Origin of the sequence: Paracoccus tibetensis, assembly GCF_900102505.1 — a bacterium.
In the GTDB taxonomy this organism is placed as follows: domain Bacteria; phylum Pseudomonadota; class Alphaproteobacteria; order Rhodobacterales; family Rhodobacteraceae; genus Paracoccus; species Paracoccus tibetensis.
On the sequence record NZ_FMVT01000006.1, the window covers coordinates 1 to 54,803 of the forward strand.

General features: G+C 69.7%; 56 protein-coding genes, 1 tRNA gene and 2 pseudogenes (1 of these 59 running past the window's edge). 41 read left to right on the forward strand and 18 right to left on the reverse strand.

The window, feature by feature from the left end:
• A pseudogene (locus tag BLP73_RS09450) lies at positions 1–267 on the reverse strand (transposase); the annotation flags it as partial.
• A 511-nt stretch (positions 268–778) separates the two neighbouring features.
• Positions 779–868 (reverse strand) — tRNA-Ser (locus BLP73_RS09455).
• Positions 869–976: 108 nt separating this feature from the next.
• Here BLP73_RS09455 and BLP73_RS09460 point away from each other — a divergent pair.
• Positions 977–1,849 carry a hypothetical protein gene (locus BLP73_RS09460; RefSeq protein ID WP_090743140.1) on the forward strand — a complete coding sequence of 291 codons (873 nt, stop codon included), beginning with the start codon at positions 977–979 and terminating at the stop codon, positions 1,847–1,849.
• The gene (locus BLP73_RS09465) at positions 1,846–2,922 is read left to right on the forward strand and encodes an NUDIX domain-containing protein (protein ID WP_245686618.1); all 1,077 of its coding nucleotides are present in this window, start codon (positions 1,846–1,848) and stop codon (positions 2,920–2,922) included. Before BLP73_RS09460 ends, BLP73_RS09465 begins: the two co-directional genes overlap by 4 nt.
• Here BLP73_RS09465 and BLP73_RS09470 read toward each other — a convergent pair.
• Positions 2,919–3,560, reverse strand: coding sequence for a hypothetical protein (locus tag BLP73_RS09470; protein ID WP_139165925.1), 642 nt, complete (start codon positions 3,558–3,560; stop codon positions 2,919–2,921). The two genes, BLP73_RS09465 and BLP73_RS09470, sit on opposite strands and share 4 nt — an antisense overlap.
• Positions 3,561–3,861: 301 nt before the next feature.
• On the opposite strand from BLP73_RS09470, the gene BLP73_RS09475 reads away from it, so the two are divergent.
• Together BLP73_RS09475 and BLP73_RS09480 are read left to right on the forward strand one after the other, a co-directional pair.
• Positions 3,862–4,893 (forward strand): cysteine synthase A, encoded by a 1,032-nt coding sequence (locus BLP73_RS09475; protein WP_090743871.1) that lies wholly within the window; start codon positions 3,862–3,864, stop codon positions 4,891–4,893.
• Between the two features lie 3 nt (positions 4,894–4,896).
• Complete coding sequence (locus BLP73_RS09480; RefSeq protein ID WP_090743147.1) at positions 4,897–7,377, forward strand: DUF3772 domain-containing protein; 2,481 nt, start codon at positions 4,897–4,899, stop codon at positions 7,375–7,377.
• 85 nt (positions 7,378–7,462) lie between these two features.
• On the opposite strand, the gene BLP73_RS09485 is transcribed toward BLP73_RS09480, so the two are convergent.
• From BLP73_RS09485 to BLP73_RS09500, 4 genes are all read right to left on the reverse strand, one after another.
• Complete coding sequence (locus BLP73_RS09485; RefSeq protein WP_090743151.1) at positions 7,463–8,578, reverse strand: AI-2E family transporter; 1,116 nt, start codon at positions 8,576–8,578, stop codon at positions 7,463–7,465.
• Between the two features lie 35 nt (positions 8,579–8,613).
• Entirely contained in the window at positions 8,614–11,421 is a 2,808-nt protein-coding gene (gene gyrA, locus BLP73_RS09490) for a DNA gyrase subunit A (protein ID WP_090743154.1), read from the reverse strand.
• Between the two features lie 104 nt (positions 11,422–11,525).
• A complete protein-coding gene (locus tag BLP73_RS09495; RefSeq protein WP_090743158.1) occupies positions 11,526–11,990 on the reverse strand; it encodes a disulfide bond formation protein B in 465 nt (154 codons plus the stop codon).
• Positions 11,987–12,565 carry a YqaA family protein gene (locus tag BLP73_RS09500; protein ID WP_090743161.1) on the reverse strand — a complete coding sequence of 193 codons (579 nt, stop codon included), beginning with the start codon at positions 12,563–12,565 and terminating at the stop codon, positions 11,987–11,989. Before BLP73_RS09500 ends, BLP73_RS09495 begins: the two co-directional genes overlap by 4 nt.
• 153 nt (positions 12,566–12,718) lie before the next feature.
• On the opposite strand from BLP73_RS09500, the gene ypfJ reads away from it, so the two are divergent.
• Positions 12,719–13,561: a KPN_02809 family neutral zinc metallopeptidase gene (gene ypfJ, locus BLP73_RS09505; RefSeq protein WP_090743164.1), complete on the forward strand. Its 843-nt coding sequence runs from the start codon at positions 12,719–12,721 to the stop codon at positions 13,559–13,561.
• Positions 13,562–13,692: 131 nt separating this feature from the next.
• On the opposite strand, the gene BLP73_RS09510 is transcribed toward ypfJ, so the two are convergent.
• Complete coding sequence (locus BLP73_RS09510) at positions 13,693–13,878, reverse strand: hypothetical protein (RefSeq protein WP_090743167.1); 186 nt, start codon at positions 13,876–13,878, stop codon at positions 13,693–13,695.
• Between the two features lie 68 nt (positions 13,879–13,946).
• On the opposite strand from BLP73_RS09510, the gene BLP73_RS09515 reads away from it, so the two are divergent.
• Together BLP73_RS09515 and BLP73_RS09520 are read left to right on the forward strand one after the other, a co-directional pair.
• On the forward strand, positions 13,947–14,408 hold the full coding sequence (locus tag BLP73_RS09515) for a type II toxin-antitoxin system RatA family toxin (protein ID WP_090743170.1): 462 nt from the start codon (positions 13,947–13,949) through the stop codon (positions 14,406–14,408).
• Between the two features lie 10 nt (positions 14,409–14,418).
• A complete protein-coding gene (locus tag BLP73_RS09520) occupies positions 14,419–14,772 on the forward strand; it encodes a DUF4870 family protein (RefSeq protein ID WP_090743173.1) in 354 nt (117 codons plus the stop codon).
• Between the two features lie 70 nt (positions 14,773–14,842).
• On the opposite strand, the gene metK is transcribed toward BLP73_RS09520, so the two are convergent.
• From metK to BLP73_RS09535, 3 genes are all read right to left on the reverse strand, one after another.
• Entirely contained in the window at positions 14,843–16,021 is a 1,179-nt protein-coding gene (gene metK / locus BLP73_RS09525) for a methionine adenosyltransferase (RefSeq protein WP_090743176.1), read from the reverse strand.
• Positions 16,022–16,025: 4 nt separating this feature from the next.
• A complete protein-coding gene (gene ahcY / locus BLP73_RS09530) occupies positions 16,026–17,435 on the reverse strand; it encodes an adenosylhomocysteinase (protein ID WP_090743874.1) in 1,410 nt (469 codons plus the stop codon).
• Between the two features lie 82 nt (positions 17,436–17,517).
• Positions 17,518–18,255, reverse strand: coding sequence for a DsbA family protein (locus tag BLP73_RS09535; protein WP_090743179.1), 738 nt, complete (start codon positions 18,253–18,255; stop codon positions 17,518–17,520).
• 150 nt (positions 18,256–18,405) lie between these two features.
• Between BLP73_RS09535 and BLP73_RS09540 the strand changes: the two genes are divergently transcribed.
• The 3 genes from BLP73_RS09540 (at position 18,406) to BLP73_RS09550 (ending at position 23,396) form a co-directional block, all read left to right on the forward strand.
• Positions 18,406–19,539, forward strand: a complete 1,134-nt coding sequence (locus BLP73_RS09540; RefSeq protein ID WP_090743182.1) for a pyridoxal phosphate-dependent aminotransferase — start codon at positions 18,406–18,408, stop codon at positions 19,537–19,539.
• Positions 19,536–20,756, forward strand: a complete 1,221-nt coding sequence (locus BLP73_RS09545) for an N-acetylmuramoyl-L-alanine amidase (RefSeq protein ID WP_090743184.1) — start codon at positions 19,536–19,538, stop codon at positions 20,754–20,756. The genes BLP73_RS09540 and BLP73_RS09545 overlap by 4 nt, the downstream gene beginning before the upstream one ends.
• 87 nt (positions 20,757–20,843) lie before the next feature.
• Positions 20,844–23,396 carry a penicillin-binding protein 1A gene (locus BLP73_RS09550; protein ID WP_090743187.1) on the forward strand — a complete coding sequence of 851 codons (2,553 nt, stop codon included), beginning with the start codon at positions 20,844–20,846 and terminating at the stop codon, positions 23,394–23,396.
• On the opposite strand, the gene BLP73_RS09555 is transcribed toward BLP73_RS09550, so the two are convergent.
• Positions 23,390–23,965, reverse strand: a complete 576-nt coding sequence (locus BLP73_RS09555) for an MgtC/SapB family protein (RefSeq protein ID WP_090743190.1) — start codon at positions 23,963–23,965, stop codon at positions 23,390–23,392. The genes BLP73_RS09550 and BLP73_RS09555 overlap by 7 nt on opposite strands.
• Before the next feature lie 178 nt (positions 23,966–24,143).
• Between BLP73_RS09555 and prfB the strand changes: the two genes are divergently transcribed.
• The gene (prfB, locus tag BLP73_RS09560) at positions 24,144–25,271 is read left to right on the forward strand and encodes a peptide chain release factor 2 (protein WP_090743193.1); all 1,128 of its coding nucleotides are present in this window, start codon (positions 24,144–24,146) and stop codon (positions 25,269–25,271) included.
• A 103-nt stretch (positions 25,272–25,374) separates the two neighbouring features.
• Positions 25,375–26,445, forward strand: coding sequence for a patatin-like phospholipase family protein (locus tag BLP73_RS09565; RefSeq protein WP_090743196.1), 1,071 nt, complete (start codon positions 25,375–25,377; stop codon positions 26,443–26,445).
• 108 nt (positions 26,446–26,553) lie between these two features.
• Here the strand turns inward: BLP73_RS09565 and BLP73_RS09570 are convergent, their stop codons facing one another.
• Genes BLP73_RS09570 through BLP73_RS09580 form a run of 3 tightly spaced genes read right to left on the reverse strand, consistent with a single transcriptional unit; the run spans position 26,554 to position 28,701 of the window.
• Positions 26,554–27,474 carry a pseudouridine-5'-phosphate glycosidase gene (locus BLP73_RS09570; protein WP_090743199.1) on the reverse strand — a complete coding sequence of 307 codons (921 nt, stop codon included), beginning with the start codon at positions 27,472–27,474 and terminating at the stop codon, positions 26,554–26,556.
• Positions 27,471–28,370: a PfkB family carbohydrate kinase gene (locus tag BLP73_RS09575; protein ID WP_245686619.1), complete on the reverse strand. Its 900-nt coding sequence runs from the start codon at positions 28,368–28,370 to the stop codon at positions 27,471–27,473. Before BLP73_RS09575 ends, BLP73_RS09570 begins: the two co-directional genes overlap by 4 nt.
• Positions 28,363–28,701, reverse strand: a complete 339-nt coding sequence (locus BLP73_RS09580; protein WP_425415688.1) for an ArsR/SmtB family transcription factor — start codon at positions 28,699–28,701, stop codon at positions 28,363–28,365. Before BLP73_RS09580 ends, BLP73_RS09575 begins: the two co-directional genes overlap by 8 nt.
• A gap of 198 nt (positions 28,702–28,899) precedes the next feature.
• Between BLP73_RS09580 and BLP73_RS09585 the strand changes: the two genes are divergently transcribed.
• From BLP73_RS09585 to BLP73_RS09605, 5 genes are all read left to right on the forward strand, one after another.
• A complete protein-coding gene (locus BLP73_RS09585) occupies positions 28,900–29,274 on the forward strand; it encodes an AtpZ/AtpI family protein (RefSeq protein WP_090743202.1) in 375 nt (124 codons plus the stop codon).
• A 41-nt stretch (positions 29,275–29,315) separates the two neighbouring features.
• The gene (locus BLP73_RS09590) at positions 29,316–30,023 is read left to right on the forward strand and encodes a F0F1 ATP synthase subunit A (protein ID WP_090743883.1); all 708 of its coding nucleotides are present in this window, start codon (positions 29,316–29,318) and stop codon (positions 30,021–30,023) included.
• An 82-nt stretch (positions 30,024–30,105) separates the two neighbouring features.
• Positions 30,106–30,342: a F0F1 ATP synthase subunit C gene (locus BLP73_RS09595; RefSeq protein WP_090743205.1), complete on the forward strand. Its 237-nt coding sequence runs from the start codon at positions 30,106–30,108 to the stop codon at positions 30,340–30,342.
• Positions 30,343–30,416: 74 nt separating this feature from the next.
• Positions 30,417–31,070 (forward strand): F0F1 ATP synthase subunit B', encoded by a 654-nt coding sequence (locus BLP73_RS09600; RefSeq protein WP_090743208.1) that lies wholly within the window; start codon positions 30,417–30,419, stop codon positions 31,068–31,070.
• The gene (locus BLP73_RS09605; protein WP_090743213.1) at positions 31,067–31,642 is read left to right on the forward strand and encodes a F0F1 ATP synthase subunit B; all 576 of its coding nucleotides are present in this window, start codon (positions 31,067–31,069) and stop codon (positions 31,640–31,642) included. The genes BLP73_RS09600 and BLP73_RS09605 overlap by 4 nt, the downstream gene beginning before the upstream one ends.
• A 138-nt stretch (positions 31,643–31,780) precedes the next feature.
• On the opposite strand, the gene BLP73_RS09610 is transcribed toward BLP73_RS09605, so the two are convergent.
• A complete protein-coding gene (locus tag BLP73_RS09610) occupies positions 31,781–32,446 on the reverse strand; it encodes a YiaD family glycine zipper/OmpA-like lipoprotein (protein WP_090743216.1) in 666 nt (221 codons plus the stop codon).
• 226 nt (positions 32,447–32,672) lie between these two features.
• On the opposite strand from BLP73_RS09610, the gene nth reads away from it, so the two are divergent.
• The 24 genes and pseudogenes from nth to cysE all read left to right on the forward strand — a co-directional run bounded on the left by nth (position 32,673) and on the right by cysE (position 53,505).
• Entirely contained in the window at positions 32,673–33,335 is a 663-nt protein-coding gene (nth, locus tag BLP73_RS09615) for an endonuclease III (protein ID WP_090743885.1), read from the forward strand.
• Complete coding sequence (locus tag BLP73_RS09620) at positions 33,332–34,360, forward strand: adenosine kinase (protein ID WP_090743220.1); 1,029 nt, start codon at positions 33,332–33,334, stop codon at positions 34,358–34,360. The genes nth and BLP73_RS09620 overlap by 4 nt, the downstream gene beginning before the upstream one ends.
• A gap of 173 nt (positions 34,361–34,533) precedes the next feature.
• Positions 34,534–35,796, forward strand: a complete 1,263-nt coding sequence (fabF, locus tag BLP73_RS09625) for a beta-ketoacyl-ACP synthase II (protein WP_090743224.1) — start codon at positions 34,534–34,536, stop codon at positions 35,794–35,796.
• Positions 35,796–36,977 (forward strand): endolytic transglycosylase MltG, encoded by a 1,182-nt coding sequence (gene mltG / locus BLP73_RS09630; protein ID WP_175453321.1) that lies wholly within the window; start codon positions 35,796–35,798, stop codon positions 36,975–36,977. The genes fabF and mltG overlap by 1 nt, the downstream gene beginning before the upstream one ends.
• Positions 36,978–37,089: 112 nt before the next feature.
• On the forward strand, positions 37,090–37,533 hold the full coding sequence (locus BLP73_RS09635; protein WP_139165926.1) for a hypothetical protein: 444 nt from the start codon (positions 37,090–37,092) through the stop codon (positions 37,531–37,533).
• A 337-nt stretch (positions 37,534–37,870) separates the two neighbouring features.
• A complete protein-coding gene (locus BLP73_RS09640; protein ID WP_139165927.1) occupies positions 37,871–38,233 on the forward strand; it encodes a permease in 363 nt (120 codons plus the stop codon).
• Positions 38,184–39,530 carry a DNA-packaging protein gene (locus BLP73_RS09645; protein ID WP_090743236.1) on the forward strand — a complete coding sequence of 449 codons (1,347 nt, stop codon included), beginning with the start codon at positions 38,184–38,186 and terminating at the stop codon, positions 39,528–39,530. The genes BLP73_RS09640 and BLP73_RS09645 overlap by 50 nt, the downstream gene beginning before the upstream one ends.
• Positions 39,531–39,674: 144 nt before the next feature.
• Positions 39,675–40,859 carry a phage portal protein gene (locus tag BLP73_RS09650; RefSeq protein ID WP_090743888.1) on the forward strand — a complete coding sequence of 395 codons (1,185 nt, stop codon included), beginning with the start codon at positions 39,675–39,677 and terminating at the stop codon, positions 40,857–40,859.
• Positions 40,860–40,863: 4 nt separating this feature from the next.
• The gene (locus BLP73_RS09655) at positions 40,864–41,094 is read left to right on the forward strand and encodes a GTA head formation protein, RCAP_rcc01685 family (RefSeq protein ID WP_090743239.1); all 231 of its coding nucleotides are present in this window, start codon (positions 40,864–40,866) and stop codon (positions 41,092–41,094) included.
• Between the two features lie 3 nt (positions 41,095–41,097).
• Complete coding sequence (locus tag BLP73_RS09660; RefSeq protein WP_090743246.1) at positions 41,098–41,628, forward strand: HK97 family phage prohead protease; 531 nt, start codon at positions 41,098–41,100, stop codon at positions 41,626–41,628.
• A gap of 115 nt (positions 41,629–41,743) precedes the next feature.
• Positions 41,744–42,907 (forward strand): phage major capsid protein, encoded by a 1,164-nt coding sequence (locus tag BLP73_RS09665; RefSeq protein WP_090743249.1) that lies wholly within the window; start codon positions 41,744–41,746, stop codon positions 42,905–42,907.
• Between the two features lie 191 nt (positions 42,908–43,098).
• The gene (locus BLP73_RS09670) at positions 43,099–43,713 is read left to right on the forward strand and encodes a head-tail connector protein (RefSeq protein WP_090743252.1); all 615 of its coding nucleotides are present in this window, start codon (positions 43,099–43,101) and stop codon (positions 43,711–43,713) included.
• Positions 43,713–44,051, forward strand: a complete 339-nt coding sequence (locus BLP73_RS09675) for a head-tail adaptor protein (RefSeq protein WP_090743256.1) — start codon at positions 43,713–43,715, stop codon at positions 44,049–44,051. The genes BLP73_RS09670 and BLP73_RS09675 overlap by 1 nt, the downstream gene beginning before the upstream one ends.
• Positions 44,048–44,467 carry a DUF3168 domain-containing protein gene (locus tag BLP73_RS09680; RefSeq protein ID WP_090743259.1) on the forward strand — a complete coding sequence of 140 codons (420 nt, stop codon included), beginning with the start codon at positions 44,048–44,050 and terminating at the stop codon, positions 44,465–44,467. Before BLP73_RS09675 ends, BLP73_RS09680 begins: the two co-directional genes overlap by 4 nt.
• Before the next feature lie 11 nt (positions 44,468–44,478).
• Complete coding sequence (locus tag BLP73_RS09685; protein WP_090743262.1) at positions 44,479–44,892, forward strand: phage major tail protein, TP901-1 family; 414 nt, start codon at positions 44,479–44,481, stop codon at positions 44,890–44,892.
• Positions 44,892–45,206, forward strand: a complete 315-nt coding sequence (locus BLP73_RS09690; RefSeq protein ID WP_090743265.1) for a gene transfer agent family protein — start codon at positions 44,892–44,894, stop codon at positions 45,204–45,206. The genes BLP73_RS09685 and BLP73_RS09690 overlap by 1 nt, the downstream gene beginning before the upstream one ends.
• Positions 45,203–45,454: a rcc01693 family protein gene (locus BLP73_RS09695; protein ID WP_090743271.1), complete on the forward strand. Its 252-nt coding sequence runs from the start codon at positions 45,203–45,205 to the stop codon at positions 45,452–45,454. Before BLP73_RS09690 ends, BLP73_RS09695 begins: the two co-directional genes overlap by 4 nt.
• A complete protein-coding gene (locus BLP73_RS09700) occupies positions 45,447–46,082 on the forward strand; it encodes a phage tail tape measure protein (protein WP_245686620.1) in 636 nt (211 codons plus the stop codon). Before BLP73_RS09695 ends, BLP73_RS09700 begins: the two co-directional genes overlap by 8 nt.
• A 10-nt stretch (positions 46,083–46,092) precedes the next feature.
• Positions 46,093–46,725 (forward strand): DUF2460 domain-containing protein, encoded by a 633-nt coding sequence (locus tag BLP73_RS09705; protein ID WP_090743277.1) that lies wholly within the window; start codon positions 46,093–46,095, stop codon positions 46,723–46,725.
• A complete protein-coding gene (locus BLP73_RS09710; protein WP_090743281.1) occupies positions 46,722–47,564 on the forward strand; it encodes a DUF2163 domain-containing protein in 843 nt (280 codons plus the stop codon). Before BLP73_RS09705 ends, BLP73_RS09710 begins: the two co-directional genes overlap by 4 nt.
• A complete protein-coding gene (locus BLP73_RS09715) occupies positions 47,557–47,988 on the forward strand; it encodes an NlpC/P60 family protein (protein WP_090743284.1) in 432 nt (143 codons plus the stop codon). Before BLP73_RS09710 ends, BLP73_RS09715 begins: the two co-directional genes overlap by 8 nt.
• Before the next feature lie 24 nt (positions 47,989–48,012).
• Positions 48,013–51,897: pseudogene (locus BLP73_RS09720) on the forward strand (baseplate multidomain protein megatron).
• The gene (locus BLP73_RS09725) at positions 51,887–52,597 is read left to right on the forward strand and encodes a DUF2793 domain-containing protein (RefSeq protein WP_090743287.1); all 711 of its coding nucleotides are present in this window, start codon (positions 51,887–51,889) and stop codon (positions 52,595–52,597) included. The pseudogene BLP73_RS09720 and the gene BLP73_RS09725 overlap by 11 nt, the downstream one beginning before the upstream one ends.
• An 86-nt stretch (positions 52,598–52,683) precedes the next feature.
• Positions 52,684–53,505: a serine O-acetyltransferase gene (gene cysE, locus BLP73_RS09730; protein ID WP_175453322.1), complete on the forward strand. Its 822-nt coding sequence runs from the start codon at positions 52,684–52,686 to the stop codon at positions 53,503–53,505.
• On the opposite strand, the gene BLP73_RS09735 is transcribed toward cysE, so the two are convergent.
• Positions 53,496–54,560: a quinone-dependent dihydroorotate dehydrogenase gene (locus BLP73_RS09735; RefSeq protein ID WP_090743293.1), complete on the reverse strand. Its 1,065-nt coding sequence runs from the start codon at positions 54,558–54,560 to the stop codon at positions 53,496–53,498. The genes cysE and BLP73_RS09735 overlap by 10 nt on opposite strands.
• Positions 54,557–54,803 carry the 3' portion of a DUF952 domain-containing protein gene (locus tag BLP73_RS09740; RefSeq protein ID WP_090743296.1) on the reverse strand. The gene runs 89 nt beyond the window's last position, so 247 of the gene's 336 nt are visible here — the last part of the coding sequence; its start codon lies off the right edge, out of view; its stop codon occupies positions 54,557–54,559. The genes BLP73_RS09735 and BLP73_RS09740 overlap by 4 nt, the downstream gene beginning before the upstream one ends.

The following is a 54,803-nucleotide window of genomic DNA, read 5'->3' on the forward strand; positions in this document are numbered from 1 at the left end:
CTTTGCATCCCTGGCGAAATACGCGGTGGCCTTTTTTAAGATGTCACGCTCCTCGGACACCCGCGCCAGCTCCCGCTTCAGTCGCCGGATCTCGGCATCCTTCTCTGTGTCACCCGACACTGCCTTCGCGAACTTGCGCTTCCAGGCATAGAGCGAGTGCGTGCTCACACCGAGCCGCTCCGAAACCTCCTTCGCCGGATAACCCCGTTCCGTGATCTGCGCGACAGCATCGCGCTTGAAGTCGTCAGTGAAATTCCCCGTGCCCATCATGGCCTCCTTGCCTCAAAGCTAGCGAAGAAGGCGTCCACGAAACATGGGGCTATTCAAACTGCCCAAGTCCAGACCTGCGAGAACTCTTCTGCTTGGATTGGATCAGAGGACAGGTAGGCCAATGCCAGGCGTTCGAAGTAGGTGCCCTTCGTTCGTTCATCGACAGCGGCTTCGCGGTAGGGAGTCAGAAGGGCATCTATGGAAGGCATGGCAGGGGTCTCGATAGTACAACTCCGAGAAGTAATGACACTTTGCTGTAAAGATTTCAGCCATTTGTCAGCTTGAAGTTTCACGTTTGGAGGGAGCACAAAGTCGGAATCTGCCGCAGGCTAAAGACTGACGTAAGGAGCAGAGATCAGCCACGAAATCTAGCTTTTCTCGTAGTTGTCTTGTAGTGCTGGGTAGGGTCATGCGTATGCCGCTACAACAATCCACGGCGCTCGAATCTGCAGTTGATGTGCAGTTTCCGGCCGTTTCGCCTATAAGATGCAACGATATCAATAAATTATGGCGGAGAGGGTGGGATTCGAACCCACGGAACCCTTGCAGGCTCAACGGTTTTCGAGACCGCCCCGTTCGACCACTCCGGCACCTCTCCGCGCTCTTGGGTGGTGAGGCGGGGATTTAGAGAGGTGGGGGTTGAAGCGCAAGAGGCAATTTCCGAAAACGGGGAGGCAGCGACAGAAAATCAACCGAAAGGCACCTCATGCTGATCATGCTTGGACTTGCGGCCTGCCTCGGCTTCGGAGCCCCCGAGGCGCGGGCGGTCGATCCGGCAGGCGGGGCGCGCCTCCATGCCGCCTCGCAGCACGCCACGCTCGAGCGGCGGGTCTGGGACGCCCTCGGGCTGGAGGCGATGGTGCCCATCCTGCGCGAGGAGGCCGTGCGCGAGGCCGAGACGCTGGAGGCCGAGGGGCTGGTCGCGCCGGGCGGCATTCCTTGGGCGCGGACCGTGGCGCAGATCCATGCGCCGGACCGGCTGCGCCGCGCCTTCGAGGAGAGCCTGGGGCAGGGCGCCGCGCTGTTGGACCCCGCGCTTCTGGACGAGGCGCTCGGCTTTTACGAGACGGGGCCGGGCGGGCGGCTCGTGCAGCTAGAGGTTTCGGCGCGGCAGGCGATGTTGGAGCCCGAGGTTGAGGATGCGGCGCGCGCCCGCTTCGCCGAGGCCGACCTGGCGCAGGCCCCGCGCGCCCTGCTGATCCGGCGCCTGATCGACGAGGCGGACCTTCTGGCGCCGAACGTGGCGACGGGCATGAACGCCTCGGTCGCCTTCTCGCAGGGTTTCGCCGAGGGCGGGGGTTTCGACATGCCGCCCACGATGGACGAGCTGCTGGCCGAGGCCTGGGGGCAGGAGGCGCAGATCGAGGCCGAGGCCGAGGCGTGGATGCAGGCCTTCCTGATGCTGGCCTACTCGCCCCTCAGCGACGCCGAGATCGAGGACTACCTGTCCTTCGCCAGCTCGCGCGCGGGACGGGCGCTGTCGGACCTTCTGTTCGCGGGCTTCGACACGGTCTTCGTGCAGACCTCGCGCGAGATGGGACTGGCCGCCGCGATGCGCGACGACGGCCAGTCGCTGTGAGCCTGCTGCTGGTCGGACTGCTCGCACGTCCCGAGATGCTGGCGGCGCTGGATCTGCAAGGCGTGCCGGCGACCCTGAAAGGCCGCCTTCAGGGCGGAGCCCGGGCCGGGATCGACGCGGGCGGCTGGCCACGCCTGGCCGATGGGCCGGAGGCGCTGCCCGCCGTTCAGGTCGGCGCCAACGCGGCGCTGGCGCGCTATGCCGAGGTGATGGGGGTGCCGGAGCGCGAGGTGAACGGGCGACGAGTGCTTGGCGCCTCGGCCGGTCCGCGGGCGGAGGGCGCGGGCGCGCCGCTGCCGCAGCAGGCCCGGCTTGCGGCCGAGATCGCCCGGCAGATCCTGAAGGCGCCTGCGGGCCTTCCCGCCGCAGAGCTGGCCGGACGCCTGCCGATGATCGGCACCTGGGCGGCCAGTCGCCTGCGCGCGGCGGCGGGCGCGGCCTCGGGCGGCGAGATCGTGCGGCGGCGGGCGGCGGACGAGGTCGAGCTGCATGACGACGCCGAGCCCTTCACCGGCTATTTCGCGCTGCGCCGGCCGATCCTCCGCCACAGCCGGCACGACGGGGGCTGTTCGCCCCGGCTCAGCCGCGAGGTCTTCATGATGGGCGATGCGGTGGTCGTGCTGCCTTGGGACCCGCGCCGGGACCGCGTCCTGCTGATCGAGCAGTTCCGCGCCGCCCCGCTGCTGCGCGCCGATCCCCAGCCCTGGATGCTGGAGGCGGTCGCGGGCCGCGTCGATGCGGGCGAGACGCCCGAGGAGGCGGCCAATCGCGAGGCGCGCGAGGAGGCCGACCTGGCCCTGTCGCGGCTGATCCCCGTGCTGGGCACCTATCCCAGCCCCGGCGCGGTGGGCGAGTTCCACTATCACTATGTCGGGATCGCCGACCTGCCGGACGGGACGGGGGGCATCCACGGCCTTGCCGAGGAGGCCGAGGACATCCGCGGCCACCTGCTGCCCCGCCACCGGCTGGAGGAGATGGTCCTGGCAGGGCAGATCCCGAACGGCCCGCTGGCGATGATCGTGCTTTGGCTGCGCGCCGAAGCGGAGCAACTCCGCAAGGCGCTGGAGCCCTAGTCGGGTGACAGCTCGACGTGTTTCAACGCGAAGCAGCTTGCGACGGCAAAACAGAACCAGAAGCTGAAACCGATGATTTCGACATAGTCCTCGGGGATGTGACCGAGGGCGAGCATGTCTTCGACACCCGCCACGGCAAGCGCGACCAGCGCAATCACAAGCAGCGGAAACGGAGTCGTTCGCACAGCCTCCCGGTACTTGGTCAGCGAAAAGACCAGCGCGGCCGCATAGACGAGATAGACGTGCGTTTCCGTCAAGCGCCAATGGAAGAACCAAGCGGATTCGTGCAGCATCAGAAGGTCGTCGAGACCCATCACGAAGGTCAGCAGGCCGAACACCAGGCAGAAGCGGAAGGACGGGCTCCGGGGCGCGTGATCCGAGAAGGCGCTAAAGATCATGATTGCGCCGGAGGCAATCAGCAGCGTCGCGGTGAGCCCCTCTAGGATCCCGTAGTAGAAAGGCTGGCCGGCGATCGCATTGGCGTCGCGATAGAGCAGGCTCGGCTCGATCCCCGTGCGGCCCAGGATGCAAAGGTTGACCATGAGGAACAGGAGGCAGATGCTGATCGCGACCACGCTCCAGATGAGGCTGCCTGATCGACTGCTCGGCGCAAATGCCGCACTGGTGCTATCGGCCATCAACTCACTCCTTGTCATTTAAATGCTGCATAATCCGCGCTAGGCGGAGCCGCCGGTTCCGGCGGCGCAATATGTATGTCATATTATTGTCATCTTCCCTTCGCAGACATTTGCATTCCTTGCAACACTCGCGGATCACAGCCTCGGTTGATCAGCCGGGCGAGGCATCACCGGAGGGCGCAGTCGGCCGGTCCCCGCGCGTCTTGATCGGAAGCGAGCCGGTGCCGGGGTTGCTCCCCGGCATGCGGCATGTGTAGGTATCCGGGTCTTGGGAGCCACCCGAACGAAAGGTCTGATGGCCATGCGAATTTGCTCTGATCTGGCCGACACGATCGGCAACACCCCCCTCATCCGCCTGAACCGCGTCAGCGAGGAGACGGGCTGCGAGATCCTCGGCAAGGCCGAGTTCATGAATCCCGGCCAGTCGGTGAAGGACCGCGCCGCGCTCTACATCATCAAGGACGCGGTGGCGCGGGGCGTGCTGCGCCCGGGCGGCACCATCGTCGAGGGCACGGCGGGCAATACCGGCATCGGGCTGGCGCTGGTCGGCGCCTCGATGGGCTTTCGCAGCGTCATCGTGATCCCCGAGACGCAGAGCCAGGAGAAGAAGGACATGCTGCGCCTGGCCGGCGCGACGCTGGTCGAGGTTCCGGCAGCGCCCTACAAGAACCCCAACAACTACGTCCGCTATTCGGGCCGCCTTGCCGAGGCGCTGGCGCGGACCGAGCCCAATGGCGCGATCTGGGCGAACCAGTTCGACAACACCGCCAACCGGCAGGCGCATGTGGAAACCACCGGCCCAGAGATCTGGGAGCAGACCGGCGGCAAGGTGGACGGCTTCGTCTGCGCGGTCGGCACCGGCGGCACGCTGGCGGGCGTCGCGGACGTGCTGCAACCCAAGGGCGTCAAGATCGGCCTGGCCGATCCCGAGGGCGCGGCGCTGCACAGCTTCTACACCACCGGCGAGTTCGACAGCCCCGGCTCCTCGATCACCGAAGGCATCGGGCAGGGGCGCATCACCGCGAACCTTCAGGGCTTCACGCCGGACTTCAGCTGGCGCATCTCTGACGCCGAGGCGCTGCCGATCGTCTTCGATCTCTTGCAGGACGAGGGGCTCTGCCTCGGCGGCTCGTCGGGGATCAACATCGCGGGCGCGGTCCGCATGGCGCGCGAGATGGGGCCGGGCCACCGCATCGTCACGATCCTGTGCGATTACGGCACGCGCTATCAGACCAAGCTCTACAATCCCGACTTCCTGCGCGCCAAGGGCCTGCCGGTGCCCGAATGGCTGACCGCCGCCGCGCCGCCCCTGCCGGAAGTCTTCGAAGGGTAATCCATGCTGCGACACCTGGTTGCCGCCGTCCTTCTGGCGGTCCTGACGATCATGGCCGCGCCTCTGGCCGCCCAGCAGAGCCCGCAGGTCAACTACCAGACCTGGGAGGTGGTGGCCGAGCGGGCCGAGGCGCTGACCACCTCGCCGCAGGCGCCGAATGCCGAGCTGGCTCAGACCCGCGCGCGGATCGCGGACTGGCGCGACCGGCTTCAGGCCGGCACCACCGTAAACGCGGACCGGATCGCGACGCTGCGCAACCAGATCGACGCGCTCGGCCCGCCGCCCGCCGAGGGCGAGACCGAGGCCGAGGAGGTGGCCGCCCGCCGGGCCGAGCTGAACCAGCAGCTGGCGACGGCGCAGGCGCCGCGCATGGCGGCGGCCGAGGCGGTCAGCCGCGCCAATTCGATCATCTCGCAGATCGACGAGGTGATCCGCCAGCGGCAGGCCTTGGAACTGGCCAAGCAGTCGCCCTCGCCGCTGCTGCCGCCCAGCTGGGGCGCGGGCCTGCGCGACGCGGCCGCCCTGATCGAGGGTGTCGGCGCCGAGGTGGCGCTGCAGAATGCCGGCCCTGAGCTTTGGCCGCAGCTGCGCCCGCAGCTTCCCCTGGTGCTGGGCTACCTGGTCGCGGCGATCCTGCTGCTGACGCTCGGCCGGCAATGGGTCGACTCGCTGCCCTCGCGCCTCTCGGTGCGCGCCTCCGAACATTCCCGCGCGGTGGTGACCTTCGTCGTCTCGCTCGGGCAGATCGCGATCCCGATGCTGGGGGTCTATCTCGGCATCAGCGCCATCCAGGCGACGGGCCTGCCGGGGCCCTGGACCACGCCCTTCCTCAACGCGCTGCCGATGTCGGCGGTGATCCTCTTCGGCGGGCTGTGGCTGGCCCGCGCGCTGCTGCCGCGCAAGGCGATCAACTACACCTCGCTGCAGATGCCCGAGGAGCGGCGCGTCTCGGCCGCCCGCGTCGTCGTCGCGCTGACCGTGCTTGTCGCGGTCCATCACCTGCTGACCCGGGCCGTTCTGCCGCTGTCGGGCCTTTACGAGCGGGGCGAGGCGCAGGTCGGCCGCGTGCCGCTGCAGATCACCGAAGCCGGCGCCGGCGTCTGGCACTTCCTGCTGATCCTGCCTGCGGCGGCCTTCATGTTCCGCCTCGGCAACATCCTGCGGCGCCTGACCCGCGAGGCGGTGACGCAGGATCTGTCCTACCGGCACTGGATCATGGCCTGGGCGGGCGAGCTGACGCGGATCGTGGGGCCGCTGGCAGTGATCGTGACGGCCGCCGGCTATGTCAACATGGGCAACCTGATGGCATGGCCCTGGCTCTACTCGCTGGCGCTGGTGGCGCTACTGATCCTTCTGCAGGATTTCATCGCGGACCTGTCGAACATGGTCCAGCACGGCGCCGAGGGCGCGCGCGAGGGGCTGGCGGCGCTGCTGGTGGGCTTCGCGCTGATCCTGCTGTCGGTGCCGCTGTTCCTGATGATCTGGGGCGCCTCGACGACCGAGCTGCTGGAATACTGGCGGCGGTTCCTGACCGGCATCAGCCTCGGCGGCGTCACCCTGTCGCCAAGCGCGATCCTGACCTTCCTCATCGTCTTCGCGGTCGGCTTCCTGCTGACGCGGGGCCTGCAGGGGATGATGCGCAGCTCGATCCTGCCGAAGACGCGGCTGGACCTTGGCGGGCAGAACGCGGTCGTGTCGGGCCTTGGCTATGTCGGCATCGTGCTGGCGGGGCTTCTGGCGGTCACCTCGGCCGGGATCGACCTCTCGGCCTTCGCCATCGTCGCGGGGGCGCTGTCGCTCGGGATCGGCTTCGGGCTTCAGAACATCGTGTCGAACTTCGTCTCGGGCATCATCCTGCTGATCGAGCGCCCGGTGAGCGTCGGCGACTGGATCAGCGCGGGCGGCCAGCAGGGGATCGTCAAGAAGATCTCGGTCCGCTCGACCCTGGTCGAGACCTTCGACAAGACCGAGGTGGTGGTCCCGAACAGCGACCTGATCAGCCAGCCGGTGACCAACTGGACGCGGCACAACAAGATCGGACGCATCATCATCCCGGTCGGCGTCGCCTATGGCAGCGACACCCGCAAGGTCGAGCGGGTACTGCGCGAGATCGCCGAGGATCACCCGCTGGTCGCCATCGACCCGCCGCCCGCGATCCTCTTCCGCGCGCTCGGGCCGGATTCGCTGGATTTCGAGGTGCGCGCGATTCTGGCCGATGTCGGCACGGGCATCGCGGTCACCTCGGACCTCTTGCACGCGATCGTGCTGCGCTTCGGCGAGGAGGGGATCGAGATCCCCTTCGCGCAGCGCGACATCTGGCTGCGCAATCCCGAGGCGCTGCCCGGCGGGCGCGAACATCGCGGCGCGCCGCGCGAGGCGGCTGCGGGGGGCCGGGCGCCCGATCCGCTGCTGACCCGCGACGACGCGCACGAGCTGCCGGGCCTGCCCGATTCCGAGGGCGAGGCGGGCGGGCCGGATCGCTGAACCCGAGGCTGGATGGGGGCGCTGCCCCCGTCCCTGCGGGACTCCCCCGGGATATTTCTGCACAGAAGATGGGAAGGACGCGCGCTCAGGCGGCGATGCGGGGCGCTTCCTCGGGGTCGTTGCCGTCATCGGGCAGCCCCTCGCGCGAGAGCATGACGGCGACCGGGCGCAGCCAGGGCACATGGGCGCAGACGATCATCAGCGCCACCATGATGGGCACGGCGAGGAACATGCCGGGGATGCCCCAGATCAGCGCCCAGAAGGCCAGCGACAGGATGATCCCGAAGCTGGACAGGCGCAGCGTCTGGCCCAGCAGCATCGGGTCGATCACGTTGCCGATCACGAACTGCACCGCCGAGATCCCGAGGCCGATGACCAGCGTCAGCGTCGTGTCGCCGCTGAGCACGAAGACCAGGATCGTCGCGATCACGGTGGCGATGATCGAGCCGACCGAGGGGATGAAGTTCAGGATGAAGGTCAGAATCGCCACGGCCGCCGCCAGCTCCAGCCCGGCCGCGCGGAAGATCAGCCAGACGATGATCGAGGTCACCGCGCTGACGCCCGTCTTGACGACAAGGTAGCGGTTCACCCGGTGCATGATCGAGGCGATGATGCGCCGCACCTGCACCGCCTTGACCGGGTCCTCGGTCAGCCGCTCGACCTTCAGGGGGAACCAGACCCGCTCGGCGAACATAAAGCCCACGAAGAGGATCACCAGCACGCTGCCCTGCAGGATGCCCGAGGCCTGGCCCGCAAGCGAGCGGATCCAGCCGGTGATGTCGAAGCCGGTCAGCACCAGCATGATCCGCTCCTGCGCCTCGGGGCCGAGCCGCTCGGTCAGGGCGGGCAGGGCGGCCTGCGCGCGCTCGGCATAGGTGATGGCGAGGAAGACGATCTCGTTGACCTGCGCGACGATGGTGGTCGAGACCCACAGAAGGCCGAGCGCGATCCCGATCAGCGCCAGCGTGGTGGCCAGCCAGCTCGGCACCTTCAGCCGGGTCGAGATGGCGTGGATCGCGTCCGAGGTCAGGGAAAACAGGATGATGGCGATGGCCAGCGCGATCAGGATGAAGCGCGCCTGCACCAGCATGAAGAGAAGAAGCGCGAAGGCGACGATACCCAGAAAGCCCGTCTGCAGCCGCTCGCGCAGCACGGTCTCGTTCGATTGATCCACCGTCGTCCTCTGATCCAGCAACGTCATGAAAAACCCGGCCTCGCGGGGCCGGGTTCATCCTGTCAGTCTTCCGCCTCGCCCGTCAATGGCCCGGCCGGCGGCGCGCTTTCGGCCGCAGCCTCCAGCACCTCGGCCTCGGCCTGCTCGGCGATGCGGGCGACCGAGACGACCGTCTCGCCATTGGTGGTGTTGAAGACCCGCACCCCGCCCGCGGTGCGCGAGCGGAAGCTGATCCCGTCCACCGGCACCCGGATCGACTGGCCGGTCGAGGTCGCCAGCATGATCTGGTCGTCCATCTCGACCGGGAAGGCGGCGACCAAGGGGCCGCCCCGCATCGCGCGGTCCATCGCCATCACGCCCTGGCCCCCGCGCCCGCGCACCGGGTAGTCGTGGCTCGAGCTGATCTTGCCGGCCCCGCGTGCGGTGATGGTCAGGATCAGGTCCTCGCGCGCCGACATCTCGGCGTAGCGGTCCTGGGTGATGGTGCCTTCGACGGTCTCCTCGTCCTCGTCCGCCTCGGCCCCGTCGTCGAGCGCGCCCGCGACCGCGCGGCGCATCTTGAGATAGGCCGCGCGCTCGGCCGGGTCGGCCTCGAAGTGGCGGATCACGGCCATGCTGACGACGCTGTCATCCTCGGCCAGCCGGATGCCGCGCACGCCGGTCGAGCTGCGGCTTTGGAACACGCGCAGGTCGGTGGCGCGGAAGCGGATCGCGCGGCCGCGCGCCGTCATCAGGATGATGTCGTCATCGTCCGTCGCCAGACGCACCCCGATCAGGCTGACGCCCTCGGGCAGCCGCATGGCGATCTTGCCGTTGCGCATGATGTTGGTGAAGTCCGACAGCGCGTTGCGGCGCACGTCCCCGCCCGAGGTGGCGAAGACGACGTGGTAGCGGTCCCATTCAGTTTCCGGGGCGTCCATCGGAAGCAGCGCGGCGATCGAGACGCCCGGGTCGATGGGCAGGATGTTGACGATCGCCTTGCCCTTCGAGGTCCGCCCGCCGAGCGGCAGCCGCCAGGTCTTGAGGCGGTAGACCATCCCGTCCGTGGTGAAGAACAGCAGCTCGGTATGGGTGTTGGCCACGAAGAGCGTGGTGACCACGTCGTCTTCCTTGGTCGCCATGCCCGACAGGCCCTTGCCGCCGCGGCGCTGGCTGCGGAACTCGGCCAAGGCGGTGCGCTTGATGTAGCCGCCCGAGGTGATGGTGACGACCATGTCCTCGCGCTCGATCAGGTCCTCGTCCATCATGTCGCCGGACCAGTCCACGATCTCGGTGCGGCGCGGCACGGCGAACAGCTCGCGCACCTCGCGCAGCTCGTCCGAAATGATGCCCATGATCCGCTCGCGCGAGGCGAGGATCGCCAGGTAGTCGCGGATCGACTCGGCCAGCGATTGCAACTCGTCCGTGACCTCCTTGACGCCGATCTGGGTCAGGCGTTGCAGGCGCAGGTCCAGGATCGCGCGGGCCTGCACCTCGGACAGGTTGTAGGTGCCGTCCTCGTTGACCGGGTGCAGCGGGTCGTCGATCAGCCGCAGGTATTCCACGATCTCATGCGCGGGCCAGCGGCGGGACATCAGCTTCTCGCGCGCCTCGGGCGCGTCCGCCGAGGCGCGGATGGTCGCCACCACCTCGTCCACGTTGCTGACGGCGACGGCGAGACCGCAGAGCACGTGGCTGCGCTCGCGCGCCTTGCGCAGCTCATAGGCGGTGCGGCGGGCGACGACTTCCTCGCGGAACGAGATGAAATGCGTGAGGAAGTCGCGCAGGGCCAGCTGCTCGGGCTTGCCGCCGTTCAGCGCCAGCATGTTGCAGCCGAAGGTCGTCTGCAGCGAGGTGAAGCGGAAGAGCTGGTTCAGCACCACGTCGGGCGTGGCGTCGCGGCGCAGCTCGACCACCACGCGCACGCCATGCCGGTCGGATTCGTCCTGAACCGAGGAGATCCCCTCGACCCGCTTCTCCTTGGCCAGCTCGGCGATCCGCTCGATCAGGGTGGACTTGTTCACCTGATAGGGGATCTCGTCCACGACGATGGCGAAACGGTCCTTCCTCGGCTCCTCGATGTGGGTGCGGGCGCGAATGGTGACGCTGCCGCGACCCTCCAGATAGGCCTTGCGCGCGCCCGAGCGGCCGAGGATCGTGGCGCCGGTCGGGAAGTCGGGGCCGGGGATGATTTCCAGCAGGCGCTCGGTCGGCAGGTCGGGATTGTCGATCAGCTCGAGCGTCGCGTCGATCACCTCGCCGAGGTTGTGGGGCGGGATGTTCGTCGCCATGCCGACCGCGATGCCGCCCGCGCCGTTGACCAGCATGTTCGGGAAGCGCGCCGGCAGGACGGTCGGCTCGCGGTCCTTGCCGTCGTAGTTGTCCTGGAAGTCGACCGTGTCCTTGTCGATGTCCATGAGAAGGTAGTTCGCGACCTTCTCCATCCGGACCTCGGTATAGCGCATGGCGGCCGCGGAATCGCCGTCCATGCTGCCGAAGTTTCCCTGCCCGTCCAGAAGCGGCAGCGACATGGAGAAATCCTGCGCCATCCGCACCAGGGCGTCATAGATCGCGCTGTCGCCGTGGGGGTGGTACTTGCCCATCACGTCCCCGACCGAGCGCGCAGATTTGCGATAGGGCTTGTCCGAGGTGTTGCCGCTCTCGTTCATCGCATAGAGGATGCGGCGGTGCACCGGCTTCAGCCCGTCGCGCAGGTCGGGCAGGGCGCGGCTGACGATCACCGACATCGCGTAGTCGAGATACGAGGTCCGCATCTCGCTGCTGATGTCGATCACCGGGCCGTCGTGATGCATCACCACCCGTGTCGCGGCCGTGTCCGTCTCGCCGGTGTCGGGGGTTTCGGGCAGATCGTCTTCTGGTGTGTCAGCCACGGGCAGTCCTCAACATCTTGTTGAAACCCGGTATAGCCGATGGCCGGGGCAGGGGCAATGAAACCCCGCCCGAAAGCCCGTGCTCGCGGTGTTTTGCGCGCCGTTCAGCCGCGCCGCGCGGCCAGCAGCCAGACCCCGGCCAGCCCGGCCGAGAAGAGCGCGTTCCAGCCCGCCATCGAAACGCCTAGAAAGCTCCACGCGATCTCGTCGCAGCGCACGACCGGGGCCGATTGCAGGCGCGTCATCAGCTCCTGCGCAGACATGCGGGCGAAATCGCCGACCGAGCCCGAGCAGTGCGACGGCCCGGCCCACCAGGTCATCTCGACGCCGACATGGTAGATCGCAAGCCCCACCGCCGCGCCTGCCGCCGCCATCCCGAGCGGCGCCAGCAGCCGCGTCCGGCCGGTCAGCCAGACCAGCCCGCCAAGCGCCACGGCCGCCACATGCGGCCAGCGCTGCAGCACGCACAGCTCGCAGGGCGCGTAGCCCGCCGCCTGGAAGGCCAGCGCCGCGATCAGCAGGAAGGCCGAGCCGGCGGCCGCCAGGATCGAGAGTTGCGTGCCGCTCATAGATACCTCAGCGCCGCGAAGCCGCCCACGAGGGCGATCATGAACAGGGTGAAGACAAGGCCGAGCCGCTGCTCGATGAAGCTCTTGATGGGCGATCCGAAGCGCCACAGCAGGCCCGCCACGATGAAGAAGCGCAGCGCCCGGCCGAGGATCGAGACGGCGATGAACAGCGGCAGCGACAGGCCGGCCGCGCCCGAAAAGATGGTGATGACCTTGAACGGGAAGGGCGTGACGGCAGCGATCAGCACCGCCCAGCCCCCGTATTCGGCGAAACGTGCGGCCAGGTCGGCATAGGCGGCCTCCTTGCCGTAGGCGGTCAGCACCCATTGCCCGACCGTGTCCATCAGCGCCGCCCCGATCCAGTAGCCGAGAAGCGCGCCAAGGACCGAGCCGACCGTCGCGATGGTGGCGATGATGAAGGCCCGCTGCCGGCGCGCCAGCACCATCGGGATCATCAGCACGTCCGGCGGGATCGGAAAGACCGAGCTTTCCACGAAGCTGACCGAGAAGAGCGAGGCGTCGGCATGGCGGTGCCCCGCCAGTCCCATGGTCCAGTCGTAAAGCCTGCGCAGCATGTCAGCCCCTTTCGTGCCTTTCGCGGTGCTTCCCCCCGGGCGTTCCGCGCGTCAAGCCCCTCCCGCGCCTGTCGCGGCGCTGTGATCGCCGGAACTGCCCGCCCGGCCGGGCGTTCCGCATCATCTTCAGGCACATCCGGGGGGATTTGGCACATGCAGTGGCGGGGCAGGCGGGGCAGCCGGAACGTCGTGGACCGGCGCCGCGCGGGCGGGATGGGCGCGGCGGGCGGCCTTGGGATCGCAGGGACGCTGGCCGTCCTGGCCTTCGGCTATTTCTTCGGCATCGACGTGAGCCCGCTGCTCCAGGATCAGGGGCGCGGCGCCGGCACCGGCGAGCTGACGCAGCGCGACGAGGATTGGGGGCAGTTCGTTTCGGTCGTCCTCGCCGATACCGAGGAGGTCTGGCAGCCCGTGCTCCGCGACCAGGCGGGGCTGACCTACGAGGACCCGCAGCTCGTCCTCTTCCGCGGCGTGGTGCAGTCGGCCTGCGGCGGGGCCTCCTCGGCGATGGGGCCGTTCTACTGCCCGGGCGACCAGCGCGTCTATCTGGACACGGACTTCTTCGACATGATGGCCGAGCGGATGGGCGCGGGCGGCGATTTCGCCGCCGCCTATGTCATCGCCCACGAGGTCGGCCACCATGTCCAGAACCTGACCGGCACCCTCGCCGAGGTGAACCGCCAGCGCGGCCGCCTGCCCGAGGCCGAGGCGAACCGCCTCTCGGTCGCGACCGAGCTGCAGGCCGACTGCTATGCCGGCATCTGGGCCCGGCAGGCGCAGGAACGATTCGGCACGCTCGACGTTGGTGACCTTGAAGAGGCCATGCGGGCGGCCGAGGCTGTCGGCGATGACGTGATCCAGGCCAGCGCGGGCCGCACGCCGATGCCGGACAGCTTCACCCACGGCACGGCCGCGCAGCGCCAGACCTGGCTGATGCGCGGCTTTCAGTCCGGCGACATGGCCCAGTGCGACACATTCGGCGCGCGCGATCTGTGACGCGCCGCCACCGACCCGGAGGATGAGATGACCCTGATCGTGAGCCTTGTCGGGCTGCTGACAGCCCTTGGACTGACGCTTGCCGTGGGCGCGCCGCGGCCCCGCCGCGTGCCGGTGCGCGTGCGGCGGCGCTAGCGCGGCAGGCGCGGCGCCCGGCCATGCTCCAGCGTGGCCCAGGCCGGCCACCAGCCCAGCCATTCCAGCAGCACCAGCAGCAGCGCGGCGCCGATGACGCCGAAGACCACCATGACCATCCTGGCGCTCGGGGGATTTCGCACCCATTTGACCGCTCTGAGCAGCCAGACCATGTTGTTCATTCCCGCTCCCGCGACTAAGTGCTTGGGCAAGACCTAAAGACGCCGCGCCGAAACTCAAGAGCCCGACCTTGCCCCATCACCAGGACAGCCGCGACCTTCCCTACAGCGCGCGGCAGATGTACGACCTTGTCGCCGATATCGAGAGCTATCCGCAGTTCCTGCCCTGGAACAGCGCCGCCCGCATCCGAACGCGCCGCGAGACACCCGAGGGCGCCGAGGAGGTGGCGGCCGATCTGGTCATCAGCTTCAAGGTCTTCCGCGAGCGCTTCGGCAGCCGCGTCCTCCTCTGGCCCGAGGACGAGGACGGGCTGCTGCGCATCGACACGGAATATCTGGACGGTCCGTTCAAGTACATGCGCAGCGGCTGGACCTTCCGCGACCGCCCCGAGGGCGGCTGCCACGTGGACTTCTTCGTCGATTTCGAGTTCCGCAACGCGATCCTGCAGCGCCTGATCGGCGTCGTCTTCACCGAAGCGATGCGCCGGATCGTCCGCGCCTTCGAGGAACGCGCCCGAACACTTTATTCCTGAAGGAGACGCCATGCTGCCCGACGCTCCGCACCGCCCTGACCTGATGCCGGCCAAGACGGTCTATGCCCTCTACGCCATCGGCTACCTGGTGGCGCTGACGACGGTGGCCGGGGTCATCTACGCCTATCTGACGCGCGGCAAGGACCCGCTGCTCGACAGCCATTTCGACTTCCAGATCCGCACCTTCTGGATCAGCCTCGCGATCGCGGCCCTCGCCTTCGCAACGATGGTCCTCGGCATCGGTTTCCTCATCTGGATCTTCCTGGCGATCTGGGGCCTTCTTCGCACCGTCTCCGGCTTCCTGCTCGCCCATGAGGGCAAGCCAATCACCGGCACCCGCCATTTCGGCATGATCGCCTACTGAGCCGTCTTCTTCTTCATTTGCATATCCCGGGGGTCCGGGGGCAGAGCCCCCGGCCGTCGCGGGACGCAAATCAACTCAAGGCAGCCCGCAGCGCCTCCGCCCGGTCCGTCCGCTCCCAGGTGAAGGCGGTGGCGCCGTTCAGCGGGTGCGGCGCGCGGCCGAAATGGCCGAAGGTCGCGGTCGGGCGATAGATCGGATGCAGCAGGTCCAGATCGCGGATGATCGCGAAGGGCCGCAGGTCGAACACCTCGCGCACCGCGTCCACGATCCGGGCCACCGGCACCGTCTCGGTCCCGAAGCAGTTCAGGCTGATCGAGGTCGGCTCGGCCACGCCGATCGCGTAGCTCACCTGGATCTCGCAGCGGCTCGCCAGCCCTGCGGCGACGATGTTCTTGGCGACCCACCGCCCCGCATAGGCCGCCGAGCGGTCCACCTTGGACGGGTCCTTGCCCGAGAACGCGCCGCCGCCGTGGCGCGCCATGCCGCCATAGCTGTCCACGATGATCTTGCGCCCGGTTAGGCCGCAGTCGCCCACCGGCCCGCCGATGACGAACTTGCCCGTGGGGTTGACGAAGTACTTGGTGGCGTCCGACAGCCACTCGGCCGGCAGGACCGGCTTGATGATCTCTTCGATCACCGCCTCGCGCAGGTCGGACAGCGCGATCTCGGGGCTGTGCTGGGTGGACAGCACGACCGCGTCGATCCCCTCGGGCCGGCCGTCCGCGTCGTAGCGCAGCGTGACCTGCGACTTTGCGTCCGGGCGCAGCCAAGGCAGGGTGCTGTCGCGGCGGACCTTGCTCTGCCGCTCGACCAGGCGGTGGGCATAGGTGATGGGCGCGGGCATCAGCACGTCGGTCTCGTCCGAGGCATAACCGAACATGAGGCCCTGATCCCCGGCCCCCTGCTCTTCGAGGTTCGCGCGGTCAACCCCTTGATTGATCTCAGGAGACTGCTTGCCGATGATGTTGATGACCGAGCAGGTCGCCCCGTCGAAGCCGACATCGGACGAGGTGTAGCCGGTGTCGTTGATGACCCCGCGCACGATCGCTTCCAGATCGACCCATGCGCTCGTCGTGATCTCGCCCGAGATGATCGCCACCCCGGTCTTGACCATCGTCTCGCAGGCGACGCGGGCGCGCGGGTCCTCGGCCAGGATCGCGTCGAGGATCGCGTCGCTGATCTGGTCGGCGATCTTGTCGGGATGGCCCTCGGAGACGGATTCCGAGGTAAAAAGCGAATATTCGGTCATGGGATCAATACCGGTAGTGGTCGGACTTGAACGGGCCTTCCGGCGTCACGCCGATATAGGCCGCCTGCTCGGGCGAAAGCGTCGAGAGCTTTGCGCCGATCTTCTCCAGGTGCAGCCGCGCCACCTTCTCGTCCAGCGCCTTGGGCAGGATGTAGACGCCGGGCTTGTAGTCCTCGCCCTTGGTCCACAGCTCGATCTGCGCGAGCACCTGGTTGGTGAAGCTGGCCGACATCACGAAGGACGGGTGCCCGGTCGCATTCCCCAGGTTCAGCAGGCGCCCTTGACTGAGCAGGATGATCCGGTTGCCCGAGGGCATCTCGATCATGTCCACCTGGTCCTTGACGTTGGTCCATTTGTGGTTGCGCAGGGCGGCAACCTGGATCTCGTTGTCGAAATGGCCGATATTGCCGACGATCGCCATGTCCTTCATCTCGCGCATATGCTCGAGCCGGATGACGTCGCGGTTGCCGGTCGTGGTGATGAAGATGTCGGCCGTCGCGGCGACGTCTTCCAGAGTCACCACCTCGAAGCCGTCCATCGCGGCCTGAAGGGCGCAGATCGGATCGACCTCGGTCACCTTCACCCGCGCGCCGGCGCCCTGCAGCGAGGCGGCCGAGCCCTTGCCCACATCGCCATAGCCGCAGACGACGGCGACCTTGCCGGCCATCATCACGTCGGTGGCGCGGCGGATGCCGTCGACCAGCGATTCCTTGCAGCCGTACTTGTTGTCGAACTTCGACTTGGTGACGCTGTCGTTCACGTTGATTGCGGGGAAGGGCAGCTGGCCCTTCTTCTGCAGGTCATAGAGGCGGTGCACGCCGGTCGTGGTTTCCTCGGACACGCCCACGATCTGGTCGCGCATCCGGGTGAACCAGCCCGGCGACTGCGCCTGCCGCTTGGCGATCTGCGACTTGATGACCGCTTCCTCGTCCGACTGCGGGACCGGGATGATGTCTTCGCCCGCCTCGGCCCGCGCGCCGAGCAGGATGTACAGCGTCGCGTCCCCGCCATCGTCGAGGATCAGGTTCGGCCCCTCGGGGAACAGGAACGAGCGGTCGAGATAGTCCCAATGCTCTTCCAGCGACTGGCCCTTCACCGCGAAAACCGGGATGCCGGCGGCCGCGATGGCGGCGGCGGCGTGGTCCTGGGTCGAGAAGATGTTGCAGGACGCCCACCGGACATCGGCACCGAGCGCGACCAGCGTCTCGATCAGGACGGCGGTCTGGATGGTCATGTGCAGGCTGCCGACGATGCGCGCGCCGGCCAGGGGCTTGGCCGCGCCATATTCGGCACGCAGGGCCATGAGGCCCGGCATCTCGGTCTCGGCGATGTCCAGCTCCTTGCGGCCGAAGCCGGCAAGGGCGATGTCCTTGATGATGTAGTCCGTCACGCGCGGCCCCGTCTTTATCGTCATGCAAATGTTGACAGCGGGATAGCGCAACCGGGCGGGGATCGAAAGGCCCGAACGTTCGGCATTCGCGGCAGTTCGTCGCCCCTCAGCCGTCCGCGCGGACGGCGGCGATGGTCGGGCCGAGGCCGTCGCGGGGCATCCCGCGCAGCATCTGGTCGCCGATCACGAAAGTCGGCGTGCCCTGGATCGCCATCGCGTCGGCCAGCTCGCGGTTCGCGCGCAGGACCGCCGTCACCGATTCGGTCTGCATCCGGTTCATGATGTCGTCGGCATCGACCCCGATCCGCTCGGCGATCTGGCGCAGGCTCTCGTCCGAGACCTGCCCGCGCATCTCCATCAGAGCGTTATGCGCGGCAAGATACGCCTCGTCCCCCGACGCCTGAAGCACCGCCACCGCGAAGCGCGAGGCCATCTCGCTTTCCGGCCCGAGGATCGGGAATTCCTTCATCACCAGGCGGATGTCACCATCTTCCTCGACAGCGTCAAGCACCTCGGCGTTGAACTGGCGGCAGACGCCGCAGCGGTAGTCGATGAACATCGCCATCTGCGTGCCGCCCTCGGGATTGCCGCCGATCCAGCTGGCGCCGTCCTGAAACAGCCCCTCGGCATGGGTGCTGGCCAGCTCCTGATCGCTGCGGGCGGCCTCGGCCACCTGCCGGGCTTCCAGCTCGCCTATCGCCTCGACCAGCACCTGCGGGTTCTCCATCAGGTAGCTGCGGACGGCGGCACCGAAGGCCGCGCGTTCGTCCTCGGTCATGGCCGAGAGGTCCAGCGCCGAGGCGGGCAGGGCGAAAATCATCAGCGCGGCGATCAGGCGTTTCATCGGCGTCCCTCGGGTCAAGTTGCCGCGACCATCGCGCCGCGCGGGGCAAATGGCAAGAAAGCCCGGATCAGCAATGCGCGAGCAGGGGCAAATGACTAGTGCGACGGCACCGCTCGCGCTAGAGGAGTGGAAAACGGAAGGTCGGGCAGGATGCGGCAGTCGCTTCGGGGTCAGGTGGACCCCTTCATCGTCATGGACGTCATGGACGCCGCCGCACGGGCCGAGGCCGCAGGGCGCCACGTCATCCACATGGAGGTCGGCCAGCCCGGCACCCCCGCCCCCGAAGGCGCCCGCCGCGCGCTGGCCGAGGCGCTGGCGCAGCCGCTCGGCTACACCGTCGCGCTAGGCCTGCCGGCGCTGCGGGCGGGGATCGCGGAGCTCTACCGGCGCTGGTATGGCGTCGAGCTGGACCCGGCGCGGGTGATCGTGACGCCGGGCAGCAGCGGGGCCTTCATCCTGGCCTTCTCGGCGCTGTTCGACGCGGGCGACCGGGTGGCGATGGGCTTTCCGGGCTATCCGTCCTACCGCCAGATCCTGCGCGCCATGTCGCTGGCGCCGGTCGGCATCCCCACGCGCCCCGAGGACCGCTACCAGCCTCGCCCCGAGGACCTGCCGCAGGCGGAGGGGCTGATCCTCGCCTCGCCCGGCAACCCCTCGGGCACTGTCCTCACTGCGCCCGAACTGGCGGCGCTGTCGGAGGCGGCGCAGGCGAAGGGCATGGCGCTCATCTCGGACGAGATCTATCACGGCCTTTCCTATGGCGCGCGCTGCCATTCCGCGCTTGAGGTGACGGATGAGGTTGTCGTCATAAACTCCTTCAGCAAGTACTTTTCCATGACCGGATGGCGGGTCGGCTGGATGGTGGTGCCGGAGGGCATGATCCGCACGGTCGAGCGGCTCGCCCAGAACCTCTTCATCTGTCCGCCCCATGCCAGCCAGGTCGCCGCGCTCGCCGCGCTGGACTGCATCCCCGAGGCCGAGGCGAACCTGGCGGTCTATGCCCGGAACCGCCAGATGATGCTGGAGCGGCTGCCGAAGATGGGCTTTGACCGCATCGCCCCGCCCGAGGGGGCGTTCTACATCTATGCCGATGTCTCGGCGCTGACCGAGAACTCGCTGAGTTTTGCGGCGGAAGTGCTTGAGAAGGCGGGCGTTGCCGTCACGCCGGGGCTCGACTTCGACCCCGAGCGGGGCGCGCGGACGCTGCGCTTCTCCTATGCCCGCGCCACGGCGGACATCGCGGAAGGTCTGGACCGGCTGGAAAGGTTCATGGCCGCAAGATGAGGCTCTGGGCGCTCATCCTGTCGCTGCTGCTGGCGCTGCCCTTCGTGGCGGCGCCCGGTGCTGCGGTGGGCGAGCCTGCGCGGCTGGACCTTGGCGCCTCGGCCCTGACAGTCGCGGGGCGCAACTGGTTTGGCCCCGAACCCCTGGATCTGCGCCTGACGCTGGACCGGCCGGTGCCCTATCGCGTCTTCCTGGTAGGCGAGCCGGCGCGGCTGGTTGTCGATTTGGAAGGGGTGGACCTGACGGGCCAGACACCCGACCAGCTTTTCGGCCATGATCTTGCGCCCGCGGTCCGGTGGGGCAGCCATCAGGAGGGCTGGTCGCGCATCGTAGTCGAGCTGCCCGGCTTCTACCGCATCGAGGGCGCGGGGCAGGCGACCGGCGCGTCGCAGCCGGTGATCCGCCTCACGCTGAGCCCCGTGCGCGAGGCCGAGTTCGCGCCCCGCCCCTCGGCCACGGCGGCGCTGCGCGACCTGCCCGACCCGGCCGACCTGCCGCCGCCCCCGGCGCGCGCCGAGGGCCTGACCGTGATGCTGGACCCCGGCCATGGCGGCTTCGATCCGGGCGCGCAGGCGGGGGGCGAGACCGAGGCCAACCTCGTGCTGACCTTCGCGCTGGAGCTGCGGGCGGCGCTTCAGGCCCGCGGCGTCACCGTCGCCATGACGCGCGAGAAGGACGTCTTCGTCGGGCTGGAGACGCGGATGACGGCCGCGCGCGAGGCGGGGGCGGACCTGCTGCTGTCGCTTCACGCCGACGCGCTGCCGCAGGGGCAGGCGGCGGGGGCGACGGTCTATATCTGGAACCCCACGGCCAACGACCGGGCCGCGGCGCAGCTGGCGCTGCGCCACCAGCGGCACGACCTGGTGGGGCAGGTGGACCTTTCGGGCGAGGACGACGCGCTGGCGGCCGTGATGATGGACTTCGCGCGGACGGACACGCAGCCGCGCTCGGACGCCTTCGCGCGGCTTCTGACCTCGCGCATGGCGCTGCGGGGGATCGGGCTGCACGGGCGGCCCGTACAGGGCGCGGCCTTCGCGGTGCTGAAGTCGCCCGACATCCCCTCGGCGCTGCTGGAGCTGGGCTTCATCTCGGACCCGCAGGACCTGGCGAACCTGACCGACCCTCTGTGGCGCGCGCGCATGGTGGAGGCTGTGGCCGAGGCGATCACCGGCTGGTGGCGCGACGAGGGCGCGCGGGCGGGTCTGCTGCGCCGCTGAGGCCGCAATACGCCTCCAAGTTGTTTTGACCCTGCGCGGGCCTGCGACTATAGCTGGAGGCCTACGTCCCGAAAGGTCACCCGGCCCGTGCTGCGCATCATCCTGTCCTTCTTCGGCGCGATCTTCTCTTGGGTCACGACGGGCCTCGCCTTCGTCGCCCTGACCGTCGGCGCGGTGTTCTGGACCTATTCGCGCGACCTGCCGAGCCACGAGACGCTGGCGCAGTACACGCCCAAGACCATCAGCCGCATCTACTCGGCCGAGGGCCAGCTGATCGACGAATTCGCCGAGGAGCGGCGCATCTTCGTGCCCATCGACGAGGTGCCGGACCTCGTCAAGCAGGCCTTCATCAGCGCCGAGGACAAGAACTTCTACCTCCACCCCGGCTATGACCTGCGCGGCATGGTCGGGGCCGTGGTGCAGGCGGTGCAGTCGCGCGGGGCCAGCGTGCGCGGCGCCTCGACCATCACGCAGCAGGTGATGAAGAACTTCCTTCTCTCCAGTGACCGCAGCGTCGAGCGGAAGGTGAAGGAGCTGATCCTGGCCTCGCGCCTCGAGCGGACGCTGACCAAGGACCAGATCCTGGAGCTGTATCTCAACGAGATCTTCCTCGGCCAGAACAGCTTCGGCGTGGTGGCGGCGGCGCAGGTCTATTTCAACAAGTCGCTGCCGGAACTCGCCCCGCACGAGGCGGCGATGCTGGCCGCCCTGCCGCAGGCCCCTGGCCGCCTGCACCCGGTGCGCGCGAAGGAGCGGCTGACCGAGCGGCGCAACTACGTGCTGCGCGAGATGTGGCAGAACGGCTACATCACCGAGGCGCGCTTCCAGGCCGAGGCGGCCCAGCCCCTGCGCTCGGTCCAGAACGGCGACTTCCCCGCCTGGCAGAGCCAGCTGCCCGCGCGCGACTACTTCACCGACGAGATCCGCCGCCAGCTGAGCCGCGAGTTCGGCCGCGAAGAGTTCTTCGGCGGCGGGCTGACCATCCGCGCCACGGTCGATCCGGACCTGCAGGCGCAGGCGGCCGGGGCGCTGCAGCAGGCGCTGGAGGAATACGACCGCGGCCGCGGCATCTGGCGCGGTACCGGCGAGGCGGTCCCGCCCGAGGCGCTGGCCGCCGAGGCCGCCTGGCGCGCCGCCCTGTGGGAGCTGCGCCTGCCGCGCGACATCCCCGGCTGGCACCCGGCCGTGGTGCTGGAGACCCAGGGCGGCCGCGCCCGCATCGGGATCGAGGGCATTGCCGAGGCGGCCGAGGGGCACTGGATCCCGGCCGAGGACGCGACCTGGGCGCGCCGGCTCGACCGCGAGACGGGGGCGCTCGGCCCCAAGGCGCAGGGGGCGGGCGATCTGGTCCGGCCGGGCGAGGCGGTGCTGGTGCGGGCCATGACGCGCGACAGCGACGGCAGCTTCCTGCGCTGGACGCTGCGGCAGGTGCCCGAGGTGCAGGGCGGCTTCATGGCGATGGACGTGAACACCGGCCGCGTGCTGGCGATGCAGGGGGGCTTTTCCTACCAGTCCTCGGTCTTCAACCGGGCGACGCAGGCGCAGCGCCAGCCGGGATCGTCCTTCAAGCCCTTCGTCTATGCAGCCGCGCTGGACAACAACTACACCCCCGCGACCATCGTGGTGGACGAGCCGATCCGCATCAACACGCCGCAGGGCCTGTGGGAGCCGAAGAACGCGTCCGGCCGCCACTATGGACCCACGCCGCTGCGCACCGGGATCGAGCAGTCGCGCAACCTGATGACCATCCGCATTGCCGACGACATCGGCATGGAGCGGGTGGCGGAATATGCCGAGAACTTCGGCGTCTACGACCGACTGGCGCCGTTCCTGGCCAACGCGCTCGGCGCGCAGGAGACGACGCTGTTCAAGATGGTCGCGGCCTACGCGATGTTTGCCAATGGCGGCGAGCGGGTCGAGCCGACGCTGGTCGACCGCGTGCAGGACCGGCGCGGGCGCACGGTCTATCGCCACGACCAGCGCGAGTGCCGCACCTGCGGCGCGCAGGCGCTGCCGGCGGGGCAGGCGCCGGTGATCGAGACGAACCGCGAGCGGGTGATGGACGCGGTGACGGCCTACCAGCTGACCTCGATGCTGGAGGGGGCGGTGCTGCGCGGCTCGGGCAAGGGCGTGAACCTGCCGGTGCCGATCGCGGGCAAGACGGGCACGACCAACGACGCCAAGGACGTCTGGTTCATCGGCTATTCGAGCAACATCGTCGCGGGCTGCTACTTGGGTTTCGACCAGCCGCGCAGCCTCGGGGCCAACGCCTTTGGCGGCACGCTCTGCGTTCCGGTCTTCAACGCCTTCATGCAGGCGGCGGTCGCGGAATATGGCGGCACGGCCTTCAAGGTGCCGCCGGGCGGCTATTTCGCCAAGATCGACCGGGTGACCGGCCGGCGCTTGGCCGCGGATGCGACGGGGCCGAACGTCATCTCGGAATATTTCCGCGAGGGGACGGACCCGCAATGGGGTGCGCCGCAGGTCGTGTCGGGCTTCGGCTCCGGGCCGGTGGTCCTGCCGTGGGAGGCGGGGGCGGACTCGCGCGCGGGCGCCTCGATCACGACCTCGACCGGCGAGCGGCGGGTGATCCCCAAACGCAGCGATTTCGGCACCATGTCCTCGGGCGGGCTCTACTGACGGCGGCCCGCGCCGGCTGCGTCCCGCGACGCCGCGGGGGGCTGGGCGCCCCCCGCACCCCCCGCCTTGCCGGGGGACGTGCCGCCCCCCGCGCCCCCCGCGCTCGTCTCTCCGACCAGCCGCGCGAGCCACAGGACCAGCAGCGCCAGCAGCGCCGCGATGACGGCGAGCGTGCCCTTGCCGTTGCCGGCGGTCAGGCCCACGGCCCCCGCCAGCCACATCGAGGCGCCGGTGGTGATGCCGCGCACCGAGCCGCCGCTGAAGATGATCGAGCCCGCGGCAAGGAAGGCGACGCCCGCCGTCACGGCCTCGATCAGGCGCAGCGGGTCGACCTGCATCGCGGCATCCCGGTCGAGGCGCAGATGGGTCAGCTCCATCGCGATGATGGTGAAGAGCGCGGCGGCCATCGCGATCAGCATGTGGGTCCGCAGCCCCGCCGCATGGGCGGCGCGCTCGCGCTCCCACCCGATGACGCCGCCGAGGACGAGGGCGAGGCCGAGCCGGGCCGAGGCCGTGCCGAGGCTCATCGAGTCGAGCGGCTGGAAGAGGTCGAGAAGGACGGGCGGCATGGCGGGTTCTCCGTTCTTTTGCAGGCGGAACGCGGGGGCCGCCGGCGGGGTTGCACCGGCCGCCGCCTGCCGCCGCCCGCTGCCCCGGCCAAGGGCGCGGACTTGCCGCCCGCCGCTCTGCGCGCTATCACCGCGCACCTGACCCCGACACCGACCCGGACCCGAAGGAAGCCTGCCCATGCGCGCCGAGACGCAGTCCACGATCGAAGCCATCCGCCGCTCGCTGACCCTGCTTGGCCAGCGGCTGGACTGGACGACCGCGCCGCACCGGCTGGAGGAGATGAACGCCATGATCGAGGATGGCGATCTGTGGTCCGATCCGGCCCGCGCGCAGAAGCTGATGCGCGAGCGGCAGGCGCTGTCGGACGCGATCGAGACCTACCGCCGCATCGACGGCGATCTCTCGGCCAATGCCGAGATGGTCGAGTTGGCCGAGGAGGAGGGCGATGCCGAGCTGGTCGCCGAGGCCGAGGCGAACCTGAAGGCGCTGGCGCAGCTGGCCGCCCAGAAGGAGCTGGAGGCGCTGCTGAACGGCGAGGCGGACGGCAACGACACCTTCCTCGAGATCAACGCGGGCGCGGGCGGCACCGAAAGCTGCGATTGGGCGGCGATGCTGGCGCGGATGTATGTGCGGTGGGCCGAGAAGAAGGGCTACGAGGTCGAGCTGCTCTCCGAGACCTCGGGCGACGAGGCGGGCATCCGCAGCGCCGCCTACAAGATCACCGGGCGCAACGCCTATGGCTGGCTGAAATCGGAATCGGGCGTGCACCGCCTGGTGCGGATCAGCCCCTATGACAGCGCGGCGCGGCGGCACACCTCGTTCAGCTCGGTCTGGGTCTATCCGGTCGTCGACGACAACATCGAGATCGAGATTCCCGACCGCGACATCCGCATCGACACCTACCGCTCGTCGGGCGCGGGCGGGCAGCACGTCAACACCACCGACTCGGCCGTGCGGATCACCCACCTTCCCACGAATATCGTCGTGACCAGCTCGGAGAAGTCGCAGCACCAGAACCGGGCGAACGCTATGGCGGCGCTGAAGGCGCGGCTCTACCAGATGGAGCTGGACAAGCGGAACGCTGAGATCAACGCCCAGCACGCCTCCAAGGGCGATGCAGGCTGGGGCAACCAGATCCGCTCCTACGTGCTGCATCCCTACCAGATGGTGAAAGACCTCAGGACCTCGGAAGAGACCAGCGACACGCAGGGCGTGCTGGACGGCGATCTCGACCGCTTCATGGCGGCGACGCTGGCGCTGGACGTGGCCGGCAAGAGCCGGGCCGAGGCCAACGCCGAGGACTGACCGCGACGCCACGTTCATGCTGCGCTGCGGCATGGATTCCTGAAACCTGTTGCGCGGCAGGCCGTTGTGCTATGCTGCACGTGCATCATCAGGAGCGGAGGCGATGGAGGACAAGAGCATCAACCTGGCCCTTCAGGGCGGCGGGGCGCATGGCGCCTTTACCTGGGGCGTCCTCGACCGGCTGCTGGACGAGCGCTGGCTGCAGTTCAGCGCGATCACCGGCACCTCGGCCGGGGCGCTGAACGGGGCGGCGCTGAAGGCGGGCCTCGGGGCCAAGAAGGGGCCGGCGGGACGGCGGGCGGCGCGCGAGAACCTGGACGCGCTCTGGTCCGAGGTCGGCTCGGTCAGCGACAACCGGGTGGTGCGCTGGCTGCAATCGCTGATGCCCATGCCGCGCGGCTTCCAGCGCCTGACCGAGACCTTCTCGCCCGCGGCTTGGCTGGACAACCTGACGCGGCTCTTCAGCCCCTATGACTACGGGCCGTTCTACGTCAACCCGCTCGGCAACCTGCTGCGCAGGCTGCCCTATCCCGATTTCTGCTGCGAGAGCGGGCCGGACCTGTTCGTCGCGGCGACGAACGTGCGCACGGGCCGGATCAAGGTCTTCACCGGCAGTCACGCGACGGCCGAGGCGGTGATGGCCTCGGCCTGCCTGCCGACGCTGTTCCAGGCGGTCGAGATCTTCGACGAGGGCACCGGCCGGGTCGAGGCCTTCTGGGACGGCGGCTATGGCGGCAACCCGGCGATGTTCCCGCTGTATCGCAAGCAGTATCCGCGCGACATCCTGATCGTGGCGATCAACCCCCTGATGCGCGACGCGCTGCCGAAGACCCCGGTCGAGATCGCGGACCGGGTGAACGAGATCAGCTTCAACAGCTCGCTGGTGAACCAGCTGCGCGCGATCAACTTCGTCAAGGAGCTGTCGGCCGAGAACCGGCTCGGCGGATCGCGCGCCATGAAGAACGTGCTCGTGCACCTGATCGAGGACGACGCGCTGATGATGAACCTGACCGCGCGCAGCAAGCTGCTGCCGAAGCCGGGGCTTCTGGCCCACATGAAGCAGGCGGGGCAGGCGGCGGCGGACCGGTTCCTCGAGGAACATGCCGGCAAGCTGAACCACGCGGACAGCTTCGATTTGTCGGCGCTGTTCCCGGACATGCCGTCGGGCAGCTAGACGTCGAGGGCGGAGGGCTTGCGTCCCGCGGCGATGCGGGGGGCGTGCCGCCCCCCGCGCCCCCCGGCCTTTTGCAGGGGGCGGCGCGCCCCCTGCACCCCCGTCCGCTCAGGCGGCCATTGCCGATGCGATGCGGGCGGCGAGGCGGGCGTTGTTCAGGACAAGGGCGATGTTGCTGTCGAGCGAGCGGCCTTCGGTCAGCTCGAAGATGCGGCCGAGGAGGAAGGGCGTGACGGCCTTGGCGGCGATGCCCTGCGCCGCGGCCTCGGAGAGGGCCTGCTCGATCACCGGCATGATCTGGTCCTGCGCGATCTCGTCGGCCTCGGGGATGGGGTTCGCGACCAGCTGCCCGCCCCTGAGGCCGAGGGCGGCGCGCATGGCGGCGGCGGCGGCGATCTCTTGGGGGCTGTCCATGCGCAAGGGCGCCTTGATCCCCGAGGCGCGCGACCAGAAGGCCGGCAGCTCGTCCTGGCCATAGGCGATGACCGGCACGCCGAGCGTTTCAAGCACCTCCCAAGTCTTCGGCAGATCGAGGATGGCCTTGGCGCCCGCCGCCACCACCGTCACCGGGGTCTGCGCCAGTTCCTGAAGGTCGGCCGAGATGTCGAAGCTTGTCTCGGCGCCGCGATGCACGCCGCCGATGCCGCCCGTCGCGAAGACCTTGATGCCGGCCAGATGCGCGCAGATCATCGTCGCGGCGACGGTCGTGGCGCCGGTGCGGCCATTGGCGATGCAGACGGCGAGGTCGGCGCGGGAGAGCTTCATCGCTTCGGCGGGCGGGGTCTGGGCGAGGGCGCGCAGCGCCTCGGGTGTCAGGCCGATATGGATGCGCCCGCCCATGACGGCGATCGTCGCGGGCACGGCGCCGCCCTCGCGGATCACGGCCTCGACCTTCTCGGCCATCTCGAGGTTCTGGGGCCAGGGCATGCCATGCGTGATGATCGTCGATTCCAGCGCGACGACGGGCAGGCCGCGGTCCAGCGCGTCGCGGACCTCGGGCGCGAAGGTGAGAGGGGCTTGGTGGGTCACGGTACGTCCTTTCCGGAGACATGCGCCGCCGAGGCGTTGACGGCGCGCGCGAGCGCGGTGCTGCGCCCCCGGCTGTCGAGTTCGGCGGCGAGATGGGCCGCCAGGAAGCAGTCGCCGGCGCCGGTGACGCGGGCGACGGCCACGGCGGGCGGGGTGTAGGTCAGCGTCTCGGCGCCGACGGCGGCATCGGCGGCGGCGCGCGGCCCGTCGGTCACGAGAACGCGGGCCGCTCCGCGCGCGACCACGGCCTCGGCCGCGCTGGCGGCATCGGGGCAGGCGCGGCCGGCGAGGATCTCGGCCTCGAGGCGGTTGAGGTAGAAGCAGCCGCGCCGCGCGGCGATCAGCGGCTCGAGCCGCTCGGCCTTGCCGGGGCTGGCGGGCACGACGCGCAGGTCGGCCTGCGACAGGCGCGGATCGCGGGGAACGGCGGCCAGCAGCTCTTCGGTCAGGTTGCCGTCCAGAACCACCGGGCCGTCCCAAGACGACAGCGCGCCCGACAGGGGCGCCAGGATCTCGGCCCCCGCCATCTCGAGGCTGAAGGCGTCGGCGATGGCGGCGATCAGCCCCTCGCTGTCCTCGATCCCCATGTAGCAGTCGGTCGGAAGGCCGGTGTCGCGGGCCAGGTGTTCGGTGATGACGCCGAGGCGCTGCGCCTCGACCACCAGCGCCTCGCCCTCGGGATCGCGGCCGACGGCCGAAAGGACCGCGGGCCTCAGCCCCCACCGCGCCAAGGCCACCGCGACGTTCAGCGCCACCCCGCCGGGCAGGTGGCGGATGCGCCCCGGCACGTCCGCGCCCGGCGCCATGCGGCGCGGCGCCCGGCCGATCACGTCCCAGAGCATCGCGCCGATGCACAGGATGTCGGGCTGCCGGGTCACGGAGAGGGGGTCAGTCATCGCCATCCTTCAGCTCGGCGCGCAGGAAGCGCTCGAAGTCGTCGAGGTCCACCGGGTCGAACTGCCCGAAGCCCTGCATCCAGACCGAGGCCGTCCGCATGCCGTCCGGGTCCAGCTTGCACCAGGTGATCCGTCCCCGCCGCTCTTGCCGGATCAGCCCCGCGGCTGCAAGCACCGCGAGGTGCTTCGAGATGGCCGCGAGGCTCATCTCGAAGGGCGCCGCGACATCGCTGACGGCCATGTCGTCCTCGAGCAGCATCGTCAGCACGCGCCGGCGCGTGGGATCGGCCAGGGCCGCGAAGATCAGGTCCAGACGCTCGGGCAGGGTCATCTCAGCGCCTTTTCGATGCGGAACGGTCAACCGGCCGGTTGAGTAATGACGCGGCAGCGCGGCGAAGGCAAGATGCCGCGTCCCCGCGCGGTTCACGCTAAAACGCGTCGGATCAATGACTTGCGCGGCTGCCGCGGCTGCTTGACTTGGGTCCGCATCCCCCCTAGACACCCCCCAACCGACACGGGGGCGTGAGTGATGGCCGAAGAGCCCCGGAACGAGCAGGACAGGGACGCCGACGCGGCCCGCCTGCGCGATCTGGAGGCCCGGATTGCCGCGCTGACCCCCAAACCCTCCGGCACCTCGCCGATGGGGAAATACGAACAGGCGAACCTCGCCTGGAGGATGGTGATCGAGTTCGTGACCGGGCTCTGCCTTGGCGGGGCGGTCGGATACGGGCTGGACTATCTCTTGGGCACAGGGCCCTTGCTGATGGTCCTGTTCATCTTCCTCGGCCTTGCGGCCGGCATCAAGACGATGATGCGCACCGCGGGCGAGCTTGAACGGACAGCCGGCAGATCGCCGGACGAGGCACAACCCGGACAGGCGCCGGGACGAGACGAGAGGGACTGATCGTGGCGACAGCGACTGGCGGCGGCCTTGAATTCCACCCGATGGACCAGTTCGTGGTCCGCCCGCTCTTCGGCGACGGCGCGGTGGCCTGGTACACGCCCACGAACGTGACGCTGTGGCTGTTCCTGACGGCGCTGGCCGCCATTGCCGTGCTGGTCCTGGGCACCCGCGGCCGCGCCATCGTGCCGAACCGCGCGCAATCGGTGGCCGAACTGGCCTATGGCCTCGTCTACAAGATGATCGAGGACATCGCGGGCAAGGACGGGCTGCGCTACTTCCCCTATGTGCTGACGCTGTTCATGTTCATCGTCTTCGCCAACCTCCTGGGGCTGGTGCCGATGGCCTTCACCGTCACCTCGCACATCGCGGTGACCGGCATCCTGGCCATGGCCGTGTTCCTGGGCGTGACGATCATCGGCTTCGTGAAGAACGGCGCGCATTTCCTCGACCTGTTCTGGATCCGCTCGGCGCCGCTGGCCGTGCGCCCGATCCTGGCCGTGATCGAGGTCATCAGCTACTTCGTGCGCCCGCTGAGCCTCTCCATCCGTCTTGCCGGCAACATGATCGCCGGTCACGCGGTCATCAAGGTCTTCGCGGGCTTCGCGGCCATCGCCGCCGTCGCGCCCGTCGCCATTATCGCAGTCGTCGGGATGTATGCCTTCGAGGTGCTGGTCGCCTTCGTGCAGGCCTATGTCTTCACCATCCTGACCTGCGTTTACCTCAAGGATGCGCTGCACCCGTCGCACTGACGTCTGCCGCCTTTCGGGCGGTCCCGGGTGCCGGGACCGCATCCCCTGAAATCACCAAACCCAAAACCGCAAGGAGACTAACATGACCGGTGATATCGCAGAACTCGGCCAGTACATCGGCGTCGGCCTGACCGCCTTCGGCATGGGCTTCGCCGCCCTCGGCGTCGGCAACGTCGCCGGCAACTTCCTCGCCGGCGCGCTGCGCAACCCGTCGGCCGCCGCCGGCCAGACCGCCACGCTGTTCATCGGCATGGCCTTTGCGGAAGCCCTGGGGATCTTCTCGTTCCTCGTCGCGCTTCTGCTGATGTTCGCGGTCTGATCCTCGGCCATCCTTGCGGCGGGGTGGGGCCATGCCCCCACCCCTTCGTGACTTTCAAGGCCATGGGGTAGGATATGATCAGCCTGTTGCAAGGGGCCGCCACCACCGCGGCCGAGACCACTGAGGCGCCGGGAGCGGGTGACGAGATCGTCATCATCACCGAAAGCGCGACCCACGGCGCCGAAACCCATTCCGTCTATGGGGACGCGGCCCATTCCGCGGCAGAAGGCGCCGGCCTTCCGCAGCTGGACATCACCACCTTCGGCAACCAGATCTTCTGGCTGGTCGTCACCCTGGTCGTTCTGTATCTGGTCCTGTCGCGCGTGGCCCTGCCGCGCATCGCGGCGGTCCTGTCCGACCGTCAGGGCGCCATGACCGGCGATCTGATGGCCGCCGAAGAATTCAAGCAGCGCGCCCGCGAGGCCGAGGCTGCCTATGACAAGGCGCTGGCCGAAGCGCGGGGCGAGGCGCAGCGCATCGTCGCCGCCAACCGCGCCGAGATCCAGGCCGAGCTGAACAACGCCATCGCCCGCGCCGATGCCGAGATCGCCGCCCGCACGGCCGAATCCGAGACGCGCATCCGCGAGATCCGCGCCACGGCCGAAACCGACGCCCGCGAGGTCGCCCAGGAGGTGACGGCGGCGCTGGTCGCGGCCTTCGGCGGGAACGCCGACAACGCGGCGGTCACTGCCGCCGTGGACAGCCGCATGAAAGGGGCGATGCAATGAACCGCCTGATCGCCACCGCGACCGCCTCTGCCCTCGTCACGGGTCTGGCCGCGGCTCCCGCCGCCGCCGCGACCGGGCCGTTCTTCTCGCTACGCAACACGGACTTCATCGTCCTGCTGGCCTTCCTCGTCTTCATCGGGGTGTTGGTCTACTTCAAGGTGCCGGGCCTTCTGGCCGGGCTGCTGGACAAGCGCGCCGACGGCATCCGCCGCGACCTGGAGGAGGCCCGCCGCCTCCGCGAGGAAGCGCAGGAGATCTATGCCAGCTACGAGCGGCGCCAGCGCGAGGTGAAGACCCAGGCCGAGGCCATCGTCACCGGCGCCCGCCGCGAGGCCGAGGCGCAGGCCGCCAAGGCTCAGGACGACCTGCGCCGCTCGATCGACCGCCGGCTTCAGGCCGCGCAGGACCAGATCAGCAGCGCCGAGAAGGACGCCGTGCGCGCGGTGCGCGACCGGGCGGTCGCGACCGCCGTGGCCGCGGCCTCGGAGATCCTCGCCGCGCAGGTGCGGGCGGGGCAACGTTCGGCCGGGATCGACGACGCCATCGAAGACGTGGCGCGCCGGCTGAACTGAGCCTTCGACAACTGACAGTGATCCGGCCCCCGCGCAGCCCCTGCGCGGGGGCTTTTCGTTGCGCTGCGACTACGGTGGGCAGGCATGAAAAAGGGCCGGGATACCTCCCGGCCCTTGTCGCTGCCGTGGCGGCGGCGCTCAGCGCGTCGGACGGATCAGGATCTCGACCCGGCGGTTCTGGGCGCGGCCCGCGGCCGTGTCGTTCGAGGCGACAGGCTGGGACGCGGCGACGCCCGTGGCCGAGAGGCGGTTCTGCGCGACGCCCGCGGCGGCGAGGATGCCCGCGACCGATTGCGCGCGGCGCTGCGAGAGGTCCTGGTTGATCGCCTGCGTGCCGGTGCTGTCGGTATGGCCGACGACCTGGACCACGCTGTTCGGATACTGGTTCAGGTTGCGCGCGACGGCATAGAGGTCCTGCTGCGCGACGCCCGAGACGGCGGCCGAGCCGGTGGCGAAGAGGATGCCCTCGGGCAGGACGACCTGCAGGTAGTCGCCGCGGTTGACGACCTGGACGTTCGGGTTCGAGATCGACTGCTGCAGGTCACGCGCCTGGCGGTCGAGGATGTTGCCGGCGACCGCGCCGACGATGCCGCCCACGATGGCGCCGCGGGCCGCGTCCCGGCCCTCGTTGTTGCTGTCGTCGTCGCGGGCCGCGCCGAGGATCGCGCCGGTGGCGGCGCCCGCGATGGCGCCCTGCTGCGTGCGGGACAGGCCGCCGACGCCGGTGCCGGTGTTCGGGTCGGCGCAGGCGCCGAGGGCCATCAGGCCGCAGACGGCGAGGATGGTGGTGTTGCGGAGTTTCATCGGGCTCCCTTTCCTTGGGTCGGCGCGCAAGGGGCGCGCCATGATCATGTGACCGCCCGATCCCGGGCTGCCGTCCAACGTCGGTGAAGCTGGCGCAGTTCCGGATCAAAGGGAAGGCAAGTTTCGGTGAAGGCGCTGGAAATGCGCCGAAAATGGCCGGCGGACGGGGATGGGCCACAGCGTCGGGCTTGCGCCCGCGGGCCGCTGGCGGCAGAAGCGGGGGACCATGCCCGCCAGCACCCGCATCCCCCCGCCGCTGCCCTTTGCCGCGCAGGTCGCGATCTTCTCGCGTCTGCACGAGGCCAATCCTGCGCCCAAGACCGAGCTGGACTACGTGAACCCCTTCACGCTGGTCGTCGCCGTGGCGCTGTCGGCGCAGGCGACGGATGTGGGGGTGAACAAGGCGACCAGGGGCCTCTTTGCGGTGGCCGACACGCCCGCGAAGATGCTGGAACTGGGCCTCGAGGGGGTGACCGAGCACATCAAGACCATCGGCCTCTTCCGGCAGAAGGCCAGGAACGTGATCGCCCTGTCGCGCCTGCTGGTCGAGGAGTTCGGCGGCGAGGTGCCCGACAGCCGGGCGGCGCTGATGCGGCTGCCGGGCGTGGGGCGGAAGACGGCGAATGTCGTTCTCTCCTGCGCCTTCGGCCATCCGGCGCAGGCCGTGGACACGCATATCTTCCGCGTCGGCAACCGCACCCGCATCGCGCCCGGCCGCGACGTGGACGAGGTCGAGCGCGCGATCGAGGACAACGTGCCCGCGCGGTTCCAGACCCATGCCCATCACTGGCTGATCCTGCACGGGCGCTATATCTGCCAGGCGAGGCGCCCGCGCTGCGCGGTCTGCCCGATCCATGATCTCTGCCCCTACGAGGAGAAGACCGCATGAGCAGCCCCCCGAAGAACGGGCCCTACGTGATCGGCATCGGCAACGCCGTGATGGACGTGATCGCGCCGACCGAGGAGGCGCGGCTGGCCGAGCTGGGCATCACCAAGGGCATCATGCAGCTGGTCGAGCGCGAACGGTCCGAGTTCCTGATGGCGGCGCAGGCCAATGACCATTCAGCGCGTCGTGAGGGCAGCCGCATGATCGCCGGGGGGAGCGTTGCGAACACGCTGGCCGGGATCGGCGGGCTGGGGCTGCGGACGGCCTTCATCGGGCTGGTGGCGGATGACGAGATCGGGCGGGCCTATGCGGCGCAGACCGAGGGGGCGGGGACGCGCTTCGTCAACGCTCCGGTGGCGGGGGCGGCGCTGCCCTCGTCGCGCAGCATCATCATGGTGACGCCGGATGGCGAGCGCTCGATGAGCACCTATCTTGGGATTTCGGCCGAGCTGGGGCCGGAGGATGTCGTGCCGGAGGTCTTCGAGGGGGCGGGCTGGCTGTTCCTCGAAGGTTATCTCTTCGACAAGGACAAGGGGAAGGCGGCCTTCCTCAAGGCGGCCGAGTGCTGCCATGCCGCCGGCGGGCAGGCCGGGATCGCGCTGTCGGACCCGTTCTGCGTGGACCGGCACCGCGCCGACTTCCGGCGGCTGGTCGCCGGGCCGATGGATTACGTGATCGGGAACGTGCACGAGTGGCAGGCGCTCTACCAGGTCGAGGATCTGGAGGAGGCGCTGCGGCTGGCCAGCGCCGATTGCGGGATGGTGATCTGCACCCGCTCGGGCGAGGACGCGATCCTGATCCGCGGGGGCGAGCGGGCGGTGGCGCCGGTCCGGCGCGTCGTGCCGGTCGATGCGACCGGGGCGGGCGATCAGTTCGCGGCGGGGCTGATCCACGGGCTGGCGATCGGCGCGCCGCTGGAGGCGGCGGGGCGGATGGGCTGCATCGCGGCCGCCGAGGTCATCTCGCATGTGGGCGCGCGGCCGGAGGCGGATGTGCGCGCGCTGCTGCGGGCGGAGGGGCTGGTCTAGGCTTGCGTCCCGCGACCGCGGGGGGCCAGCCCCCCGCACCCCCCGGGATATTTCGGGACCAAAGCAGGCGGCGCCAGCTTGGGCAGGGGATCGGCGTCGCACGGGCCCGGCGTTGCGCGCTGCAAGGGGCGCGTGTATCACGGCGCAGACAAGAGCAGCTGAAGGATGGGCGCATGCGCAGGGTTGTCATCACCGGGTTGGGAATGGTCACGCCGCTGGCCTCGGGGGTCGAGGCGACGTGGGAGCGGCTTCTGGCCGGACGCTCGGGCGCGGGGCCGATCACGCGCTTCGATCCCAAGGACGTGGTGACGAAATATGCCTGCGAGATCCCTTATGGCGACGGCTCGGACGGGACGTTCAACCCCGACGACTGGATGGAGCCGAAGGACCGGCGCAAGGTCGATGACTTCATCCTTTACGGCATGGCGGCGGCGCAGCAGGCGGTGGAAGACGCCGGCTGGATGCCCGAGGACGAGGAGGGCCGGCTGCGGACCGGCGTGATGATCGGCTCGGGGATCGGCGGGCTGACCTCGATCGCCGAGACGGCGGTGCTGATCAAGGAGCGGGGGCCGAAGCGGGTCTCGCCCTTCTTCATTCCGGGGGCGCTGATCAACCTGATTTCGGGGCAGGTCTCGATCCGCTACGGGTTCAAGGGGCCGAACCATGCCGTCGTCACCGCTTGTTCGACCGGCGCCCATGCCATCGGGGATGCGGCGCGGATGATCCGTTACGGGGACGCCGACGTCATGGTCGCGGGCGGGGCCGAGAGCCCGATCAGCGAGATCGGGATCGCCGGCTTCAACGCCTGCAAGGCGCTGTCGACGAAGCGGGACAACGATCCGGCGGCGGCCTCGCGGCCCTATGATGTGGACCGGGACGGGTTCGTGATGGGCGAGGGCGCAGGGATTGTCGTGCTGGAGGAATACGAGCACGCCAAGGCGCGGGGCGCGAAGATCTATGCCGAGGTGCTGGGCTACGGCCTGTCGGGAGATGCCTACCACATCACCGCGCCGTCCGAGGACGGGGATGGTGGCTATCGGGCGATGGAGGCGGCGCTGAAGAATGCCGGGCTGACGCCGGACCGGATCGACTACATCAACGCGCATGGCACCAGCACCATGGCCGACACGATCGAGCTGGGCGCCGTCGAGCGGCTGCTGGGCGATCACGCGGGGAACGCGGTGATGTCCTCGACCAAGTCCTCGATCGGGCATCTTTTGGGCGCGGCGGGCGCGGTGGAGGCGATCTTCTGCACGCTGGCGATCCGCGACCAGATCTGCCCGCCGACGATCAACCTGGACAACCCTGCGGTCGAGCCGAAGCTGGACCTGGCGGCGAATGCGGCCGTCAGGCGCAAGGTCGATGTGGCGCTGTCCAACAGCTTCGGCTTTGGCGGCACCAATGCCAGCCTGATCCTGGGGCGCGTAGCGGAATGATCTGGCGCAACCTCGCCTCGAACATGCTGACGCTGCTGATCGTGCTGCTGGTGGCGGCGGCGGCGGCGGTGGCCTGGGCGCAGCGGGAGTTCACCGGGCCGGGCCCGAGCGAGGTCGCGCAATGCATCGAGATCGCGCCCGGCGCGAGCCTCGGCGCGGTGGGCCAGCGGCTGGCGGCGCAGGGGGCGGTCTCGAACGCCTATATCTTCCGGGCGGGCACCGACTATATCGGCAAGTCGGGCGATCTGAAGTTCGGCAGCTTCCTCGTGCCGCCGCGGGCGAGCATGGAGGAGATCGTGGGCGTCATCACGGCCGGCGGCCCCTCGACCTGCGGGACCGAGGTGCTGGTGCGCGTGGGCGTGCGCGAGAACGCGGTGATCCTGCGCGATACCAATCCCGAGACCGGCGCCTATGAGGAAGTGGCGCGCTGGAACCCGGCCGCCGGCGAGCGGCCCGAGGCCATCGCGGCGGCCGAGGCCGAGGAGGGCGCCCGCCTGTCCCTGGTCATGGCCGAGGGCGTGACGAGTTGGCAGGTGGTCGAGGCGCTGAACGCGGTGAGCGTGATGACCGGCGAGATCGCCGAGATCCCCGCCGAGGGAAGCTTGGCGCCCGACACCTACCTGCTGAGCCGGGGCGGGGACCGGAACGCGATCCTCGTCGAGATGGCGCGGCGGCAGGAGGCGATCCTGGCGGCCGAATGGGAGAACCGGGCCGAGGGGCTGCCCTATGCCGATCCTCAGGAGGCGCTGATCATGGCCTCGATCGTGGAGAAGGAGACCGGCGTCGCGGCCGAGCGGCCGCAGGTGGCCAGCGTCTTCGTCAACCGCCTGCGGCAGGGAATGCGGCTGCAGACCGACCCGACGGTGATCTACGGCGTGACCGAGGGCCGCGGCATCCTCGACCGCGGCATCCGCCGGTCCGAACTGGACCGGGTGACGCCGTGGAACACCTACCAGATCGACGGGCTGCCGCCGACGCCCATCGCCAATCCCGGCCGCGCGGCGATCCGGGCGACGCTGAACCCGGACACGACGGAGTACATCTTCTTCGTCGCGGACGGGACGGGCGGGCACGCCTTCAGCCGGACGCTGGCCGAGCACAATGCCGCCGTCGCCCGCTGGCGCGAGATCGAGCGGCGGCAGGGCCTGCCGGCCGACAGCCCCGTGCAGACCGACGAGTAACGCACCGACAAGATTTGACAAAAGGGCGCGCCCGCCGCAGGCTTGCGGCGGGCGTTCCTGTCTGGTCGCGGCACCCGGCCGCGGCGGCGCCCTTCGACCGGAGGAAGCCAAGATGAAAATGTCCGATATGTTTGCGATGCTGGCCCAGAACGCGCGCGTCTTCGAGGAGCGCATGGGCGCCTGGCAGGCCGAGATGTCCAAGAACAGCGAAGAGGCGATGGAGCAGGCCCGCAAGTGGCAGGAGGGGGCCGTCCAGCGGCAGGAAGAGGTGAACCAGCAGCTGCGCGCCCACATGGAGCAGGCCAGCGAGCAGGTTCGCAACCAGTGGACGCAGATGCAGTCCGCCTGGGAAAGCCAGTTCGAGCGGCTGCGCCAGCAGGGCGAGGAGATGCGCGCGGCGGCCATGAAGATGAGCGGCGGCAAGGACAGCGCCGGCTTCGCCGATTGGGCCGAAGCCTATGCGGCGCAGATGGTCTCGTTCGCGCAGAAGATGCAGGGCGAGGCCGCCGATGCGATCGCCAAGGCGACCGAGGCGCGCGCCAACCGGAAGGGCTGAGGAATCGGCACCGGCGTTGCGGTCGCGAGTCGCGGCGGCCACGCCGTTTCGCCGGGATGCGTTGCTCGTCCCTTGGTTGTGCACGGTGTTGGTGTTGCGCGGCTAACCCCATGCTTTAATTCGACAGTTCGCGCCGTTGCGCAGGGTGATGCGGATTTCGTTGACTTGCCGTACGCCCTAGGGTAGAAAGTTTACATGCTGGGAGAAATGGGCAAGCGGCCGGGGGCAACCCCGCGCCGCTTTTTCGTTTCGAGCTCGTGCGGACAGGACACGAGGCGGGGCAGATTGCATGAATGATATGGATTGGGGCGGGGTCGGGGATCCCGAAGGACCTTTCGTGGCCGGCACGCAGGCGGGGCATCTTGCCGCGCTGAAAGCCGAAGGCGCTCCCGTCGAGGAGGACGAGATCGCCGTCGCGCAATGGCTCTTCTGGGACTACGTGAAGGATCTGCGGGCGCATCAGGCAGAGCTGGCGCAGGCGGACCCACGCGAGATCGAGCCGGCGCGGCTGAAGAAGGCGGTTGAGACCGCCCGGACGGTCCGCGACGCGATTTCGCTTCTGATGCAGGAGAGGAACAAGGTTGACAAACTTCGCAAGGATATCGCCGGCGGGGTCGGAGGGGGAAGCCTCGACCTTGACGCCGCACGAGATGAGGTCGGGCGCCGCCTGGCTTGCCTCCGCCGCGCCGGAGGAGGTTGAGGACTTCCTCGGCGGGCTGTCCGAGAACGCGCTGCTGTCGCTGCCCTGGCTCTTCGAGTTCTGGGCGCTCCCGCACCAGCTGCCCCCCGAGGGCGACTGGAAGTCTTGGGTCATCATGGGCGGGCGCGGGGCGGGCAAGACCCGCGCCGGATCGGAATGGGTGCGGCGGATGGTCGAGGGACCGTCCGCCGCGGCGCCGGGGCAGTGCCATCGCGTGGCGCTGGTCGGCGAGACCTTCGACCAGGTCCGCGACGTGATGGTCTTCGGCGAGTCGGGCATCCTGGCCTGCTCGCCCCCGGACCGGCGGCCGGTCTGGGAGGCGGGGCGGCGCCGGCTGGTCTGGGCCAACGGCGCCACGGCCACCTGCTATTCGGCCCATGAGCCGGAGGCGCTGCGCGGGCCGCAGTTCGACGCGGCCTGGGTCGATGAGCTGGCCAAGTGGAAGAAGGCCGAGGATGTCTGGGACATGCTGCAATTCGCGCTGCGCCTCGGAGAGCATCCCCAGCAGGTCGTCACCACGACGCCCCGTAATGTGGGGGTGCTGAAGCGGATCATGGCGAATGCCTCGACCGTGGTGACCCATGCGCCGACCGAGGCAAACCGCGCCTATCTGGCCGAGAGCTTTCTCGCCGAGGTCGAGGCGCGTTACGGCGGCACGCGGCTGGGCCGGCAGGAGCTGGAGGGGGTGCTGCTCGACGATGTCGAAGGGGCGCTCTGGACGACGGCGATGCTGGAAGGGGCGCGCCTCGGCGAGGTGCCGAAGCTCGACCGGGTGGTCGTCGCGGTCGATCCGGCGGTGACGGCGGGGCGGGCGAGCGACGAGTGCGGGATCGTGGTGGCGGGCGTCGTCATGTCGGGCGAGCCGCGGGACTGGCGCGCCTATGTGTTGGAGGATGCCAGCATTCGCGGCGGGCCGACGGACTGGGCGCGCGCGGCCATCGCGGCGATGGACCGGCACGGGGCCGAGCGGCTGGTGGCCGAGGTGAACCAGGGCGGCGATCTGGTCGAGAGCGTCGTGCGGCAGGTCGATCCCCTGGTGCCGTTCAAGGCGCTGCGGGCGACGCGCGGCAAGGGCCTGCGGGCCGAGCCGGTGGCGGCGCTCTACGAGCAGGGGCGCGTGAAGCACCTGCGCGGCGGCACGCTGGGCACGCTCGAGGACCAGATGTGCCAGATGACGGTGCGGGGCTACGAGGGCACGGGCAGTCCGGACCGGCTGGATGCGCTGGTCTGGGCGCTGCACGAGCTGATGATCGAGCCGGCGGCCGGATGGCGGCGTCCGCAGATGCGGCGCCTTTGAGGCAAAACCGGGGCGTTCTGCCCGCAGAAGACAGCAAGAGCCGGGGGCATTCTGCCCCCGGACCCCCTGAGGATATTTGGGCACAGAAGATGAGGGGGCGGCTTTCCGGGCCGCCCCTTCGTCGTGCCGGTGATGGAGGCGAGGATGGCGTTTCGTTTGTTTTCGCGGGAGGAGAAGGCTCCTGCCGTGCCGGAGAGGAAGGCCAGCGCCACCGGGCGGGTGGTCGCCTTCGCCAGCGGCTCGGGCCGGGCGGTCTGGTCGGCGCGCGACACGGCCAGCCTGACGCGCAGCGGCTTTGTCGGCAACCCGATCGGCTTTCGCAGCGTCAAACTGATCGCCGAGGCGGCGGCCGCGGTGCCGCTGATCTGCGAGGACCGCGAGCATCGCTACGAGACGCATCCGGTCATCGACCTCCTGCGCCGGCCCAATCCGGGCCAGGGGCGGGCCGAGCTGATGGAGGCGCTGCTGGGGCAGCTGCTGCTGTCGGGCAACGGCTATCTGGAGGCGGTGGGGCTGACCCCGGCCGGCCTTCCGGGCGAGCTGCATGTCCTGCGCTCGGACCGGATGAGCGTGGTGCCGGGCGAGGATGGCTGGCCCGTCGCCTATGAATACGCCGTCGGCGGGCGCAAGCACCGCTTCGACATGACCGGCAGTCCCGACCCGATCTGCCACATCAAGAGCTTCCATCCGCAGGACGACCATTACGGCCTCTCGCCGATGCAGGCGGCGGCGGTGGCGCTGGACGTGCACAACAGCGCCAGCGCCTGGTCGAAGGCGCTCTTGGACAATGCGGCGCGACCCTCGGGCGCGATCGTCTACAAGGGGATCGACGGGCAGGGCGTGCTGAGCCCCGAGCAGTACGACCGCCTGGTGGGCGAGATCGAGATGAACCACCAGGGCGCGCGCAATGCCGGGCGGCCGATGCTGCTGGAGGGGGGGCTGGACTGGAAGCCAATGGGCTTCTCGCCCTCGGACATGGAGTTCCACGAGACGAAGCTCTCGGCGGCGCGGGAGATCGCGCTGGCCTTCGGCGTGCCGCCCATGCTGATGGGGATACCGGGGGATGCGACCTATGCGAACTACGCCGAGGCGAACCGAGCCTTCTACCGGCTGACGGTGCTGCCGCTGGCGACGCGGGTTGCGGCCTCGATGGCCTGGTGGCTCTCGGAGCACCTGGGGGCCGAGATCGAGCTGCGGCCCGATCCGGACCGTGTCCCGGCCCTGTCGGACGAGCGCGACCAGCAGTGGCGCCGGGTCAGCGAGGCGGCCTTCCTGACGGATGCCGAGAAGCGGGCGCTGCTGGGCCTGCCGCCTCTGGCCGAGGGCTGAGGCCATGGAGGGGTCGCGTTTCGTGCGCGAGGCTGGGTGGCACGAGCAGCGCTTCGAGGTGCAGGAGCGGATCATGGCGCTGCAGTTCGGTACCGTCGAGAAGCGGCTCGAGCGGATCGAGGCGATGATCGAGGGGCTGGAGCGGCGGCTGTGGATGACCGTCTACGGCGTCGTCGCGGTGATCCTGACGCAGGCCGTGCAGGGGATACTTGAGTTTGCGCCGAAAGGAGGCTGAGGCATGGTTCCGGGGCTTGAGGTGAAATACGCGGGCGGCCCGCCCGTCCTGTCGGAGGGGCAGGTGATGGAGGGCTATGCGAGCCTCTTCGGCCTGACCGACCAGGGTGGGGACGCGGTGATGCCGGGGGCGTTCCGCGCCTCGCTGGCGAAGCTGGCGGGCAAGGGCGACAAGGTGCGGATGCTGTGGCAGCACGATCCGACCCGGCCCATCGGCGTCTGGGACGAGATCCGCGAGGACGAGAAGGGCCTGTGGGTCAAGGGCCGGCTGCTGCCCGAGGTGGCGCAGGCGCGCGAGGCGGCGGCGCTGATCCAGGCGGGCGCGATCGACGGGCTCTCCATCGGCTACCGCACGGTGCGCGCCGAGCGCGACCAGAAGGGCCGGCGGATGCTGGCGGAGGTCGAGCTGTGGGAGGTCTCGCTGGTGACTTTCCCGATGCTGCCCGAGGCGAAGGTCGGCCGCAAGGACGCCGACGACATGCGCGAGTTCTGCGCCGTGCTGGCCCAAGCGGCCGAGGCGCTGCGCCTGGGCTGAGCGGCCCGGCGCGAGCGGCGCACCTTCAGCGGTGCGCCGGCGAGGTTCGGACTGGCCCCCGAGGCGGTCCGCAAACAGGGGCCAAGGCCCCGATTTCCGCGATGAGGAGACAAGCATGACCGAGGCGAAGGCTGCGGGCGGCGGGGACATGCCCGCCGACCTGAAGGGGGCCATGATGGGGTTCGTCGGCGAACTCAAGGCTTTCCGCGACGACATTCAGACCAAGCTCAAAGCACAGGAAGAGCGCATGACCATGATCGACCGCAAGACCGCCCTCCGGGGCCGCGCCCCCCTCTCCAGCACGGCCGAGGCGGCGGCGCCGCACCAGAAGGCGTTCAACGCCTATCTGCGCAGCGGCGATGACGACGGCCTGCGCGGCCTGTCCGTCGAGGAGAAGGGCCTGACCGTCGCCAGCGACGGCGGCTTCCTCGCCGCGCCGCAGGTCGCCGACACCGTGCAGCAGGTGCTGCGCTCGGGCGCCTCGCTGCGCCGGCTGGCCAATGTCGTGACCGTCGAGAGCTCGGTCTACGAGGTGCTGGTCGACAAGGGCGATCTGGGCGCCGGCTGGGCGACCGAGGCGGCCTCGGGCGAGACGGCCACGGGCGGCATCGAGCGCATCGCGATCCCGGTCCACGAGCTGTCGGCCATGCCGAAGGCGAGCCAGCGCCTGCTGGACGACGCGGCCTTCGACGTCGAGGCCTGGCTGGCCGAGCGCATCGCCGACAAGTTCGCCCGCTCCGAGGCGGCCGCCTTCGTCAACGGCGACGGCGCCGACAAGCCCCGCGGCATCCTGCGCTACCCGGTCGCCCCCATCGCCACGGCCACCGACAGCCAGGTCGGCTTCGTGGTCACCGGCGCCTCGGGCGACTTCAACCCGGACAACCCGGCCGACTGCCTGATCGACCTGATCTACGCGCTCGGCGCGGCCTACCGCACCAATGCGAGCTTCATGATGAACTCGAAGACGGCGGCGCGGGTGCGCAAGATGAAGGACGCCGAGGGCCGCTTCCTCTGGGCGGACGCGCTGACGGTCGGCCAGGTCCCGCAGCTGCTGGGCTACCCGGTGCTGATCAGCGAGGACATGCCCGACGTCGCGGCGAATGCAATGGCCATCGCCTTCGGCGACTTCCGCTCGGCCTACACCATCGTGGAGCGTCCGGACCTGCGCGTGCTGCGCGATCCCTTCAGCGCCAAGCCTCATGTGCTGTTTTACGCCACCAAGCGCGTCGGCGGCGGCATCACCGACTTCCGCGCCGTCAAGCTGCTCCGCTTCGCCTGACCCTTCGGGGCCAGGGCGAGGGGCAGGGGGCGTGCCAGTGTCGCTGGCCGTCCCGGCTTAGCCACTGTCCGCGCGTGCTGATGGTCGGCGCGCGGGTGTGTCCCCTGCCCGCATGAGACGAGGATGCGGGGCCCTGCATGGGGCCCCGCCGGTTGGAACAGGTGCGGACGGCAGGACGGGAGGTTCGCAAGATGATGCTGATTGAAGAGACCGCGGTTGCGGCGGAGGTGCTGCCGGTTGCCGCGCTGAGGTCGCATTTGCGGCTTGGGTCGGGCTTTGCCGGCCCTGACGACGCCGCCGAGACTGCCGCCCTGCAGGGATTTCTGCGCGCCGCCATCGCCGTGATCGAGGCGCGCACGGGCAAGGTGCTGCTGAAGCGGCGCTTTCTGATGCGACTGGATGACTGGCGGGACCGGATGGGGCAGTCGCTGCCGCTGGCGCCGGTGCACTCGGTCGAGCGCATCGCCATCGAGGATGCCGAGGGGCAGGAGACGGAACTGCCGGCCGACAGCTGGCGGCTGGTCCCAGACAGCCAACGGCCGGCGATCCTGCCCACGGGCGTGGTGCTGCCGCATGTGCCGCGCCGCGGCTCGGTCGCGATCCGCTTTCTGGCGGGGTTCGGCGACAGCTGGGACCAGGTGCCGGCGGATCTGGCGCAGGCCGTGATCATGCTGGCGGCGCGCCATTACGAGGACCGCCACGACGCCCATGCCCGGCAGGCGCTGCCCTTCGGGGTCAGCGCGCTGATCGAGAAGTGGCGTGCCGTGCGCACCTTGGCGGGCCGCGGCGCGCGGGAGGGGCGGTGATGGACGCGCCGCAGCTGAATGTCGAGCTGACGCTGGAGGAAGGTGTCCGCGTCTCCGACGGCGCCGGCGGGCACAGGCTGGCCTGGCAGGAGCTGGGCCGCCTCTGGGCCGCGCTCGACGCGCGTTCGGCGCGTGAGACGGGGCAGGGCATCGGCATGGTGAGCGTGGTGCAGTGGCGCATCACGGTGCGCGGGGCGCAGGCGGGCGATCCGCGGCGGCCGCGGGCGGGCCAGCGCCTGCGCATGGGCACGCGCCGCTTCCGGATTGAGGCGGTGGCGGAACGGGACGGGTCCGGTCGCTGGCTCGACTGCTTCGCGCGAGAGGAGGAACAGGCATGAGCTACGGGGCAAGCGCCGCGCTTCAGGCGGCGGTCTGGCAGCACCTGCGGTCCGATCCTGCCGTGGCCGAGATCGTCGGCGACGCCGTCTTCGACGCGATGCCGGTAAACCCGCCGGCCGGGGTGCATGTCGCGCTCGGGGCCGAGGAGGTGCGCGATGCGGGCGACGTGACGGCCGCCGGTTCGCGGCACGACTTCGTCGTGTCGGTCCTTTCGGGCGCGGACGACGGCGCCGGCTTCTCGGCGGTCAAGGACGCCGCGGCGGCTGTCGCCGATGCGCTGGACCAAGGCCAGCTGGCGCTGAGCCGCGGGCGGCTGGCGGGATTGTGGTTCCTGCGCGCGGCGGCGCGCCGGACGGGAAACGGCGCGGGACGGCAGGTCGACCTGACCTTCCGGGCGCGCATTGATTTGGGTTGAGGAGAAGCCAAATGGCTGTACAGAACGGGCGCGATCTGCTGATCAAGATGGACATGACGGGCGACGGCGCCTTCGAGACGATCGCCGGGCTGCGGGCGACGCGCCTGGCCTTCAACGCCGAGACGGTGGACGTCACCAGCCTGGAGAGCGAGGGCGGCTGGCGCGAGCTTCTGGGCGGCGCCGGCGTGCGCAGCGCCTCGATCTCGGGCTCGGGCGTGTTCCGGGATGCGGACACGGACGGGCGGGCGCGGCAGGCCTTCTTCGACGGCGAGACGCCGCGCTGCCAGGTCATCATCCCCGATTTCGGGCGCATCGAGGGCGCGTTCCAGATCACCTCGCTCGAATACTCGGGAAGCTACAACGGCGAGGCGACCTACGAGCTGGCGCTGGCCTCGGCCGGGGCGCTGAGCTTCGTGGCGATCTGATGGCGAACCCTCTGCGCGGCGAGGTCGAGGTGATCCTCGACGGCGCGGTCTGCAACGCCCGGCTGACGCTCGGCGCGCTGGCCGCGCTCGAGCATGAGCTGGGCGCCGGCAGCCTTCTGGATCTGGCAGAGCGGTTCGAAAGCTCGCGCTTCACCGGCAGCGACGTCATCGCCGTCCTGGCCGCGGGCCTGCGGGGCGGCGGATGGATCGGCGGAACCGAGGATCTGCTGCGGGCCGACATTGCCGGCGGTCCGATGGCGGCGGCGCGGGCGGCCGCCCAGCTGCTGGCCCTGGCCTTCCGGGGCCCGGCATGAGCCCGCCCGCCAAACAGGGCGGGCTGGACTGGCGGGGATTGCTGCGGGCCGGCCTGCACGATCTGCGGCTGACGCCGGACCAGTTCTGGGCGCTGACGCCGGCCGAACTGGCCGTGATGATGGGGCTGGAGGCGGCGCCCGTGCCGATGACACGCGACCGGCTGGCCAGCCTGTCGCAGCGATATCCCGACAATCCCGCGGCCGTGCCCGCGGATGCAGGACTGGGAGAGGACAATGCGGATGGATGAGGCTTCCGGCAAGGGCATCGAGCGACTGGACGATGATCTTGCCCAGAGCGCGCGCATGGCGGCCGCCTTCGAGGGCGAGCTGTCGCGGTTGCGCCAGTCGATGGCCTACACCTCGCGCGAGGTTGGCAGCCTGACCTCCGGGCTCGAAAGCGGCCTGAGGCGTGCCTTCGACGGGCTGATCTTCGACGGCGGCAAGTTGTCGGACGCGCTGCGCGGCGTCGGCCGTGCGCTGGTCGACAGCGTCTACGGCATCGCCATGCGTCCCATCGAAGGAGCGCTGGCGAGTGGGCTTGCCGGCATGGTGACGGGGGCGATGACGCCCTTTGCCGCGGGCGGGGCGTTCCAGCAGGGGCGCGTCACGGCCGTGGGCGGGGACGTTGTCGGCCAGGCCACCGGCTTTCCGATGCGCGGCGGGATCGGGCTTCTGGGCGAGGCGGGGGCCGAGGCGATCATGCCGCTGAGGCGCGGCGCGGATGGCCGGCTTGGTGTCGCGGCGGCCGGCGGTGGGCGCGCGGTCAACGTGACCTTCAACATCTCGACCCCGGATGTCGCCGGCTTCCAGCGCAGCCAATCGCAGATCGCCGCCCAGATGAGCCGGCTGATGGCTCAGGGCGAGCGCAACAACTGAGGAGGGGGCGATGGCCTTTCACGAGGTGAGATTTCCCGCCAACCTGTCCTTCGGGGCGGTTGGCGGACCCGAGCGCCGCACCGAGATCGTGGCGATGGCGAGCGGCTTCGAGGAGCGCAACACGCCCTGGGCCCATGCCCGCCGGCGCTATGACGCCGGGATGGGGTTGCGGTCGATGGACGATCTGGCGGCCGTCGTCGCCTTCTTCGAGGCGCGCGCAGGGCAGTTGCACGGCTTTCGGTGGAAGGACTGGTCGGACTACAAGAGCTGCCTGCCGTCGGCCGCTCCGGCCTTCGCGGACCAGGTGATCGCCGTCGGCGATGGCCAGAGGCGTGTCTTCCAGCTGATCAAGGCCTACCGCTCGGGCGAGACGGTCTATGATCGGCCGATCAGCAAGCCCGTGGCGGGAACCGTGCGTGCGGGCGTCGGCGGCGACGAGAAGTTCCCCGATGCGCAATACACGGTCGATCACAGGCGGGGCCGCATCACTTTCCACCAGCCGCCCGAAACAGGCGCCGAGGTCACTGCGGGGTTCGAATTCGACGTGCCCGTGCGTTTCGACATGGACCGCATCGCGGTCTCGGTCGCCTCGTTCCAGGCGGGACAGGTGCCCGACATCCCGGTGATCGAGGTGCGGGTATGAGCGGCGGGGCCGAGACGGGCATCGCCCGCGCGTGGTCGATCCGGCGCGGCGACGGGCTGACCTTGGGGTTCACCGACCACGACCGCGTCCTGCGCTTCGGCGGGATCGTGTTCCGGCCTGACCGAGGGCTGACGGCGCGGGCCATCGTGCAGGCCACGGGCCTGTCGGTCGACAACAGCGAGGCCGCCGGCGCGCTGAGCGCCGATGCGATCAGCGAGCGCGACATCCTCGCGGGCCGGTGGGACGGCGCAACGCTGCGGATGTGGGAGGTCGAGTGGGCGAACGTCGCCCGCCGCCGGCTTGTCTTCCGCGGCACCATTGGCGAGGTGACCCGCTCGGCCGGCGCGTTCCGGGCCGAGCTGCGGGGGCTCTCCGAGCCGCTGAACGCGCCGCAGGGCCGCATCTACCATCCGCGCTGCACGGCCGAACTGGGCGACGGGCTGTGCAAGGTCGCGCTGGACACGCCCACGCTTAGCACGGAGGTCGCCGTGCAGGGGCTCGGCGAGGGCCGCGTCTTCTCGTTCACCGGCTTTCCCGCCTATGGCGCGAACTGGTTCGAGAGCGGGCAGCTCGTGGTGCTCGACGGCGACGCCGAGGGACTGCGCGGCACGATCAAGAACGACACGGCACGACCGGGCGGGCGCCGCGAGATCGAGCTTTGGGCGGGCCTGCCGATCTTGCCGCAACCGGGCGACCGCGTCCGTCTGCTGGCGGGCTGCGACAAGTCCGCATCCACCTGCCGGCTGAAGTTCCAGAACCTGCTGAACTTCCGCGGCTTCCCGCATCTGCCGAGCGAGGACTGGCTGCTCGCGCCGCAGGCCGGGAGCCGCCATGGATGAGCCCTCCGAGGTTGCGATCGCGCGGCGCTGGCTGGGCACGCCCTATGTCCACCAAGCGGCCGCGGAGGGCGCGGGCGCCGATTGCCTCGGCCTCATCCGCGGCATCTGGCGCGAGCTGAACGGCACCGAGCCCGAGGAGCCGCCGGCCTATACCGGTGACTGGGCCGAGTGCGGCGGCGAGGAGACGCTGTGGCAGGCGGCCACGCGGCACCTCGTTCCCGTGCCGGCCGAGGCCGAGCTGGCGGCAGGTCAGGTCCTGCTGTTCCGGATGCGCGAGGGCGCGATCGCCAAGCATCTCGGCCTGCTCTCGGTTGCCGGAGCCACGCAGCGTTTCATCCACGCCTACACCTACCACGGCGTCATCGAAAGCCCGCTGACCCCGCCCTGGAAGGCGCGGATCGTTGCGCGGTTCCGCTTTCCCTGACGCATCACAACGAAGGAAGCACAGATGGCCACGATCGTCCTCTCAGCAGTCGGCGCCTCGCTCGGCTCCGGCTTCGGCGGCACGTTGCTGGGCCTGTCGGGCGCGGTGATCGGCCGTGCGGCCGGTGCCGCCCTCGGCCGTGTCATCGACCAGCGGCTGCTGGGCGCCGGAGCGCGGGCGGTCGAGACCGGGCGGATCGACCGCCTGCGCCTGCAAACGGCCGGCGAGGGCATGGCCGTGCCGCGGATCTGGGGCCAGATGCGCCTGCCGGGCCACGTGATCTGGGCCTCTCCGCTGGAGGAGGTGACGCGCACCGAGGAGGCCGGCGGCGGCAAGGGCGCGCCGAAGACCCGCGTCACGCAGGTCAGCTATCGGCTCTCGGTGGCGCTGGCCCTTTGCGAGGGCCGCATCCTTGGCGTCGGCCGGGTCTGGGCGGACGGCGAGGAGCTTGCCGCCTCGGATCTGAACATGCGCGTCTATCGCGGCGGCGAAAGCCAGCAGCCCGATCCGATCATCGTCGCGCATGAGGGTGCCGAAGCGCCGGCCTATCGCGGCATCGCCTATCTCGTGCTGGAGAACCTGAACCTCGAGCGCTGGGGCAACCGGATGCCGCAACTGAGCTTCGAGGTGACTTGCCCCGCCCGCGACGGCTCGGGCCTGTCGCGCGATGTGCGTGCCGTGGCGCTGATCCCCGGCACGGGCGAATACTCGCTTGCGACAACGCCGGTCAACCACGAGCAGGACCTTGGCGAGACGCGCAGCTTCAACGTGAACACGCCGATGGGCGGGACGGATTTCCGCGCCTCGCTGGACGTGCTGGGGCGAGAACTGCCGAATGCCCGCTCGGTGTCGCTGATCGTGTCCTGGTTCGGGGACGACCTCAGGATCGGCGAGTGCAAGGTCAAGCCCAAGGTGGAGTTTGCCTCGGTCGACGGGGCCGAGATGCCGTGGCGCGCGGGCGGGATCACCCGTTCCGAGGCGCAGGAGGTGGCGCGCGTCGATGGCCGTCCGATCTATGGCGGCACGCCGTCGGATCAGTCGGTGATCGAGGCGCTGCGCGCCCTGAGCGCCTCGGGTCGCAAGGCGATCTTCTATCCCTTCATCCTGATGGAGTAGATCAGGGGGAACGGCCGTCCCGATCCCTATGGATCGGGCGAGCAGCCCGTCATGCCGTGGCGCGGCCGCATCACGACGCGCGTGGCGCCGGGACGTGAGGGCACGACGGACAAGACGGCGGCAGCAGCCGAGGAGGTGGCGCGCTTCTTCGGGCAGGCGCGCCGGCAGGACTTCGCGCGCTCGGGCGACCGGGTGACCTATGGCGGCCCGGACGAGTGGTCCTATCGCCGCTTCATCCTGCATTACGCCCATCTGGCCGCAGCCGCGGGCGGGATCGACGCGTTCCTCATCGGCTCGGAGATGGTCGGGATGACCCAGATCCGCGGCGCGCAGAACAGCTACCCGGCTGTCGCCGCGCTGCGGGCGCTTGCCGCCGATGTGCGCGCGATCCTAGGGCCGGGGGTCAAGATCGGCTATGCCGCCGACTGGTCCGAGTATTTCGGCCACCATCCCGGCAATGGCGAGCTGTTCTTCCACCTCGACCCGCTCTGGGCCGACGACAACATCGACTTCATCGGCATCGACAACTACATGCCGCTTTCCGACTGGCGGGACGGCGACACGCATCTGGACGCGGGCTGGAAGCGGATCGACAACATCGACTACCTCAAGGCGAACGTCGCCGGGGGCGAGGGCTACGACTGGTACTACGCCAGCGACTCGCATCGCGATGCGCAGATCCGCACGCCCATCACCGACGGTTTCTACGACGAGGCCTGGGTCTGGCGCTACAAGGACCTGCGCGGCTGGTGGGAGAACCTGCACTACAACCGCCCGGGCGGTGTGCGGCAGACCGAGGCCACGGCCTGGGTCCCCGGCAGCAAGCCGTTCTGGTTCACCGAGCTGGGCTGCGCGGCACTGGACAAGGCGACGAACCAGCCGAACAAGTTCCTCGACGCGATGAGCTCGGAGAGCATGCTGCCGCATTACTCGAACGGAACGCGCAACGACGCGATCCAGGCGGCCTACGTCCAGGCCTCGATGGCCTATTGGAACGATCCGACGAACAATCCGGGAATGACCGATGGCCGTCCCATGGTCGACCCGGACCGGGCGCATATCTGGTGCTGGGACGCGCGGCCCTATCCCGCCTTTCCCGGCCGACCAGATCTCTGGTCCGACGGGCCTGCCTGGGACCGGGGGCACTGGCTGAATGGGCGCGCAGGCGCCGTCACGCTGCGCGCGCTCGTGACCGACATCTGCCGCGCGGCAGGTGTCACGGCCATTGATGTGCGCGACATCTCGGGGGTCGTCCGCGGCTACGCGCTGACCGGGCAGGAGAGCGGCCGCGCGGCGTTGCAGCCGCTGATGCTGGCTTATGGCTTCGACGCCGTCGAGCGTGACGGCGTGCTGAAGTTCGTCTCGCGCGACGCGCTGAGCCGCGCGACGATCTCGCCCGAGGATCTGGCGGTCGCGGGCGATCTCTCCGGGCTCGAGACCAGCCGGGCGGCCGAGGCCTCGATGGCGGGGCGCTTGCGGCTGACCCATGTCGAGGCCGGCGGAGACTACACCGCAGCCACCGCCGAAGCCGGCCGCGCCACCGAGGGGCGCAAGGCGGTCGCGGACAGCGAGTTCGCGATGATGCTCACGCGGGCAGAGGGGCGCGGGATCGTGGACCGCTGGCTGGCCGAGGCCGAGGTGGCGCGCGACACGGCCCGCTTCGCGTTGCCGCCGTCCTGGAGCCACCTGGGGCCGGGCGATGTGGTGGACATCCAGCAGCCGGCCACGGACGCGCAACGCTGGCGCATCGACCGGGTGGAGCGCTCCGGCCCGCTTGTGATCGATGCGGTGCGCGTCGATGCCGGCGTATACCGGCCCGCGATCAGCCACCAGGAGCAGGGCAGCATCCGGCGCTACCAGCCGCCCCTCCCGGTCCAGCCGGTCTTCCTGGACCTGCCGCTGCTGCGCGGCGACGAGGTTCCACATGCGCCGCATCTTGCCGTCTCGGCGCATCCCTGGCCGGGCACCGTCGCCGCCTATGTCGCCGGCGACCCGCAAGGGGGGTTCGAGCTGAACCTGCTGCTGGAACGCCGCGCCCTCATCGGCCGGACGTTGACGTCCCTGGAGAGGGCAAGACCCGGGCTGATCGACCGCGGCACGCCGTTGCGGCTGCGCCTGCAGAGCGACCCGCTGAAATCGGTGACGCACCGCGCGCTTCTGTCAGGCAGCAACGCCCTCGCCATCGGCGACGGCACGCTGGAGAACTGGGAGATCCTTCAGTTCAGGGCGGCACGGCTCGTCGCGCCGAACGTGTGGGAGATCACCGAGCGCCTGCGGGGCCAGGCAGGCACCGACGCGCTCATGCCGCAGGCCTGGCCGGCCGGCAGCATCGTCGTGCTGCTGGACGGGGGGCCGAGGCAGGTCGAGCTGCCACCCTCGGCGCGGGGGCAGGAGAGGTTCTGGCGCATCGGCCCGGCGCTGCGCGCACCGGACGACGCGAGCTATCGCAGCCGCAGCACGACCGCGCGCGGGATCGGACTTCGGCCCTATGCGCCATGCCATCTGCGGCTCGACGCCCGCCGGCTCAGCTGGGTGCGGCGCGGGCGGATCGACGCGGATGGATGGGACGGGCCGGACATCCCGCTTGGCGAAGAGCAGGAGCGGTATCTGGTGCAGGTCCTGAACGGCTCGCAGCTGCTTGCTGAAAGCCAGCAGTCGGTCCCGCAGTTCGAGATCCCCGCAGGTCTCTGGTCACAGGCCCAGGCAGCCGGACGGATGTCGGTCCGGGTCGCCCAATTGTCGCAGGTCTTCGGACGCGGCCCCTTTGCAAGGAAAGACTTCAATGTCCAGTGAAACCGCGCGCCTGAACATGTCCCTCCTGCTGCCGGCGCAGGCTCAGAAGCACGTGACGGTGAACGAGGCGCTGATGCGCCTCGACGGGATGGTGAACCTCGTCCTCGAGAGTGCGTCGCAGGCGACGCCGCCGGCCACCGTGCTCGACGGGCAGTGCTGGGGCGTGCCGGCGCAGGCGCAGGGCGCTTGGGCAGGGCAGGGAGGGCGCATCGCCATCGGCTCGAACGGGGGCTGGGTCTTTGCCGCGGCGGCACAGGGGATGCGGGCCTTCATCCGGGACCGCGGCATGCCGGCGGTTCATGACGGCATCAGCTGGATGGCGGGCGCCCTGACCATGTCCGCCAGCGGCTCCGGCATGCTGGCCGGCATGGCCGAGGCCGAGGTGACGCTGGCGCCGGGCGGCACGATGGTGACCAACGTCTTCATCCCGGCCGGCTCTATGGTCATCGGAGCCGTCGCGCGGGTCAGCACGGCCATCACGGGCACGGCCGCGACGTGGCGCATGGGCACGGCCGGGGCGACGAACCGCTTCGGCGAGGGGCTCGGCAAGGCGCGGGATTCTTGGGCGCGCGGCATGCTCGGCACGCCCATGACCTACTACCAGACGGAGCCGGTGATCGTGACCGCCGAGGGGGGCACGTTCACGGGCGGGGCGATCCGCATCGCCGTCCATTGGTGGGAGCTGCGTTTGCCGCAGTAAGCTTCCGCCCCGCCCGGTCTTTTTCCCGAGCCACGGATGTATTAGATCTGTAGGCTGGACAAGACCGGGTGGACGGAACCATGACCATGCTCTCTGCCGCGAAAGCGCCACTTCTGGCGGATCGTGATGCCATCTGGGCGCAGTTGCGGCACGAGGCGCGCGCCGCCGTCGCTGACGAGCCGCTTCTCGGCTCGCTCATCCACGCCGGGCTTCTGCACCATCACAGCCTCGAGGCCGCGCTGGCCTTCCGCTTCTCGCTGAAGCTCGCATCCGGCGAGATGTCCGAGCAGATCCTGCGCGAGATCGCCGATCAGGCCTATGCCGCCTCGCCGCAGCTTGGCGATGCGGCGCGCGCGGACTTGATGGCGGTCTATGATCGCGATCCGGCGACCCATCGGCTGCTGCAGCCGGTCCTGTTCTTTAAGGGCTTCCAGGCGCTGCAGGCCTACCGGATGGCGCATTGGCTGTGGCAGGAGGGGCGGCGCGACATGGCTTACTTCGTGCAGATGCGCTGCTCGGAATGCTTCGGCGTCGACATCCATCCGGCCGCGCGGATCGGGACGGGGATCATGATCGACCATGCCCATTCCATCGTCATCGGCGAGACCGCGACGGTCGGCAACGACGTCTCGATGCTGCATTCTGTGACGCTTGGCGGGACGGGCAAGGAGGATGGCGATCGCCATCCCAAGATCGGCGACGGCGTGCTGATCGGCGCGGGGGCGAAGGTGCTGGGCAACATCCGCATCGGCTCGCACTCGCGGATCGCCGCCGGCTCGGTCGTGCTGCACGAGGTGCCGCCCTGCAAGACCGTCGCGGGCGTGCCCGCGCGGGTCATCGGGGATGCCGGCTGCCCCGAGCCGTCGCACAGCATGAACCACCTGCTGGGCGCCGAGGACTACCGATAGAGCCGGTCCTGGGCGCCGCTTCCCGTCAGCTCGGGAAGGGTCATCCGCTCGGCGCGCAGGCGCGTGTCGAGCTGCTCGGCGATGCGCGGGGCGAGCGAGAGGCCCTGGTAGATCAGCGCCGAGTAGATCTGCACGGCGCTCGCGCCGGCCCGCAGCTTCTGCCAAGCGTCTTCGGCGCTGGAGATGCCGCCGACGCCGATGATCGGGATGCTGCCATCGAGGGCGCGGTGCAATTGCGCCAGCACCCGCGTCGCGCGGGCAAAGACGGGCCGGCCCGAAAGGCCGCCGGCCTCGCCTGCATGAGGTCCCGTGATCCCGTCCCGCGACAGCGTCGTGTTGGTGGCGATCACCGCGTCGATGCCAAGGTCTCGCGCGACCGCCGCGACTTCCGCGATCTCCCCATCAGACAAATCCGGCGCGATCTTCACGAAGATCGGGCGCCGCTGCGGCAGCGCGTCGCGCGCCGCCAGTACCCCCCCAAGCAATGCCGCCAGAGCCTTCGCCCCCTGCAGGTCCCGGAGGTTCTCCGTGTTGGGCGAGGATACATTGACCGTCAGGAAGTCCGCCGCTTCCCCTGCCACGCGCACCACCTCGGCGAAGTCCGCGGCCCGATCGGCGCTGTCCTTGTTCGCGCCGATGTTGAGGCCGACCGGCACGCCCGTCGGCCTCCGGCGCAGGCGCGCGGCAATCGCCCCGGCACCCTCGTTGTTGAAGCCGAAGCGGTTGATGATCGCCTGCTCTCCGGTCAGGCGGAAGAGGCGCGGCTTGGGGTTGCCCGGCTGAGGGCGCGGAGTCGCGGCGCCGACCTCGATGAAGCCGAAGCCGGCCCGCATCAGCGGCGCGACGACGCGGGCGTTCTTGTCGTAGCCCGCCGCCAGCCCCACCGGGTTCGGCAGATCAAGGCCGGCCACCTGCACACGCAGCAGATCGCTCGTCGGCGACTTGCCCGGCAGAGGCACCAGCCCCAACTCCAGCGCGCGGATCGAGAGGTCATGTGCCCGCTCCGGGTCCAGCCGGTGCAGGGCGGCGAGGCCGGCGCGCTCGATCAGCTTCATGCCAGCACTCCCAACACGTGGCCGTTTTCGCCCATCGGCATATCGCGGCTCCAGACCACGTCGGTCATGCGCAGCGGGCGGTAGAGATGCGGGAACAGCGCGCCGCCGCGTGCCGTTTCCCACCGCAGGTCGGCCGCCATGGCGTTTTCGCTGCAGGCGAGCAGCACCAGATCCCCCTCATCCGCGAAGTGCTTGCGCAGCGTGCCTTCGACCTGCTCGGCCGTGGACAGATGCACATAGCCG

Bases quoted from the DNA above. Each gene is read 5' to 3' on its own strand.
- BLP73_RS09510 (WP_090743167.1), bottom strand. From the start codon at position 13,878: ATGAACAACATGGTCTGGCTGCTCAGAGCGGTCAAATGGGTGCGAAAT.
- BLP73_RS09690 (WP_090743265.1), top strand. From the start codon at position 44,892: ATGGCGAACCCTCTGCGCGGCGAGGTCGAGGTGATCCTCGACGGCGCG.
- BLP73_RS09715 (WP_090743284.1), top strand. From the start codon at position 47,557: ATGGATGAGCCCTCCGAGGTTGCGATCGCGCGGCGCTGGCTGGGCACG.
- BLP73_RS09495 (WP_090743158.1), bottom strand. From the start codon at position 11,990: ATGAGCGGCACGCAACTCTCGATCCTGGCGGCCGCCGGCTCGGCCTTC.
- BLP73_RS09725 (WP_090743287.1), top strand. From the start codon at position 51,887: ATGTCCAGTGAAACCGCGCGCCTGAACATGTCCCTCCTGCTGCCGGCG.
- prfB (WP_090743193.1), top strand. From the start codon at position 24,144: ATGCGCGCCGAGACGCAGTCCACGATCGAAGCCATCCGCCGCTCGCTG.
- BLP73_RS09565 (WP_090743196.1), top strand. From the start codon at position 25,375: ATGGAGGACAAGAGCATCAACCTGGCCCTTCAGGGCGGCGGGGCGCAT.
- BLP73_RS09475 (WP_090743871.1), top strand. From the start codon at position 3,862: ATGCGAATTTGCTCTGATCTGGCCGACACGATCGGCAACACCCCCCTC.
- BLP73_RS09665 (WP_090743249.1), top strand. From the start codon at position 41,744: ATGACCGAGGCGAAGGCTGCGGGCGGCGGGGACATGCCCGCCGACCTG.
- cysE (WP_175453322.1), top strand. From the start codon at position 52,684: ATGCTCTCTGCCGCGAAAGCGCCACTTCTGGCGGATCGTGATGCCATC.
- BLP73_RS09500 (WP_090743161.1), bottom strand. From the start codon at position 12,565: ATGCTGCGCAGGCTTTACGACTGGACCATGGGACTGGCGGGGCACCGC.
- BLP73_RS09670 (WP_090743252.1), top strand. From the start codon at position 43,099: ATGATGCTGATTGAAGAGACCGCGGTTGCGGCGGAGGTGCTGCCGGTT.
- fabF (WP_090743224.1), top strand. From the start codon at position 34,534: ATGCGCAGGGTTGTCATCACCGGGTTGGGAATGGTCACGCCGCTGGCC.
- BLP73_RS09595 (WP_090743205.1), top strand. From the start codon at position 30,106: ATGACCGGTGATATCGCAGAACTCGGCCAGTACATCGGCGTCGGCCTG.
- BLP73_RS09610 (WP_090743216.1), bottom strand. From the start codon at position 32,446: ATGAAACTCCGCAACACCACCATCCTCGCCGTCTGCGGCCTGATGGCC.
- BLP73_RS09600 (WP_090743208.1), top strand. From the start codon at position 30,417: ATGATCAGCCTGTTGCAAGGGGCCGCCACCACCGCGGCCGAGACCACT.
- BLP73_RS09695 (WP_090743271.1), top strand. From the start codon at position 45,203: ATGAGCCCGCCCGCCAAACAGGGCGGGCTGGACTGGCGGGGATTGCTG.
- BLP73_RS09655 (WP_090743239.1), top strand. From the start codon at position 40,864: ATGGAGGGGTCGCGTTTCGTGCGCGAGGCTGGGTGGCACGAGCAGCGC.
- metK (WP_090743176.1), bottom strand. From the start codon at position 16,021: ATGACCGAATATTCGCTTTTTACCTCGGAATCCGTCTCCGAGGGCCAT.
- BLP73_RS09680 (WP_090743259.1), top strand. From the start codon at position 44,048: ATGAGCTACGGGGCAAGCGCCGCGCTTCAGGCGGCGGTCTGGCAGCAC.
- BLP73_RS09580 (WP_425415688.1), bottom strand. From the start codon at position 28,701: ATGACCCTGCCCGAGCGTCTGGACCTGATCTTCGCGGCCCTGGCCGAT.
- BLP73_RS09710 (WP_090743281.1), top strand. From the start codon at position 46,722: ATGAGCGGCGGGGCCGAGACGGGCATCGCCCGCGCGTGGTCGATCCGG.
- BLP73_RS09535 (WP_090743179.1), bottom strand. From the start codon at position 18,255: ATGAAACGCCTGATCGCCGCGCTGATGATTTTCGCCCTGCCCGCCTCG.
- BLP73_RS09480 (WP_090743147.1), top strand. From the start codon at position 4,897: ATGCTGCGACACCTGGTTGCCGCCGTCCTTCTGGCGGTCCTGACGATC.
- BLP73_RS09520 (WP_090743173.1), top strand. From the start codon at position 14,419: ATGCTGCCCGACGCTCCGCACCGCCCTGACCTGATGCCGGCCAAGACG.
- BLP73_RS09675 (WP_090743256.1), top strand. From the start codon at position 43,713: ATGGACGCGCCGCAGCTGAATGTCGAGCTGACGCTGGAGGAAGGTGTC.
- BLP73_RS09545 (WP_090743184.1), top strand. From the start codon at position 19,536: ATGAGGCTCTGGGCGCTCATCCTGTCGCTGCTGCTGGCGCTGCCCTTC.
- BLP73_RS09470 (WP_139165925.1), bottom strand. From the start codon at position 3,560: ATGGCCGATAGCACCAGTGCGGCATTTGCGCCGAGCAGTCGATCAGGC.
- BLP73_RS09660 (WP_090743246.1), top strand. From the start codon at position 41,098: ATGGTTCCGGGGCTTGAGGTGAAATACGCGGGCGGCCCGCCCGTCCTG.
- ahcY (WP_090743874.1), bottom strand. From the start codon at position 17,435: ATGACGATAAAGACGGGGCCGCGCGTGACGGACTACATCATCAAGGAC.
- BLP73_RS09645 (WP_090743236.1), top strand. From the start codon at position 38,184: ATGAGGTCGGGCGCCGCCTGGCTTGCCTCCGCCGCGCCGGAGGAGGTT.
- BLP73_RS09605 (WP_090743213.1), top strand. From the start codon at position 31,067: ATGAACCGCCTGATCGCCACCGCGACCGCCTCTGCCCTCGTCACGGGT.
- ypfJ (WP_090743164.1), top strand. From the start codon at position 12,719: ATGCAGTGGCGGGGCAGGCGGGGCAGCCGGAACGTCGTGGACCGGCGC.
- BLP73_RS09460 (WP_090743140.1), top strand. From the start codon at position 977: ATGCTGATCATGCTTGGACTTGCGGCCTGCCTCGGCTTCGGAGCCCCC.
- BLP73_RS09700 (WP_245686620.1), top strand. From the start codon at position 45,447: ATGGATGAGGCTTCCGGCAAGGGCATCGAGCGACTGGACGATGATCTT.
- BLP73_RS09705 (WP_090743277.1), top strand. From the start codon at position 46,093: ATGGCCTTTCACGAGGTGAGATTTCCCGCCAACCTGTCCTTCGGGGCG.
- BLP73_RS09650 (WP_090743888.1), top strand. From the start codon at position 39,675: ATGGCGTTTCGTTTGTTTTCGCGGGAGGAGAAGGCTCCTGCCGTGCCG.
- BLP73_RS09635 (WP_139165926.1), top strand. From the start codon at position 37,090: ATGAAAATGTCCGATATGTTTGCGATGCTGGCCCAGAACGCGCGCGTC.
- BLP73_RS09555 (WP_090743190.1), bottom strand. From the start codon at position 23,965: ATGCCGCCCGTCCTTCTCGACCTCTTCCAGCCGCTCGACTCGATGAGC.
- BLP73_RS09735 (WP_090743293.1), bottom strand. From the start codon at position 54,560: ATGAAGCTGATCGAGCGCGCCGGCCTCGCCGCCCTGCACCGGCTGGAC.
- BLP73_RS09590 (WP_090743883.1), top strand. From the start codon at position 29,316: ATGGACCAGTTCGTGGTCCGCCCGCTCTTCGGCGACGGCGCGGTGGCC.
- BLP73_RS09685 (WP_090743262.1), top strand. From the start codon at position 44,479: ATGGCTGTACAGAACGGGCGCGATCTGCTGATCAAGATGGACATGACG.
- nth (WP_090743885.1), top strand. From the start codon at position 32,673: ATGCCCGCCAGCACCCGCATCCCCCCGCCGCTGCCCTTTGCCGCGCAG.
- BLP73_RS09485 (WP_090743151.1), bottom strand. From the start codon at position 8,578: ATGACGTTGCTGGATCAGAGGACGACGGTGGATCAATCGAACGAGACC.
- BLP73_RS09620 (WP_090743220.1), top strand. From the start codon at position 33,332: ATGAGCAGCCCCCCGAAGAACGGGCCCTACGTGATCGGCATCGGCAAC.
- BLP73_RS09575 (WP_245686619.1), bottom strand. From the start codon at position 28,370: ATGACTGACCCCCTCTCCGTGACCCGGCAGCCCGACATCCTGTGCATC.
- BLP73_RS09585 (WP_090743202.1), top strand. From the start codon at position 28,900: ATGGCCGAAGAGCCCCGGAACGAGCAGGACAGGGACGCCGACGCGGCC.
- BLP73_RS09540 (WP_090743182.1), top strand. From the start codon at position 18,406: ATGCGGCAGTCGCTTCGGGGTCAGGTGGACCCCTTCATCGTCATGGAC.